Raw genomic sequence first — 57671 nt, forward strand, 5'->3', positions numbered from 1 at the left:
CGATCATTTTGCTTTGTGTTGTACCATTAAAGCCGCTGAAATCAATGGCGAAGAGTGTTGGAGTCCGTTGAAAGTGCGTAATGTCATTCTTGAAAAAATCTGTGCGGAAGAAGGAATGTTGCCGGATGTACAGAACAAACAGAAGATAATGGACCGGATGAATGAGAAGAGGTCACTTTCCGTCCTTGCACCCCGCGAATATCCGATTACGGGGTATGTATATCATTTGCACCGCAGAGGACTGCGCCGGAGAGACCGGAATGTGTTGTTGCCTTTGCGCTCATTTGTCGATCTGTGGAATAAAAAACTGCTTATGGGTAATGTACAGAAACTAAATCTCTATATGAACGCTCATCCGCAGGCGAATATTCTGGAAGTGTTGCGTGAACACAACTTCCGTTATATTCCATTTGAAGTAAAGATACGGTATAACATGGATCGTAAGGTGAAGCTATACGACTAAATAAGAAAAATTGTTCTGAAAAGCTCCTTTTTTGTTCTGATTAAGCCTATAAGTAAATAAAAGAAAACCGATACCTTTGCAGTCGAATTTTAATCAATAGTGTATGACTGCAATAATAAATAAGGAGAACTCAAAGGTGTTTTTGCTGATTTTACTCGGTATGTTGTCAGCGTTCGGACCTTTTGTAACGGATATGTATTTGCCTAGTCTGCCAGCAATGGCAGACTATTTTTCTACCCACTCGTCGATGGTGCAACTGGGACTTACCACCAGCATGATAGGGCTGGCATTGGGACAAATCTTTTTCGGACCATTGAGTGATAAATATGGCAGGCGTCCGTTGTTGCTCGTCTCGATGATACTGTTCATCGTGTCTACGGTATTCTGTCTTTTTGCGCCGGACATTTATTCGTTTATCACATTGAGGTTGATACAGGGAATCGGAGGGGCAGGCGGTATTGTCATATCCCGTTCGGTGGCTACGGACAAGTTTTCGGGGAAGGAACTGGCCAAGATGCTGGCCGTGATCGGCGCGATTAATGGAGTGGCTCCCGTGGCAGCTCCGGTAGTCGGAGGGTTGGTGACCGGGACGATCGGATGGAAAGGGATTTTTGTGATATTGCTGTTTATTGGCGTACTGCTGTGGATAGGCTGCATCCGTTTTAAAGAATCACTTCCCGTAGAGAAACGCTCGAAGACGGGAATCGTTTCTACTTTCCGTAACTTCGGTGCAATCGTTCATAACCCCCGTTACATGCTCTATGTTCTGCAACTGGCGTTTGCACAAGGCATCCTCTTTGCTTACATAGCTTCCTCACCTTTTATTGTGCAACAACATTACGGATTTTCCCCCTTTGCATTTAGTATCTGCTTCGCGGTGAATGCGGTAGCTATCGGGGTGGCAGCAGCTATCTCCGTGAAATTCCGCCAACCTGAAACTGGGACGCTGACCGGATGCATCGGTATGTTGTGCCTGTCCGTCTGTGTGATGATTGCCTTGTATAACGGATGCGGCTTCTGGACCTATGAACTGCTGATGTTTGCATTACTTTTCACAATGGGACTGACCTTTACTTCCTCCACTACCTTGGCGATGGATAGCGAACGCCGTTACGCCGGAGCAGCTTCCGCCCTGTTGGGAGCACTCTGTTTTGCTTCCGGAGGTATTGTTTCTCCGTTGGTCGGCTTGGGAAATATCCTTGTATCTACCGGAGTTACATTTGTGGTCTGCGCCATCTGTTCCCTGCTTTGTGCACTATGGGCGATGAGGAAAGTACCGATGAAAGTAGCAATGTACCGGATTTTCCGTTAAAGTGAGATTGTTTCAAAAATAAAAGTCATGAGGAAGTTAAAGCTTAAACTCCCTCATGACTTTTATAATTTACTACCAGTATAATTATAATTACTACCAGTATAAACAGACCGTAATAAAACTAGAGTTTTATCTCTTCTGTAAATATTTCCCCGAAACGGTTCTTAACTACCACCTTGACAGATTTTGCATCTTTGGAAGGCTGTGCACGGAAAAGATGGCGTGTGTGATAACCCGTTTTCTTTCCCTTTACCATATTGATATAATCCTGATCCTCATCGTCAAAAGCTTGCATTGCACCTTTCAACACTCCATCCTCGTACCAGTTTACCGTATACGTCCAGTCCCAATCCCAGATATTGGCTACCACGTAGTCTTTCTGGCTTTCAAACTCTCCCGGTTGGTAAAGCCGGAACTGATAGTCGGGAGAACACCCCGTTGCTTTGTAACGCCATTTCACATCATCACCTTTCACTTGTACCACCAGATAACCGTTCGGTGCTCCGCAACGATTCACGTGTCCTGCCCACCATGCGCCGCAGGCGGCTCCGATATTATGTTCGTAAATGGTAGGGGCGGGCAACTGATTTTCATAAAAGTGCGTGTGTCCGGAGAAAATATGTACTTGGTAAGGCCTCAACAGTTGGAAAAGCGCATTGGCGTTGCGCGCATTTCCCCCCGCAGATACCGTGTTATTAGCTACCGGAGCGTGAACGTTCAGGAACACGATATTTCCTTTGGGCACATAACTTAAATCCTTTCTCAACCAGTCCAAATCTTCCGGCGTGAAGCGTTCCGTGTATTTCTTGTTGCCGTCGTAGTCAATATCTTTCATTGCTATCACATGAACTTTACCGATATTGAATGAATAGTTGGCCGGGCCGAATGACTGATAATAATTCTGTTCCCCATAACCATCTGCCGGATGATCCGTCTGCGTCATGGATTTGTAGAGCAGGTTGAAGTCGTGGTTTCCCATCAGTTGGAACATCGTCATTCCCAAATTGGATACCGCTTGACGGTAAGGAGTGTACAGGTTCATGGCATCCCACACCAGATCCCCCAGTCCCATGCCGATGATTTCGAAGTTCTTTAGTGAGTCGGCAGTCTGTTTCAGGTCGGGCACTGTTTCCGTGCGGAAGCGGTCCAGTTGTTTTTCGTTTCTCACTTGCGGGTCGGAAATGGCGATGTAGACAAATTCATCCACCGGCTTCTGTCGTTTAGTTAGTACGAAGTCACATTGGTTCTCGCTTTTCCCGGCATCCAGATATTGATAGAAACCATCGGCTACCCCCTCTTTGGAAGGAAGCTCATACGCTGCCGGAGTGGAGATATAAACCATCGGATAACGTGCCGGGTCAGTGTTCAGAACATAATTTCCTTGCGCATCAGTCGTTTTGAAATGTGCTCCGTCCGTCACCACTACACCGCTGACGGGTTTACCTGTATTATCTTTCACACTACCTTTCACCACCGTCTGACCAAAGGCGGCAACAGTGTTCAGCTGGAAAAGCAAGACCGCTGCAAACAGCGTATTTCTAAAATTGATCTTTTTCATTGCTTATAACTTTCTTAAAGTAACCTGATTGAATAATGCGATAATTTCTTCCGGTTCATTTGCCGACTTGAGAGCCTCTTCAAAAGACTTGCTGTTATCATCGAAACACATCACATTGGCGCAATCCAGGATATGACCCATATTGAATGTAGCAACTTCCCGGCTCACCTCTTCTTTCTTCAATGCCTTCTTATAATATTTATTCACCTTATTGACTGCCTTGTAAATAGAAGGCTTCAAAATTTCGACTGAAGAATCTGTAAATCCGATTGTTACATCATACTCGTGCGTATAATTTTGGATGAAAGTATTCCATTTTCCGGTAATGTCACTCCCCAAATAATGTTCCGCTTCAAACACCGGTTTGGTAGCCGGGATTTCTCCATACACGTCGAATATAAACACCGCTTTCGGCTTTTTGCCTACGGGAGTAGCTTCTTTTTCATTGCTTGAAACATTGTCTTTTCCGGAGATATTCTCGTTCATGGCGAGCTCTCCTTTCTGCGCCATTGCTGCCATCGTTATAACTAACACAACAGCCATACTGATTATTCTTTTCATATTCATTGAATTTTAAAGATTGATTGAAATGATGATTATTGCCGCAATCTTGGTGACCGACACATTCATTTATTGCTGCCACATCAGCCGAATATGGAAGTCATCGCCTCCCATGTTCGCTTTAGCCGCCTGATAATTCTTCAGGTTAGTACGCTGCAGAGCAGACGGATATTTAAAGCGTTTCGGCATTTTGTTATTAGCATTTGCGATGCCGGGTCCCACAGGTAACACAGGAAAACCGGTACGGTTATATTCAAACCACTGCTGATAATCGCAAAAGAACAGTGCGACAAACTTCTGGTTCATGATTCGTTCCAGCGTATCATCATAAGCAGCTTCCGGATTTTCAAAATAATGGTCAGGCATTTTCTGTCCCCACTGTTCGATAGCCGCCTGCACTCCCTTCTGATAAGCCTCTTTGGCAGCGTTGCTTCCTCCGTCGATCACTCCTTTTTTCAGTAATTCCGCTTTGATGAATTCCACTTCGGCATAAGGCATCATGGCAAGTTTCATAGGCGCCTTCGCCATTTCCTGATTCAGCCCCGAAGCTGTGGTTGAAGGCAACGTCTGATAACCGCTGGGCAAACCCACATAATCTTTAGTCTGGTCGGGGAGAGTGACCTGTGTTGCATACACCTGCAGACGAGGATCGTTCCAACCTTTCAGCAGATTGACAAAGAACTCGGAAATCTGAACATAAGAAGTGAAATCCTGCGGACGGGTGAGCGGAGCTTCCTCCGGATAAGTTCCGCTGATGGCAAGCAGGGCGGCATCATCGTTCGATTCGAATACCGGATAAGTGGCGGGATCGGTCAGCATGGTACGCAGTTCCTGTTTCGCGTTGAATTCCGGCACGTCGATCACCCGCAGCAGTGCACGCAGACGGAGTGAGTTGCAGAACTTCTTCCATTTCAGAATACCGGTTGCATCTCCTTTGGACGTCTTGTACAACATTTCGCCCGATTGGTTGTAGATCAACCCGTTAGCTTTGTCGAATAATTCGTTGGCAGTCTTCAGATTATCGATAATCTGTTGGTACACCTGCTGCTGGGTGTCGAACTTCGGTGCGAGTATTCCCTTGTCGGCGGAGCAGGCTTCGCTCATCGGAATATCACCGAAGGCATCCGTTAGAATCTGGTATAGCCAACATTGTAAAGTCAGCGATATAGCATCGTAGTTGGGTTGTTTGGAGGCTTCCGGCAATTTTCCGGTGAGGCGCATCATCTCTTTGGCGTTGTTGATCCATTTATAATAAGTAGTCCATGTGCCGTCTCCTTCGCTGTCCGTCATATACCACCATCCCACACCGTTGGTGCTGCTGGTAGATACGGCACATTGCATCAGGTCGTAGGTATAGCTGTTGTAGCGTTTCCAGTTGTAGACCGATGTTTCGTATAAAATCGGGTTGAGCAGAGTGCCGGGATTCACCTCATCCATGCGGGTGGGGTCTGTATTGAGTTCGTCGAAGCTGGTGCAGGAAGTCGTGCAGAGAGCTCCGCACAAAGTCATTCCCCATACTATATTTTTGAAAAGTTTACAGGTTTTCATAAGTCAGTGTTTAAAAAGATACGTTAATATTCAGTCCGAAAGTGCGTGCCGTAGGCAGTGAGCCCGTCTCCACACCGGTCACCATCGAACTTCCGTTGAGGGCGGCAGATTCGGGGTCGAACAGAGGATAGTCGGTGATACAGAATAGGTTGCGTGCGTAGAGTGCCACCGATGCTTTGCTGAACGGTGTTTTCTTCAGTGTACTGTTCGGCAACTTGTACTCCAGTCTCATTTCGCGCAGCTTGAGGAATGAAGTGTCGAACGTGTTAGTTTCCACATTTGCCATCCGGTAGTATTCCTTATAATAACTTTCCACGGTCACCACTTTGGTGTTTGGCGAGTAAGTTCCGTCATCGTTCTTCACCGTTCCCGGGGCAATCATGTACATCCCGTCTTGTGGTGAAAGTCCGGCGGCAGCGATGCGCGGGTCGTCTTTCGACATATAAAATTCCGTTCCCGGCAGACGTCCGTTCAGGGTATGTTGCAGTTTTCCCTGTTCCGTCATTTTGTGGTGCGAGTGCGAGTACATTTTACCTCCCACCTGTCCGTCGAGCAGGACGCTAAGCGTGAAGTTCTTGTAAGAAAATTCGTTGTACAGTCCGGCTTTCCATTTCGGATAGGCCGTGCCGACGTATTCGATCTCTCCCGAACGTTCGGGCAATCCGTTGTCGTTGATGACCACATTTCCTTCCGGGTCGCGTACCAGTTTATATCCCCAGAGGTCGCCCGTGGTTCCACCCACACGTCCGATGATAGATACACTACCGATACTGCTGATTAACTGGTTCTCATCCGCCCCTTCCGCCAGTGAGAGAATCCGGTTCTCGTTCTTAGACCAAGTGAAAGTAGCGTTCCAGCGGAAATCCCTGCTGACTACCGGAGTAACGTCCAACTGGATTTCGTAACCGCGGTTGCGGACGCATCCCGAATTGATGGTAGCTTTGCTGTAACCTGTGGTCGGGTCCATCGGAGCATCCAGAATCTGGTTTTTGGTGCGGTTATAGTAGAACGTGAAATCGAGTCCGATGCGGTTGTGAAACATACGGAAGTCGAATCCCGTTTCGTAATTAGTCGAAATCTCCGGTTTGAAATCCTGATTATAGAGCGTAGAAGATACGATGGCCGATCCGGGAAAATCGCTCGTGCCATAATAGGGCGATGTCTTGTAAGGGTCTGTGTCGTTGCCGACCTGTGCCAGCGAACCTCTCACTTTCAACAGACTGATCTGTTCCGGCAACGTGAACCACTCGTTTATCACTGCACTGACGCTGACCGACGGATAGAAGAAAGAACGGTTGCTTTTCGGCAGGGTAGACGACCAGTCATTGCGCCCGGTGACATCGAGAAACAGTTTATCCTTATACGAGAAATTGGCCGTGAAATAAAGACTGTTCAACGCTTTCTTTTTGATAACCGTCTGCACGTTCGGGTTGGAAACGCCGTTTGCCAGTTTGTATACTCCCGGCGTAATCAATCCTACCACCGAGGCAGCCAACATATCGTAGCTTTGTTGCATCATGTTTCCACCTGCCGAAGCGTTGACACGCAATCCGTTGGCGAATGAATCATGGTAAGTAAATAAAGCATCGCTGTTTAATTCATAATCGAACACATTCTGCTTCTTGAAAAATCCGTTTCCGAAAACCACGTCACTGATAGGACGATGCTGTTCGCGTTGGTCTGCTGACAACTGGATACCGGACCGGATCATGAAATCGAATTTACTGTTGATGCGCAGATTGGCAGAAACGGATGATACATTACTGTGTTTCTCCGAAGGATTTTCAGATTCGTACAGAATGACATACGGGTTTCCGATAAATGAGCTGTACGGTTGGAGCTGTTTCACATTTTCCTGTCCGGTACGCCACATCGGACGCAACCAGTCGAGGTTGACATTCGGATTCTGGAAGATAAGGAAGTAGGAGATAGAATTACTGTTATATCCCAGTGCAGGCGTGTTGTTGAGCTTGCGGTACGTATAACTCGACTTGAAATTAATGCGCAGTGCCCTCGAAATCTGCTGTTGGGCGGAAATCATGGCGGTGATACGCTGGAAACCTGTATTGGGGAGAATCCATTCGTTCTTGGTGTGGGTGATGGACGCCCGCACGCTGCCCCGGTCGGATTTTCCGGTCAAGGCTACCGAGTTGGTCAGGGTATATCCCGTTTGGAACAAATCTTTGCGGTTGTTTTTGTACGCTACCCAGGGAGTGGCTACAGAAGCACGATCCTGTGTCACAGGGTCATATTGGTAGAACAACCTGTTGGCGTCGAAGCGTGCTCCGTAGGCGCTACTGGTTCCGCTGGTGCTTGCGTAACTGCCGTCTTCCGCTTTCCCGTAAGAGTAATAGGGCTGGCCTTCGTAGATAGAACCTGCCGGACCGATATTACTCGGCAATCCCTGTCCGAATTCATACTGGTAATCGGGCCATCTCATCACATCGTCAATACTGAAATTACCGCTGTAAGACACACCGATACCTTTGGGTGCACCCGCTCCCGATTTGGTAGTCACCATAATCACGCCATTGGCTGCACGCGTACCGTACAAGGCTGTCGCACTGGCTCCTTTTAATACTTGGATGCTTTCGATATCATCCGGATTGATGTCGGAGAATCCGTTACCATAGTCCACGGAAAGTTCGCTGTTTGAACCTGCACCGTAGGCAACACCCGGATTGGTCATCGGACTACTCATCGGTACACCGTCCACTACCACCAATGCGTCATTTCCGTTCTGGTTCAGCGAGACGTCCCCCCGCAGCGAGATACGGCTCGAATTGAGCGGGCCACCGGAAGAGATAACACTCAATCCGGCTACCTTACCGTTCAGTGCCGTCGACCAGTTGGTGGGCAGGGCGCTCGTAATCATATCCCCTTTCACGGTTTCCGTGGCATATCCCAATCCTTTTTCTTCACGTTTAATCCCCAAGGCAGTCACCACCACATCATTCAGTTGTTGCGACTCTTCTGCCAGTTTAACATTCATCGTGTTGCCTGCATAGTTCTTCTGTAGCGTTTTATATCCTACATAACTGAATACAAGCAAATCCTTTTGAGTCAATGTTTTTTTAGTCTTCAGGGAGTAGTTTCCATCAATGTCGGTCACCGTGCCGTCTGTCGAATTTTTCACAGCTACGGTAGCCCCGATTAACGGTTCCCCACCTTCACTCGTTATTTTTCCTTTCACTGTTGTCTGTGCGTATGCAGAGCCACAGCACAAGAGCCCAATCGACAGAGAAAGCAGCCATTTGTTTCTTTTCATAATCTTTTACCTTTCTTCTTTAAATTTATTAAATGCAATAAAGTTATTCACACCAGTGTTTTGTTTCACGGTGCAAAGGAATACAAGGCAGATTAAGATAGTATTACAGATCTGTTAACAATCTGTGTTGTGTCGTAAACACTAATTAGTATAATCCGTTTGTTCTTGTGACAGAAGTTGTGACATGGCGGAAAAAGCAAACAGATTTATCGGATAGTACATCCGTAATTCTTTAATTATCATTATATTTGTCACTTTATTATGAAGAAAGGTTTCTTTGCTTTGGGGCAATCGGCTGAATGATGTTTGGGTAGGAATAACCTATAATGTCTTTAATCTAAAATGAAAAATAATTAATGGAAATTCAGAATAGTATATTTAACTACGCTACTTTGCTTAAACAAGTCAAGGCACGGGTGGCACTCGCACAAAAAAAAGCGATTTACTCTGCTAATGAAGAAATGCTTTCTATGTATTGGGACATCGGCAAACTTCTTTGTGAAAGCCAGAAACAGATAGGCTGGGGAAACAATGCGCTTGAACAGCTTGCCAATGACCTGAAGAATGATTATCCGAAAGTGAAGGGCTTCTCAAAAAGAAACTGTCAGGTGATGATTCAATTCTATAATGAATATAATCAGCAACTTACAAATGCGCAACCAGCGGTTGCGCATTTGCAGGCAGCTTCCATAGTATTGCCGATAAAGCAATTAAGCTGGTCACACAACATCATTTTAATACAACGGGTAAAGGACCTGAAAGCTCGCTATTGGTATATGATTCAATGTTTAAAGAGTGGCTGGAGTCGTAATTTCTTAATCGAAGCGATCAATCAGGACTACTACCATACCTACGGAGCATTGGCAAACAACTTCGATACCACTCTTCCTGAAATACAAGCCAAGCAGGTAAAAGAAACCTTAAAAGACCCCTATATCTTTGATATGCTGACTTTCACTGACGAATACAACGAAAGAGATGTAGAGTTAGGGTTGGTTAAACATATTGAAAAGTTCCTTCTCGAAATGGGAGCAGGCTTCGCCTTCATGGGTAGACAATATCACATCGAAGTGTCCGGCAATGATTTCTATATTGACATCCTTATGTACAATGTGTTTATGCACAGATATTTAGTCGTGGAGTTAAAAAAAGGTGACTTTCAGCCCGAATATATCGGCAAACTGAATTTCTATTGTTCCGCTGTAGATGATATTCTTTGTCGGGAAGGGGATAATCAGACGATTGGTTTACTTCTTTGCCAGAACAAAGATCGTATTATGGCTGAATATGCTTTACGTGACGTGCACAAACCAATAGGTATTTCTGATTATGAGTTGGGTAAATCAATCCCTCAAGATATAAAATCTGGATTGCCTTCCATCGAAGAACTGGAAAGTAGGCTTTATCAGGGATTACAGGACAATGAAAGTACAGAGTAATTCAGGCGCGGTGGTGTATAGGCAGAAAAAATACACCACGCTCGCCTATCTGTGCTATTTTTGTTTTTTTATTACATAGAATACTTACTCTGATATTCCTTCGGCGACATCCCCTCGTGCCGCTTGAAGTACCTCCCCAAATACGACTGGTCGGGAAAACCAAGTTGGTCGGCTATCTCCTGAATGGTCAGTTCGGTGGATTGGAGCAATACTTTGATTTCGAGGATGGCAAAGTCGTCAATAATCTTTTTGGCGGAGTCGCGCGTCACGCTTTTGCAGATACCTGTCAGGTATTTGGTGGAGATGCACAGTTTGTTGGCATAGAAAGTCACTTCTCGTTGAGAAATGCAGTTTTCGTGTACCAGTGCGATGAAATTCTTGAAGATTTCATCCTGCCGGCTTCCTCCTTCAATTTCCTGACGGTCGAAGTGGCGGTAGCACTTATCATAGATATTCAGCATAAACGATTGGAGGTGATTTTTGGCAATCTGGTTACGGAAGCGGTTTTCACGGTCGTTGTATATGACCATTGCGGCATGTATCAAGCTGTTGATGGCTCCGGTATTTTCTTCCGGTAGTTTATAGCATGGTTTTTCTTTCATGAACCGGAAGAAAATCGGTTCGAACCGCAGGCAGGCTTCGCGAAACATTTCTTTGGGAAATCCGAAGAAAGAAGCAGTGAAATCGCTGCTGCTGCCGTTGATACGGATAATCGTTCCCGGCAAAAGCACGATTTGAGTATTTTCTATTATTTCATAGTCCTTCAAGTCGATCGTGACATGGGCCCACCCGCTTCTGCAAAAATAGATGGCACCCCCTTCCAGTTTCCACAGGCGATGCATAATTGGCGACAGGTTTTCGTCCATTCCGGCAACGAACGGTTCACGGAGGATGGCTAGGTTAGAGTTTTTTTGTTCCATTGTTCTTCTTATTTTGGGTACAAAAATAGGACTTTTTCACTAAATATCGGTTTTAATGTTCCAAAAATGAACAAAACTGAATACACTATGTCCAGTTTTCAATGAAGAAAACAGTCTACCTTTGCCGCGTTCAAAAATATTTAATAGGTAACAGAAAATGAGTAAAAAGGTATGTAAAGTGAAGCAAGGGCTATTGTTGCTCTGCTGTGTGGTAGTTGCTACGGGCTGTAAACAAGCTCCTCCGGCACAAATGGAAACAGAATACGAAGTGATGACCGTTTCTCCGGTCGACCGGATGATTTCGAGCACCTACTCGGCGACCATCCGCGGACGTCAGGATATTGATATTTATCCCCAGGTAAGTGGTACGCTGACTAAAGTCTGCGTGACGGAAGGCCAGCGCGTAAAGAACGGACAGACATTGTTCATCATCGACCAAGTGCCGTATGAAGCTGCTTTGCAGACGGCAGTGGCAAACGTTGAATCAGCCAAAGCCTCTCTGGCTACGGCGCAACTGACGTATGACAGTAAAGAGGAACTGTATAAAGAGAATGTAGTTTCCTCTTTCGATTTGAGTACGGCAAAAAACTCCCTGTTGGCTGCCAAAGCACAGTTGGCACAGGCCAAGGCGCAGGAAGTGAGCGCCCGCAATAATCTTTCTTATACGGTTGTGAAAAGTCCGGCCGACGGAGTGGTAGGCACGTTGCCTTACCGTGTAGGAGCTTTGGTAAGTTCCGCTCTTGCCCAGCCGTTGACTACCGTTTCCGACAATTCGGATATGTACGTCTACTTCTCCATGACAGAAAACCAATTACTGGGACTGATCCGTCAATATGGTTCTAAAGAGGAAGCACTGAAAAATATGCCTGCTATCGACCTGCAACTGAATGATAAATCAGCCTATTCCGAACGGGGACAGATTGAATCTATCAGTGGAGTGATCGACCGTTCGACGGGTACGGTCAGCCTACGTGCAGTTTTCCCGAACAAGGAAGGGTTATTGCATAGCGGTGGTGCGGGGAACGTGATTGTTCCTGTTCAAAAAACAGGTGCACTGACCATTCCACAGGCTGCCACTTTCGAAATACAAGATAAGAGATATGTGTATAAAGTAGTGGACGGCAAGGCGCAATCGAGTCAGGTACAAGTGACCCGCATCAATGGCGGCCGTGAATTTATTGTAGATGAAGGGTTGGCGCCGGGAGATGTGATTGTAGCAGAAGGAGTAGGTTTACTTCGTGAAGGCACTCCTATCAAGGCAAAGACGGCATCATCAGCTTCGGCAGCACAGGCAGATGCAGCACAAGCAGACCAGGCTTCATCATCTCCGGTAACTACTACTGAAAATTAAACCAAGGAGGAATCATTCATGAATTTAAGAACCTTTATAGAACGCCCCGTATTATCGGCAGTCATCTCTATCACGATTGTCGTAGTGGGTATCATCGGGCTGTTCACTCTGCCCGTTGAGCAGTATCCTGATATTGCTCCGCCTACCATTATGGTGAGTACCACCTATTATGGCGCCAGTGCGGAAACATTGCAGAAGAGTGTTATTGCGCCTTTGGAAGAGGCGATCAACGGAGTGGAAGACATGACCTACATGACTTCTTCCGCCACCAATGCCGGTTCGGTGAGCATCACCGTCTATTTTAAGCAGGGCACAGACCCCGATATGGCGGCTGTCAATGTGCAGAACCGTGTATCGCGCGCTACGGGGCAGCTTCCGGCGGAGGTAACCCAAGTCGGTGTGACCACTTCCAAGCGTCAGACGAGTATTTTGCAGATGTTCTCCCTGTCCAGTCCGGACGAGAGTTACGACGAGAACTTCCTGTCCAACTATATCAGCATCAACCTGAAACCTCAAATCCTTCGTATCTCCGGTGTGGGCGATATGATGATTATGGGCGGTGAATATAGTATGCGTGTTTGGATGAAGCCGGATGTGATGGCGCAGTATAAACTGATTCCGTCTGATATTACCGGTGTGCTTGCCGAGCAGAATATCGAATCGGCTACCGGTTCGTTCGGTGAGAACTCCAATGAAACGTATCAGTATACGATGAAATACAAGGGACGTTTGATTACTCCTGAAGAATTCGGGGATATCGTTATCCGTTCTACCGATAATGGTGAGGTTTTGAAACTGAAGGATATTGCCGATATACAACTGGGACAGGACAGCTATGCTTACCATGGTGGTATGGATGGTCATCCGGGTATATCCTGCATGGTGTTCCAGACTGCGGGTTCCAATGCGACCGAAGTAAACCGGAACATTGACAAATTTCTCGACGAGGCGCGCAAGGAGCTTCCGAAAGGAGTGGAACTGACGCAGATGATGAGCTCCAACGACTTCCTGTTCGCTTCCATTCATGAGGTAGTGAAGACATTGATTGAGGCTATCATATTGGTTATCCTTGTGGTGTACGTCTTTTTGCAGGACTTCCGTTCTACGTTGATTCCGCTGGTTGGAATTGTAGTTTCGCTGGTGGGCACGTTTGCTTTCATGGCGATAGCCGGATTCAGTATCAACCTATTGACTTTGTTTGCGTTGGTGCTCGTTATCGGTACGGTGGTGGATGATGCCATTATTGTCGTCGAGGCGGTGCAGGCGCGGTTCGATGTGGGCTATAGGTCATCGTATATGGCAAGTATCGACGCTATGAAAGGAATCAGTAATGCCGTTGTCACCTCTTCGCTGGTGTTTATGGCGGTGTTTATTCCGGTGTCCTTCATGGGCGGCACTTCCGGTACGTTTTATACGCAGTTCGGTCTGACGATGGCGGTTGCGGTGGGTATTTCCGCAGTCAATGCGTTGACTTTGAGTCCGGCTTTGTGTGCACTGCTGCTGAAACCTTATATTAATGAAGACGGAACGCAGAAGAACAACTTTGCGGCACGTTTCCGTAAGGCTTTCAATTCGGCTTTCGATGTGATGGTGGATAAATATAAGACGATTGTATTGTTCTTTATCAAGCGCAGATGGCTGACATGGTCTTTGCTGGCTTGTTCCGTAGTGTTGCTTGTGTTCCTGATGAATACCACAAAGACCAGTCTGGTACCCGACGAGGATCAAGGGGTTGTTTTTGTTAATGTGAGTACGGCGGCAGGCAGTTCGCTGGCAACAACGAATGAAGTGATGGGGCGTATTGAAAAACGCTTGATGGAAATACCTCAACTGAAACACGTGCAGAAAGTGGCGGGTTACGGATTGCTGGCAGGACAGGGTAGTTCGTTCGGTATGTTGATTCTCAAATTGAAACCGTGGGACGAACGTCCGGGGGATGAGGACAATGTGCAGTCGGTGATCGGTCAGGTATATGCGCGTACGGCTGATATAAAGGATGCCAGTGTGTTCGCCATCTCTCCGGGTATGATTCCGGGATACGGTATGGGTAATGCACTCGAACTTCATATGCAGGATAAGATGGGCGGTGATGTGAAAGAGTTCTTCACCACTACCCAACAATATTTGGGAGCCTTGAATCAGCGGCCTGAAATCTCGATGGCTTATTCGACATTCGATGTGCGCTATCCGCAGTGGACGGTAGAGGTGGATGCAGCTAAATGTAAGCGTGCAGGTATCACGCCCGACGCTGTGTTGAGTACGCTGTCCGGTTATTACGGTGGGCAGTATGTGTCCAATTTCAACCGCTTCTCTAAAGTGTACCGTGTCATGATTCAGGCCGATCCGGTGTTCCGCTTGGACGAAACTTCGCTCGATAATGCTTTTGTGCGTATGTCGAATGGAGAGATGGCGCCGTTGAGCCAGTTCGTTACGCTGACCCGTAGCTACGGTGCGGAATCATTGAGCCGTTTCAATATGTACAACTCCATTGCGGTAAATGCGATGCCGGCCGACGGATATAGTACGGGAGACGCCATCAAGGCTGTGCAGGAAACTGCCGAACAGTCTCTTCCGAAAGGTTACGGCTATGATTACGGAGGTATCACCCGTGAGGAAAACCAGCAAAGCGGTACGACAGTGATTATCTTCGGTATCTGCTTCCTGATGATTTACCTTATTTTGAGTGCGCTCTACGAGAGCTTCATTATTCCGTTCGCTGTTCTTTTGAGTGTGCCTTGCGGATTGATGGGTAGCTTCCTTTTCGCCCGGATGTTCGGACTGGAGAATAATATTTATCTGCAGACAGGTTTGATTATGTTGATCGGTCTGCTGGCGAAGACGGCTATTTTGCTGACGGAATATGCTGCTGAACGTCGTAAAGCAGGCATGGGGCTGATTGCTTCTGCGGTCAGTGCGGCTAAAGCCCGTCTGCGTCCGATTTTGATGACGGCGTTGACGATGATTTTCGGTCTGTTCCCGCTGATGATGTCAAGTGGAGTAGGAGCCAACGGTAACCGTTCATTGGGTACGGGTGTAGTAGGCGGTATGACCATCGGTACACTGGCGTTGCTCTTCATCGTGCCTACTTTGTTTATCGCTTTCCAGTGGTTGCAGGAACGTTTGCGTCCCGTGCAGAGCAGGCCGACGCATGACTGGCAGATTGAAGAAGAAATCAAAGTGAGCGAGGAAGAAAAATCTAAAGCTGGAAAAGGATAATTGATGATTAAAGTTTTTTAGGCACGGATTACACGGATTACACAGTTTTGGCTGCGCAATCTTTTAAAACCGTGTAATCCGCGTAATCCGTGCCTAATTAAAATAAGAACGCATTATCCGTGCCTAATTAAAATAAGAACGCATTATCCGTGCCTAATTAAAATAAAACCGAAATAATCCGTTCCTGAATTAAAATAAGAACCAATGAGAAAAATAATCATTCTGTCCGCAGCAACGCTTATATTGAGCAGTTGCGGTATCTACAATAAATACAAACCGGTATCGGAAGTTCCCGAAGGACTTTACGGCAGCGGGTCCGTTGCTGCCGCCGATACGGCAAACTTCGGCAACCTCTCGTGGCGGGAGGTCTTTACCGACCCTTATCTGCAGAATTTGGTGGACTCGGCACTCTTGCGCAACACCGATATGCAGACTGCCCATTTGCGTGTGAAAGAAGCGGAAGCCACGCTGCTGACGTCCAAACTGTCTTATCTGCCTTCTTTGTTTCTTTCGCCGGAAGGAGCTGCCAGCAGCTTCGACCGTGGAAAGGCTACACAAACTTATTCGCTGCCCGTGACTGCTTCGTGGGAACTGGATATTTTTGGAAAGGTGACAACAGCGAAGCGTCGCGCGAAAGCTGCCTACGAACAGAGCAAGGAATATGAACAGGCTGTCAAGACGCAGTTGGTAGCATCTGTTGCCAACACGTATTACACGTTGTTGATGCTCGATTCGCAGTATGAGATAGCTGTGGCTACCGAAGCTGCCTGGAAAGAAAGTGTGAATGCCACCCGTGCCATGAAAAAGGCCGGGATGGTGAATGAAGCGGGACTGGCGCAGACGGAGGCTACCTACTTCAATATATGTACCACCGTGCTCGACCTGAAAGAGCAAATCAATCAGGCGGAAAACTCACTGGCACTTTTACTGGCAGAAACTCCCCACAAAATACAGCGCGGCAAACTGGGAAATCAGCAGTTGCCGGAAAACTTCTCCGTGGGTGTTCCCTTGCAGATGCTTGCCAACCGTCCTGATGTGCGTAGCGCAGAATTTTCGTTGGCACAGGCTTTCTATACAACGAATGCCGCCCGTGCCGCTTTCTATCCTTCCATCACGTTGAGCGGCAGTGCAGGATGGACCAACAGTGGCGGGAGCATGATTGTCAACCCGGGTAAGTTTCTGGCCTCTGCCGTGGCTTCCCTGACGCAGCCTTTGTTTAATAAAGGAGTGAATATCGCCCAACTGAAAATAGCGAAAGCCCAACAGGAGGAAGCCCGCCTTAGTTTCGAACAGGCCTTGCTGAATGCCGGCGTGGAAGTGAACGAGGCACTGGTGCAGTACCAGACTGCCCGCGAGAAAGCCGACTACTACAACAAACAGGTGGCTTCCCTGCAAACGGCAGCCAAGAGCACAAGCCTCTTGATGAAACATGGCAACACCACTTATCTGGAAGTACTGACCGCCCAACAGACATTGCTCAATGCACAACTGTCGCAAGTGGCGAACCGCTTTACCGAAATCCAGGGCGTGATCACTTTGTATCAGGCATTGGGTGGCGGCCGTATGTAGGGAGGTATGTATGAATCCAGAAACACTGCGTTGCCGGATACTCGACTACACCAAACGGGAAATGTACCTGCATGGTGCCGACGGGTTGACGATGGATGATATAGCCAGGGGAATGAAGATGTCGAAGCGGACGCTTTACAAGCTCTTTCCCAGCAAAACGAGCCTGTTCCGTATCTGTCTTTCTGATTTTGCCAAAGGAATCAGAAGCCGGATCGAGCAACAACAGATACGGATGGACAGCTCGTGTATGGAGGCGCTTTTCATCACAGTGGACGGCTATCTCACCCTACTTCATTCGTTGGGGAAAAAGTTGTTGCTCGATATTGCCGCCGACAGGGAATACCGTGCTGCTTTCGAGCGGGAGGAGGCTTTCTGGTTGCAGCAGTTGATTGATGTCTTGACGCATTGCAGGATTTGCGGTTATCTGCTTCCCGGAGTCGATCCCGACCGCTTTGCACCGGATTTGCAGGAGGTCATCTACCAGAGCAGTTTGCAAGGTACTCCGTACCTGGTGCAGCGTATGTTGAACTATACGCTTCTGCGGGGGCTTTTTAAGATGGACGGCATCCGTTATATTGACGAACACCTGAAACCTGATAATTTGAATGTTTGTGTATGAAGAGAAAGAGGTGGGCTACCCTGTAAAGGGAGCTCACCTCTTTTATTTTCTTCGTTCGTAAACGGTTGGTTGGTAAATAGTGCCTTTATGAATCCGATTACTTTATAATCCTTCGATTATGCTTAAAGGTAAATCGGTACATTCGGCGATAGACTCATTGTCTATCCCTTTGGCTTTCATGTTCCGGGCTATTTTCAGCTGGGCTCTTTGTGTACCTTCTTTCATTCCTTTCTCTATACCTTTTTCCAACCCTTCTTTTATTCCTTTTTGTTCAGCTGCATCCATTGTCACCAAATAATCTCGGTACACTTTGACGCTATTGTCGTATCGCTCCCTGTCTTCCGGAGACATAGAAGCCACATCAGCGATATCTTCCAATTTCTCGAAGACAGCTTTTCGTGCCTTGAACGGCATGCGTTTTAAAGTTTCCATATTATTTAATATATAAATCCAACGTTCAAAATTCGTTTCGCATTCCTCTTCGTTTTTGTTGAAGAGAGGGAGGGCGATAAAGATTTCCCGGAATTTATCCGAGAAGAGTTCTCCTGTTTCCCTGTCACTTAGAATAACATCCGTGCGGAGTTTTATGTTCTTGTCGATAATGAAATTCATCAAGAAAACTCCGTATACGGCTTTTATTTCAAACTTCCATTCATTGCCTACCCTTCCTTGATTGACGATGGCACGCGATAAATAATAAATCGAGCGTTCTTTGAAGTTGCTTTGCATACGGTTCTGCATTTCAACGATGATTCTTTCGCCTGTGTCCGTGGTGCAATATACATCATAGATAATACCTCGTCCTTCCGGATAGAGCGGCAATTGCTCATTATTCAAAAACTGTAAGTCCGTTATCACTCGTTCACCTTCGAGCAGGTCGTTCAGAAATTCGATTAATAAATCCTTAGACACTTCTCTGCCGAATATTAGTTTGAATCCGTAGTCGGTGAACGGATTGATAAATTTACTCATTGTTTTGGGTCGCTTCTTTTTATGTTTTGCAAAGAGACGTTTCTCTTTATACATAAAAAAGAGGCTTTTTCTTCGTACTACAAAGGTACGATAATTCTTGGTTTTCCATCCCTTTTGCAGTAAAAATAAAAATTATAGGCAGACTTTTCCGCTTTATCTTCCCCTGATTAGCTTTTTCAGTGTCCCGTTGTAGGTGTTCTCAAATTCCGTCGGATGATTGAGTGCCCAAAGAATGTAATCACCCGGTTCATTCTTTTTGAGTAGGGTAGGGCGGTATTGGGAACTGAGAATTTTCCATAAAATACCGCCGGGACCTCCCAACTCTTTACGTCGGGCAAGGGCGACAATCGCTTTTACGGTCTGTTCGTTCCGGATGCCGATAGTTTGCATATTAAGTAGAAGTATAGCTTCCGAGCCTCCTCCCGCTTGCATCCCTTCCGAAACCGTTTCTTTTCCAATCGATTTATCCAAAGACAAACCCTCTACAACGACAGGCGAAGCCTGAAAAACGCTGTTTGACGGAACGGGCGGCATGCTCCTCTCATTCTCCTTTCCGTCTTTTCCTTCCCTCTCTGTCTCTATGTCTTTTTTTATTTCAGATTTGATTTCATTTTCCATATCCCTTTCCTGTTTACCTTTGCTATCTGTATCCGTTTCTTCTTTTGTTTGTGGCATTGTTGTAGCAAATTCATGGGGTTTTGTAACATCTTTGCCGGAGTCATCCGTATTTTCCGGTTCTATTTCACTACTCTCCTCCTTGATAATCCAGAAATGTTCCAGAGGTAATTTATATTTTCTCCGACTGTCGGTGATGATTTTATGATATTGTTCCTGAATCGCTTGTGAAGTCAGTACGCCATACTCCTTATATATAAGATCATCGAACAACCCCACTGCCAGGCAATCATCAATGATGGCCTGCATTTCCTCCTCCCCGCAACACGCTTCCTGGGCGATGTCGAAAAGAGTGTCTTTGTTCCACAAAATATAATAACCTTTTTCTTTATAGATGAGGCAGAGCAGCGAAGTGAGTGCGGCAATCCCTGCCGCGTGGTGGCGACAGGAGATGCGGCGTACTTTTCTGTCCTGCAGAAAATTGACATCGAGGGGGAAATAATCTAATCCGGGTTTGGAAATACGGGCCATGATGATAAAATGCTGGTTGTAAATGGTTGATTATTACTGAATAAATTCTGCTTTTACATCGAAGCAGGGGCAGGATTTTATATACTCGTCAGGTGAGATAATGCCGTCTCCGTTGAGGTCAGGACTGGTGTCCCGATGCCCTATCACCTGCTTCAGAGAAGGGAAGACAAGGCGCAAATCTTCTACCAGCCGGACGAGCGCTTCACGTTGCGCTTCCGTTCGTGTGTCGGCAGGCCGGCCGTTCCTGTCCAATCCGCCAATGTAGCAGATACCGATAGACCGATGGTTCCAACCCGTGCAATGCGCTCCATCGAGAGCAACATCTCTTCCCGGTTCAATCGTACCGTCGAGACGGATGACGAAATGATAACCGATAGAACGGAAACCACGTTGACGATGCCAGCGGTCGATGTCGATAGCGGTAAAATCCTGTCCCGCACGAGTGGCGGAACAGTGGATGATGATCGTGTCTTTCATGGCAGAATCCTCCTTTCCTGTTTGCAGACGGCAGGTGAGATAACTCCGAACGCAATAGCCTCCTCTTTGGACAGTTGGCGGTAATATTGCTTTGTTACTGAATGGAGCACCGGAGAGAAGGGAGCATCCATCGGCGGCGTTGTCGTTTGATTTGGTATGGTGGGCCGATTAAGCACTGTAATCAGATTAGGCTTCGTCTGAACCATGATAAAAGCATCTCCCCGATGATGTTGCACACGCAAGGCATGTTGTTTCACGCGGTCCGGATGCTTTAGTTGGAGGATAAGCCAGTTTCGGTGCGCAGGCTTCAGACGTTCCTCTCTGACCATTTCTTTCATAGACGGGTAGGCACGCAATACTTTCCCCGTTGCATCCGTAACGGCGAAAGGTGTTTGATGAGATCCCACTCCCGTACGTCGTAATCCCGTCCGGATGGCGTGCATCATATTGGTGTATGCATCGCACCATTCGAGGTTTGACACGTGGTTGTTCATCGTATTGCCGTCGAGGTGGTTAATCTGTGGCAGCTGCTCCGGGTTGAGGATGAATGCTTTGGCAACCAAACGATGAATTTTGTATTCGATACAAACACCTTTATTCGGCAGTATGACAGTTTCGTAACCGGTCCCCATGATTTTGGCACAAAGGATCAACTTTGATCTGCCCTTGAAACTCAATACCCGTCCGTGATCTGAAATCATATAGTCGGGGTTTTCTTCAATAAATCTCCAATTTTCCATACTTGATATTGATAATGTTAATAAAATTATACTCTGTTAAAAAATAATCGTTTTTCTGAATCATGCGGGGAGAAACGGCGTTTCCTCCATCTGTTAAACGGCGTTTTCTGGTACGGAGAAACGCTGTGGTCTGTATGTGTTAAACGGCGTTTCTTCCTCCTCCTCCGTATGAGGTTCGAGCCGTTCGGCACAATGAATCAGAAACTCCAGTTCTTCCCGGCAGCCTTGAATAGCCTCATATAGCGAATCTACGTTATACTGCCTGCAAAGCGCCTCCCATTCTTTTCGTTCCTGTCCGTTCATTCCATTCTTTTGCAGATTCATTTTTACTTGTTGCTGTCTTGCCTGTTCGTTTCGATATCCAGAAAATTTTCAGCGTGAAAGGTGCGCCAGCCTTTGGCTTCGATGTCATAGTAGACAACGAACGTATTTTCCGGTTTGGGTAGATACGGACGGTGGAAACTATGTTCATATCCGGTGAGGGTACCGGTGGCGTGTCGGATGGTTCCATCCTGTTTGGTGTAGCGGAAACAGACATTTCCGTGATGCATCTGCCGGATGAGAGCTCCTATCCGGTGAGCCGTGACGAGTGCATCGTGCCGGTTCATACCGTTGTTTTGCCGGATGACGGCAGCTTGCTTCATTAGCTGTACCCGTTGGAAGGAATGATTTTTTTCAGTTTCAGTCATTTTGATTCGTTTTAATGATTTGATTATGGGGCAAAGATAGAGAGCAGGTAATGTAATAGCTGTCCAAGCGTGAACCATAAAAAGACGTTGAAACGATTGAGTCATGATTGAGTGCTATGTGAGAAAAAGTAAATGGCGGAAGATTAAACTTATCTGTGGCAAAACTTGTTTATTATTTATTTTAGAATTACTTTTGCCACAGAATAAAGGAGGTGACTAATGAAAACCATGAATCAGATTGTCGGAGAGAACTTGAAGAAAACCAGAGAATTATCCGGTTTTACGCAGGAGCAGGTAGCGAAATCTATCGGTGTGGAGCGGTCGGCTTATAGTAACTATGAAAGCGGTGTTCGTGAAGTGCCTTTTCATTTGTTAGAGAAGATTGCTGATTTGTTTGGCTGTGAAGCGTTTCTTCTGTTTGAAGATAATGTAGAAGCCGACAATGAGATTCTGGCTACTGCTTTTCGTATCTCCGATGTTGAAGAAGGGGATTTGAAAGAAATAGCCCATTTTAAAGATCTCGTGAAGTCTTACCTTAAAATGGAACGGATTGGAAATGGCTCCAAATAAATTCATCATAGAAAGACAAGTGGCGGAATTTCGCGCGGATAACGGATTGAGTGCTTCGGAAGCCATTAATCTGAAAAGTCTGTTGCTGAAATTGAATGTATTGACCATTTTCCGCCCTCTTTCCGATAACTTTTCGGGAATGTGCCTCAAAGACGGTTCCGGACATCGGTTCATGCTCGTGAATTCTTCCCATTCAAGAGGCAGGCAACATTTCACGATTGCCCACGAACTCTATCACTTGTATATTGAAAGTAAACCAACTCCGCACAAATGCAACCCTTGTAGTGGAAGTAAAGACCCCGTAGAACAGAGCGCCGATATGTTTGCTTCTTCTTTGCTGATGCCGGAGACAGGACTTTGTCAACTTATCCCGGAAAATGAATTGAAAACAAAAAAGATCTCATTGGCAACAGTGTTGAAATTGGAACATTACTTTTCTGTTTCCCGCTCTGCACTGCTTTACAGATTGCTGAATGTTGGTTTACTGACCAATGCTGCACGTCTTGCGCTGGCAGATGAACCGGTGAAACACTCGGCTTTGTGTTTCGGTTATGACACTGCATTATATGATCCGGCAAACGAAGGACTGGTAATCGGAGACTTTGGCGAAAAAGCCCGTTCACTTTTTGAACAGGAAAAAATATCAGAGGGGCATTATTGGGAGTTACTCCGCAAAATAAACACACATGCAACAGAAGAAGACGAAAATAATACTGGATGCTGACGTTATCATCCATTTTGTGAAAGCGGAAGCATTTTCTTTGTTGCCGGACATCTTTCCCGAATACGAATATGTTATTTTGGATGTGGTTTATAATGAAGTATCCAAAGATCACCGGACTAAAGCCCTGATTGATAATTATACTTCTTATTTTTCAAAGATAACGCAAGAACGTTTCTCCCCTACGGGAGCATCGTTGAAAGATTATTTCCAATTACTTAAAACGTTTGGACACGGTGAGAGTGCCTGCATGATTTATTGCAGAGACCACCGTGATGTGCTGGGTAGCAGTAATTTGAAGGATATAAAGGACTATTGTTTGCAGAACGGTATAACTTTTCTGACTACTCTTGATTTTCTATATTATGCTTTTTGCCGGAAGAAGCTTTCGGCAGAGGAATGTAACGAGTTTATTGCTAAGGTAATTGCTTCAGGGAGCAAGTTGCCGGAAGTTGATATTACCCGCTATAAATGTACAGTCGCTATTTGACATCGCTTTTCTATTCTCTTGATTTATTTTTAGTAATAGTTCAGGTATCTTTTCTTAGCGCAAATCACAGCTCTTGGAACGAGTGATTTCTTTCCTCTTTGGCAGATTTTATTTCATCTATTTTCTTGATAATAGTGGTAAGGTAGAAAATGGGTACCCCAAAACCTCTTTTTTTGTGAAAATATGGATGAAAAATATAGAATGTGTCATGCTTGAACATAGATGTTAAAATAAGCATCTTACTTTTGTCGTGAAGTTTAAAGATGAATATTAAATAAAATGTAAAAAATGACTAAGGTAGAAAGAAAAGTGATTTTTAACAGTGAAAATGGTCAGAAAGAAATGGCCGGTGTACGTCACAGCGACGATGATGTTAAAAAGAAAGTGATTGATTGTGTTTTTAAGTTGGGGCAACTGAATAATATTTCAGAAAAATATGTTGAAAAGAATTCGGATTGTTCGCGTTCGTCCGTGGGGCGTGTGTACAGGTGTAATTTCGACGGTCGGAGCCCTATACCCAATTGGACAACTATCTTTAATTTTTTCTCCTGTGTGATTGGAAGGGCAACGATTATTCCCAATATTCCGGAGGTGTTGTGCTGGATTCTGAAGCTTTTTCTAGGAGATTCTGCGGATGTAGGCTATACAGTTGATGATAATCATCATATTCGTATTGATATTCAGTTTAATGACGATAAAACATTGCTTCCGGAGACTGGTGAAAAGGAAGGAAAGGTGAAGAAAAAAGATGGAGAATAGAGGAAAACGGGGGGGCAGTCGATTTGATGAAGCCGTCGGGAGGAAGTACTCCGGAATGATATAATCCTTTTCTCATCTAATGGGCGGACATTTCACTACAGATTATCTTGGATTCTTTATAACAGCAATCAGCAAGTTATAATTTGATTCGCGTGATCTGTGATGAAATGTCCGCTTTGTTTGGTCTTGCCTTATTTATCTTTGCCTTGTTTTTGCCTTGTTTTGTCTTTGTCCGAATGATATTTCCTTATAAAAGAGTCGTTTCAAGGTTCTCCTAAAAACTTGAAGAATAGTCCTACTTGTGCCGGAGTGAGCAGGATGGCTTTTTCGCTATATCCGGTTTGGGCGAGTGCGGCTTGCAGTGCGGTATTCTTGGCAATCCAACTACGGAGGGTGCGTCGTGCCGAGGCGGACTGTATGTGAGGCAGGTAAAGTCCGGCCAGCTGGCTTTTGCTATAGGATTGTATGCGGGTACGGCTTTCTGTTTCTGCTTTTGGAGTTGTTTCTGTTTTCATATTGACTGTTTTTTAGAGGTTTATTTTGTATGAACTCATACAAAGGTACGCCTTTTTATGCCGGTTGGTTCTGTTTTGTACAGAAGCCTTTGCAGGCATGAATCGTGTCAATTTGTGCTTGTCTGTTCTCTCTTGCGACGGGTTGTAACATCGTGTTTCCCTGCGTTCTTCTCTTCGTGTACTTTTGTCTTCGTAATCGGTTACAGACAGTAGTTATTTATTTATCAATCAAAAAAGAAAGGAAAATAGTATGCCATTAATTTACAAACCTTATCAGGCAACACTTGCCAACAAGGAAGGACAGAAACTTTATTATCCCCGTCTGGTGAAATTCGGGAAAATGGTCAATACGCAGAAAATGGCGGAATTGATTGCAGAAAAAGCCTCGCTGACGGCGGGTGATGTTCATAACGTGATTCGTAACCTGATGTCGGTGATGCGTGAACAGTTGCTCAACAGTCGCACGGTGCGCCTCGAAGGCTTGGGGACATTTACTATGATTGCCAAAGCAGGAGGAAAAGGAGTGGAGTTGGAGAGTAAGGTCAGCAGTTCGCAGATCACTTCATTGCGTTGTCAGTTTACCCCTGAATACACCCGTGCCGCTAACGGAAGTGCTACCCGCGCATTGACCACTGGAGTGGAATTTGTGCACATCAAGGATGTAGCGGGTTCGTTTGTTGCCGACGACGTCATTGACAAAGACACGGATGACGGCAACGAACCTGGTGGCGGAGGAGGCGAAGCTCCGGACCCGGCCGCTTAACCGAATTTGTTTATACAATAATTTAGGCACGGATTACACGGATTTCACGGTCTTTAGTGTTGTCATTGCTGCAAAGTAGCCGTGTTAATCTGTGTAATCCGTGCCTGGAAAAAGATAGTAATTAATTAGTGACAGGTATTTAAAACGGATTATTAACCTTTAAAAGAAAACGGATGAGATTATTATTGGAAAAGTTGCTGGATATTCTTGAAGCAGTTTTGCGTTTCCGCCACCGGAGAAACGGTAAGGTAGAAAAGGACTAGCCAGATAGAAAAGAGTTGGCGTATCTGAAAAAGGTATGAAACCGAATAGCGTAAATATGTAAGACGTGTCGCCCGCACGTAGCTCGCGTAACAGGTAAAAACGTGTAGCCATTCATAGAGTAAACGTAAGGTTAAGGAATAAGTGAAAAGCTGTCTCGAATGAACGAGGCAGCTTTTCTTTTTTTCGTATTCCGAAAATCCTTTTTCGGAAACATAGTGAAAAAGAAAAAATCAGTAGTAATTTTTAAAAGGCAGAAATATTTCTTTGATTTTGTATAGAACAAAAGAAAATAATTTCCCACTTTTGTAGCTGCAATAGGGGATAGGTGTCCTGTGAGATGTCTGTTTTCCGGAAAAAAGAGGAATGAAAACAGAATACTTCTTGCGTTAAAATCAGAAAAAAGTTTTCCGTTTTGGAAAACTTTCTATATCAGCGAGAAAGAAAAGTTTCCCAAAATTTAATGTTAAAAGCTAACCAAGCTATTAGATAATCTTCTATCTTTGTATCCGGTTTCGGAGCTAAAAGAGGTTTAGTCAATGAGGGAACGCTGTGTAAATCGGCGACAGTACCCGCTGCTGTAATTCTCTAAGAATCCGCACAATATGCCACTGCATCGACATCGGTGTGGGAAGGTGTTGCGAGGGAGAGATAAGTCAGAAGACCTGCCGGAATTTTTTAATTTTCAATTTTCAATTTTTAATTTAATAAGCTTTCGGGAGTTAAAGTTATGAACTACGCGGAAATTTGTATCATCAAACGTGATGGTAAAAGAGAAGATTTCTCTATCAGTAAGATCAAGAATGCAATTAGTAAGGCATTCAGTGCAACCGGTTTTCAGGATGAGCAGCAGTTGGTGGCTGACATCACTATGAACGTAATCAGTCAGTTTACAACTCCTACTATTACCGTAGAAGAGATTCAGGATTTAGTAGAAAAGTCGTTGATGAAAGTACGCCCGGAAGTAGCGAAGAAATATATTATTTATCGCGAATGGCGGAATACGGAGCGCGATAAGAAAACCCAGATGAAGCAAGTGATGGACGGCATCGTTGCTATCGACAAGAACGATGTCAACTTGAGCAATGCCAACATGAGCAGTCACACGCCTGCCGGCCAGATGATGACGTTCGCTTCCGAAGTAACCAAAGATTATACGTATAAATACTTGTTGCCGAAACGTTTTGCCGAAGCACACCAGTTGGGAGATATTCACATCCACGACTTGGACTATTATCCGACAAAGACGACAACCTGTATCCAATATGATATGGACGACCTCTTTGAACGCGGTTTCCGCACAAAGAACGGCAGTATCCGTACCCCGCAAAGCATCCAGAGTTATGCTACGCTGGCTACCATTATCTTCCAGACGAACCAGAATGAGCAACACGGCGGACAGGCAATTCCTGCTTTCGATTTCTTCATGGCAAAAGGTGTGGCCAAATCTTTCCGCAAGCATCTGGCATCGTTCATCAATTTCTATGTCGCCATGGAAAACGGACATCAGGCCGATGAGAAATCCATTCGCACATTGATTAAAGAATATCTTCCGTCTATCAAGTCCACCGAAGCCGAACGCGAAACATTGCGCATCGCTTTAGTGGCTTTACAAATCATTATAGACAAGGAACACCTTGCCCGTATCGTTGAGAAAGCTTATCAGCAGACCCGCAAAGATACCCATCAGGCAATGGAAGGATTTATCCACAACCTCAACACGATGCATTCACGTGGCGGTAATCAGGTGGTATTCAGCTCCATCAACTACGGTACCGACACTTCTGCCGAAGGTCGCATGGTGATCGAAGAATTGCTGAAAGCTACCATTGAAGGATTGGGCACAAGAGGCGAAGTGCCTGTATTCCCAATCCAGATTTTCAAGGTGAAAGACGGAGTTTCTTACTCGGAGAAAGACTTTGAGAAAGCAATGAAAGCGGAAAACATCGAAGAGGCAATGACCGACCGTTACGAAGCTCCCAACTTCGACTTGCTGTTGAAGGCTTGCCAGACTACGGCGAAAGCGCTGTTCCCTAACTTCATGTTCCTCGACGCACCTTTCAACCAAAACGAGAAATGGAAAGCGGACGATCCGAAACGTTACATCTACGAATTGGCGACGATGGGTTGCCGTACCCGTGTTTTTGAAAACGTGGCAGGAGAAAAATCTTCTTTAGGCCGTGGCAATCTTTCATTCACTACGCTGAATATGCCGAGACTGGCTATCGAAGCCCGCATCAAGGCGGAAAACCTGATAGAGGATGAACGCAACAAGGATGCCATTGAACAGAAGGCAAAAGAAATTTTCATCGAATCCGTACATACTATGTCGGTTCTTGTAGCCGATCAGCTTTACGAGCGTTATCAGTATCAGCGTACGGCCTTGGCACGTCAGTTCCCGTTCATGATGGGAAATAATGTGTGGAAAGGCGGCGGGGATTTGAACCCGAACGAACAGGTGGGTGACGCATTGCGCAGCGGTACGCTGGGAATCGGATTTATCGGCGGACACAATGCGATGGTGGCTCTCTACGGCCAAGGGCACGGACACAACCAGAAAGCATGGGACACGTTGTATGAAGCTGTGATGGAAATGAATAAAGTGGTAAACGAATATAAAGAGAAATATAACCTGAACTACTCCGTTCTGGCTACTCCTGCCGAAGGACTTTCGGGACGCTTCACTAAAATGGATCGTCGGAAATATGGAAAAATCCCCGGAGTGACAGACCGCGACTATTATGTCAACTCTTTCCACGTAGACGTGAAAGAACCGATCAGCATCGTTGAGAAAATCAAGTGTGAAGCTCCGTTCCACGCCATTACGCGCGGCGGACATATCACGTATGTAGAGCTGGACGGTGAAGCACAGAAGAATGTACGTGCCATCGCCAAGATTGTGAAAGTGATGCACGACGAGGGGATCGGCTACGGCTCTATCAACCACCCGGTAGATACTTGCCATAACTGTGGTTACAAGGGGGTTATCTTCGATAAATGTCCGGTGTGCCAGAGTGAAAGCATCCTTCGTATGCGCCGTATAACCGGTTACCTGACAGGCGATTTAAGTTCTTGGAACTCTGCCAAGCGGGCAGAAGAACAAGACCGCGTAAAACACCTGTAAGGAGTTGAAAATGGCCTCACTAATAGGCTTCTATCTTTAATTTTTTAATTTTCAACTTTCAATTTTCAATTTAAGAAGTGAATTTATTAGGAACTTATCCTGAAACGATTGTTGATGGTGAAGGCATCCGGTACTCTATTTATCTTGCCGGATGTTCCCATCACTGTCCCGGTTGCCACAACCCGGAGAGCTGGAATCCGGGGGCGGGGGAAGAACTGACGGAAGAAAAAATACAGTCCATCATCCGTGAAATCAAGGCAAATCCTTTGCTGGACGGTGTTACTTTTTCCGGTGGTGATCCGTTCTTCCGTCCGGAGGAGTTTCTGCCTTTACTGAAACGGGTGAAAGAGGAGACGGGGATGAATGTGTGGTGCTATACAGGATATAGCTACGAAGAAATCAAGGCACACCCCCGCTTGAGCGCTGCCCTTGATTATATAGACGTATTGGTGGACGGACGCTTCGAGCAGGCTCTTTTCTCTCCGTATCTGGAATTCAGGGGAAGCAGCAATCAACGGATCTTGAAACTGAAATAAACTGCACTAAAAAAACTTATTTTTCAAAGGAAACAAAAACACCTCTGTCATTGTTTTGTTTACCTTTACAAATCCCTCCGGGAGGAACGACTACACTTACAAGAATAAGTTTTTATGGTACAATCAATAAATCCAACTCAAAAAATAGAGGAAACTGACGGATTGCCGATGCCTAAACGGATTTGGGCAGTGGTGTCCGTCGGATTCGCTCTTTGTATGTCGGTATTGGATATTAACATCGTCAATATCGTACTACCCACGCTTTCGCATGATTTTGGGACTTCTCCCGCAGTAACAACCTGGATTATCAACGGCTATCAGTTGGCCATCGTCATATCGCTATTGTCTTTTTCCGCTTTAGGTGAAATCATCGGTTACCGGAAAGTCTTTCTTTCGGGTATCGGGCTGTTTTGCATCACTTCATTGATCTGTGCCTTGTCCGATTCGTTTTGGACGCTAACCGTCGCCCGTATTTTTCAGGGGTTCAGTGCTTCTGCCATCACCAGCGTGAATACGGCACAGCTACGTTATATCTATCCGAAGAGCCAGATTGGGCGGGGAATGGGGATTAATGCGATGGTTGTTGCCATATCGGCTGCCGCCGGACCTTCTGTGGCGAGCGGTATTCTTTCTATTGCCAGCTGGCACTGGTTATTTGCTATTAATGTTCCGTTGGGACTTACCGCATTGTTTCTCGGCATCAAACATCTGCCAAGGCAGGAGGAACGTTCGAAACGCAAGTTTGATTATATCAGCGCCATAGCGAATGCGGTAACCTTCGGTCTGCTTATATATACGCTGGACGGATTCGCCCATCACGAGGAAATGGATTTTCTTTTCATCCAACTGGTTGTATTGGCAGTAGTCGGCACGTACTATGTGCGCCGACAACTGGCGCAGACTACCCCGTTACTACCACTCGACCTGTTACGGATTCCGATTTTCCGGTTGTCCATCCTGACTTCCATTTGTTCCTTTATCGCTCAAATGTCGGCAATGGTTTCCCTGCCCTTTTTCCTGCAGAACACTTTAGGACACAGTGAGGTGATGACCGGACTTTTGCTTACTCCGTGGCCGTTGGCTACGTTGGTCACGGCTCCATTGGCAGGGTATCTCGTGGAGCGTATTCATTCCGGTATCTTGGGAAGTATCGGGATGGCTCTGTTTGCCATCGGACTTTTCTCGCTTTCCAGCCTGACTGCCGAATCATCTGATATAAGTATTATCCTGCGTTTGATGTTATGCGGTGCGGGCTTCGGATTGTTTCAGACGCCGAACAATAGCACGATTATTTCTTCCGCTCCTACGCAGCGTTCGGGAGGGGCCAGTGGGATGCTGGGAATGGCCCGCCTGTTGGGGCAGACCACCGGAACAACATTGGTTGCATTGCTTTTCAGCTTTGTCACTCATAGCCGGAGCACAGCTGTTTGCCTGATGGTGGGGAGTGGATTTGCCGTTGTGGCAGCCATCGTCAGTAGCTTGAGGCTATCGCAGCCTTCCACCCTGAAAAGAAAATAATGAAGTCCTGAAAGAGGATTAAGTCTTTCAGAACTTCGCAGGAACATCATACAACATATTAGTAAGTAATCATTCAAGATGAACTTGAAAGATTTGACTTTCTAGTATTTCGTTTCCCGTATGACTTCTACCAGACGGCGGAAGTCTTCCGGATGCACATCACCGATGTTGCCGATACGGAAGGTATCTGCTTTTGAAATCTTTCCCGGGTAAATCACGAATCCTTTATTTTTCAGTGCATAATAGAATGTTTTGAAGTCGAATCCTTCATGCGGATAAAGGAAAGAAGTGATGATAGGCGACTGGATGTCATCTTCGAGTAATGTTGTGAATCCGAGTGCACGCATACCTTCCACCAAAATACGGTGATTTTCGCAGTAACGTTGGTAACGTGCTTCTACGTCTCCTTCTTCAATCAATTCCGTCAGGGCTTGTTTGAAAGCACGAACAACATGTGTCGGTGAAGTGAAGCGCCATTTTCCGTGTCCCTTTTCCATTGTTTCCCATTGGTCGTAGATGTCCAGAGAAAGAGAGCGTGCCACTCCTTTGCAATGGTTTAATTCCGAACGGCGGGCGATGATGAATCCGAATCCCGGTACACCCTGAATACACTTGTTGGAACTGCTGATCAGGAAGTCGATACCGAGTTCGTTTACATCTAAGGGGATACCTCCGAAGCTGCTCATACAGTCTACAATCAGCTTTTTACCGTGCATCTTGACGATGTGGGATAGTTTTTTGATCGGATTCAGGATACCGGTCGTTGTTTCGCAATGAACGAAAGCGACATGTGTGATATCGGAATTATTGCTAAGATAATCGTCTACATATTCAACTGATACCTGCTCTGTTTCTTCAAAAGCCAGCATGTCGTAGTCGAGGTGGTAATATTCTGCAATGTTGCCCATACGGTCGCCATAGGCTCCGTTGCTACAAATCAGGAGTTTGTCTTTCGGGGTGATGGTGGCGCCCAAAACGGCTTCCACGCAATAGGTTCCGCTTCCCTGTAAAAGGATGGAGGTGTATTCTTCCGGTTTTTTAGTGGCGATGTTAACCAGGTCTTTGCGGAGTTCCTGAACGATGCCGAGGTTGTAGTCTTCGTCCCACGTACACCAGTCGGTCATCATGGCTTCTTTTACTGTTTCAGAGGTGGTTAGAGGTCCGGGAGTTAATAACAAATATGGTTTCATAATGATGTTTTCTTTAGAAATGAATAAATAAATGATTTTGATCTTTCTGATTGTTGGATGCGGGCGTGAATGTTAGTTGCCGGCGTTGATCGTTTCAATCAGTGCGGGAAGTTCTTCGATAGTGCGTATCACGTAAGAAGCTCCTGCGGCAAGCATGCGCTCTTTGACGTCTGCGATGCGGGCTTCGAGTTCGGAGGCAGGCATTGATTTTGTCTCTGCTTCGGTAAGTGCCATCTCATTGCTGCCGAGAATCACGCCTACACTATACACTTTCGCGTTCACTCCTTCGCGGATATCGGCAATCGTGTCGCCTACTTTTATAACGGTGTCGAGGCTGGGAACTGCTAATTTCGTCAGGTTCTCAAAAATCATGTAAGGAGCGGGACGTCCGGCGGGAAGCAGGTTGGGAGTGGCGCAATAATCCACGTGGTATCCTTTTGCCTGTGCGGCGGGGAGGACTACATCCATCATTTCGCGGGTATAGCCGGTGGTCGATCCTATTTTAATACCTGCGGCACGTAACTTCTCCAAAGTCGGGATTACTCCCGGAATAGGGTCTGTGTGGTTTTCGAGAGAGGCGAAGAGATATTTCTCAAAAAGGCGGTTCAGTTCTACCACGTCTTCTTCCGTCCAGGCGCGTTGGTAACGGGCGGTAAACTGTTCGTTCACGTCAGACATGGAAAGTAGTTCGCGGATGTGTTGAATCTTGGGTAGTCCCATTGGTTTGCGGGTCTGTACAACATCGATCACCAGTCCTTTTTCGGCGAATGCTTCGATAAAAGCAGCCACGGGGGCAAAACATCCATAGTCAACGGCTGTACCAGCCCAGTCCATAATAATACATTCAATCTTTTTCATTCTTGTTTCTATATAATATTGGTTTATTCGTCGGAAATTAATAAGAAGCGAGGGAGGGGACGGGGCAGGATTCGTCCCCGCGTATTTCACCCTGTTTCCCTTTTCTGTATTTTTGTGTCAGATAAATCATTGCTAAGGTAAATGCGAAGGTGCAGACGATTCCTACTGTCCCTGCCATTGTATTGTAGAACTCCAGCCAGTTCAAATCCGGGTTGAAACATTCTTTCACTACCAATACCACCACTGTGCCTGTGTAGCCGATAGAGTCGACCATCGCTATGAAGAAACCTACATTTCCCTTGATGCGGAAACAGGCGATGAAGCGGTCGAAGAAAATGGTTTGAAAGCTCAAGTAGGAAAAATAGAGGCAGAGGCTCTGGATAAATAACCAAACGAGCGGAGAAAGTTGCAGGGTGTGATAGTTGAATGCTACAGTACTAAGTGTGATTGCTCCGGCAATGACAAGGGTTAATAGGACGGAAAGTACTTTGATATGGCTTTTTATTACTGCCAGAGTGGCGAAAATGGCCAGGATAATCAGTGTGACCACGCCGTCCACTTTGGCGAATACCCACGGGGAAAGTCCGGCGGCATTGACGTCTATGATTTTCACCAGAAAGTCTTCCTTGACATCTTGTAAAACGGTGAGAAAGAGGTTGGCGAAGAAAAGCAGTGTCAATACGGGAGCAAAGCTGCGGAACAGGTTCCAACGTTGTTGCTTGTCGAGGGTGACACGTTCCACACGCAGCGCTTTGTCTTCGGCAGTCGGTTTGGGCAGGTGATCGAGGATATAGCCCAGTCCTGCCAGCAGGGGCAATGCTACCGCACCGATCAGTGCAGGCATCCAGAACTCACTGACGTGCAGGGTGTCGACAACGAAAAGTCCGATGGATTTGGCTGTGCCGCTACTGACTGCGATACTGAGTCCGAAGAGGGAAGCGAGCAGATCCGTCACCCGGCGTCCTTCGAGGAAACTGAAGATGACTCCCCACATACAGCCAAGTGACAGTCCGTTGAAGAACAACGCCAACACATTGAACGGGCGGGGCAGGCATCCGAAAAGAACCAAAGAGAGTTCGGCCACTAAAATAGAAACAAGAATGAATTTCAGGCGGCCTTCTCTCTTCAGTTCGGAAATAAGTTTGATCCCGATAAACTTGGATACCATATATCCGAATATCTGGATGATGCTGGTGGCTATCTTATAGTCCATTCCAAATAGTTCCATGCCGTCGAATGTGGCGGCGGTGAACGGTTTGCGTAGTGCGTAGACTAATGAATAGGACAGCAGTGCCGCTCCTCCCGCATAAAGGATAAAGAGTAAATCGGAAAGTTTCTTTTGGGCCGAAGGCGACAGTTTTTCTTTGAAATTCATAATGCTATTTTTTTTGTTTCCGGTGCAAAAGTAGGGTGCCGGAACGAGTGAAAAAATGAATTTCAATGAATCATATTGTATATATGTGCCTTTCTGTGTACTGAAATATTAATGTAATATTCATGCAATACAAACATAATACTTTAGTCATTCCTTTGCAACGGAATCAATTAACAGACCGAAAAATCATGGACGAACTTACGGATATTTATAAAAGAATAGAGTACCTGCGCAACAACGGGGTGAAGATGAAAGAAATTGCCGACCGGGTGGATATGGCTCCGAGTGTGTTGTCTGCTTTGTATTCGAGTGTGCTTCCCGCTTATATCGACTTATTGAAAACACGCACACCGGACGAGGCGCTGGATGAGGCTTTGGCGCTGGTGAATAATGTTTCCAAGAAACGCTTATTAAATAATGTGGGATCGGTGAGGCTGTTGCTTCAGGAGATGGAACCGGACGTGCAGAGCGAGGCGGAGAGTGGCAACTCTTTTATCAAGTTGCTGGGGAAGGAGGCGAAGGAGTCTGTGCAGGAGGTGTATAATTATAGCGGTATGTATCTTAGTTACAGTTTGTCGTCTTCTACGGATAGCCTGAAGATCGAGCCGTACATGATTGGTGCTTCCGAGAATAATGAGTATGTGAAAGTGGGGATGATTAATGCGTATAAGTCGGTGCATTGGGGGAGCGGGATTATCAGTAATCATCAGAACTCTTACCTGATGTTCAACGAAAGGGATTTGCCACAGTTTGCGCTGGTGACTATTTACCTGCAACTTCCGCATTATGAGTTTCCGAATATGCTGAAAGGGCTTTATCTCTGTCTGGACTACAATCATAATCCGATTGCGCGTCGTATTGTGTTGGTGAAACAGTCGGATAGTACGGATGTTAATCAGTTTCTGGAGATGGAAGGGTGTCTGGTTCCGCGGGCGGAATTGACTCCGGAATTGGAGGTGTACTATAATTATACGTGTCAGGAGGGGGATTATATCAAAACGTGCACGGTACCTTCACCTAAGTTGGATGAGACGGATTTGGAGAGAGAGAAGAAGATGTTGAAGATTTAAAGACAAACAACAATAAAAAAAGAGCTGTCAAAACATCTGCATTGATATAATTTAGGCACGGATTACACAGATTACACGGTTTTAGTTTAAAAAAGACCGCGAAATCTGTGTAATCCGTGCCTAAATTATATTCCTCTTATTCTTTGTGTATACTTTCTATTGTTGCGCTCACTAGAAGAAGAAGCGCAAAATATCATTGAAGTTAGCCCATATCAACAGACCGAAGAGTAGAATCATACCGGTCATCTGGGCGTATTCCATAAACTTGTCGCTCGGTTTGCGGCGTGCTATCATTTCGTAGAAGAGGAAGAGCACGTGTCCACCGTCTAATGCGGGGATAGGGAGGATGTTCATGAAAGCCAGAATGATGGAAAGGAAGGCTGTCATATACCAGAACTGATGCCAGTCCCAGGTAGCGGGGAAGATGCTGCCGATCGTTCCGAAGCCGCCCAGCTGTTTGGCTCCTTCTTTCGAGAAGAGGTATTTCATGTTTCCTACATAGCCTTTCAGGGTTTTCACACCGAGGGAGACACCTGCGGGGAAGGATTCAAAGAAAGCATATTCTTTTTTTACCATAGGGAGCAGACGGTCTGTGACGAGACAGGCGGTTACACCCATCAGGTAGGCGGAGTCTACACGCATACTTAGTGTGTCTGTTGCGCCGTTACGCACATAAGTCAGCGTGATTAGGCGCGGATCTATGCTGTCTTTGAGCAGGGTTGCTTCGTTTTTCTTACGTTCTGCCATCGCTTCTTTAAAGTCGGAGAAAGAGATGGGGGTTCCGTTCAGGGCGATGATGCTGTCACCTGCCTGGATTCCTGCTTGTGCGGCAGGAGAGTTCACCATTACGCTGTCTATAACGTACGGGAAACGGTAAGAGGCGAAACGGACGCTGTCTGCCAGAAGGCGTTGCATCAGGTCTTCCGGGATATAGACGGAGGCTTTTGCTCCGTTACGGATGACGCTTACTTCGCGTGCATCGGCAATCTGGCTCAACATGTCGCCGTCATAACGTTCGAAAGGAACACCGTCGGCAGAAAGGAGGATATCACCGTCCTGGAAACCTACCGCTTTGGCGGTCTCGTTGAATTCCATACCCAGAGGAGCTTCCTGTACCTTTATATACTGGTCGCCCCATGCAAAAAGAATCATGGAGTAGATGAACAGTGCCAACAGGAAGTTGAACAGTACGCCACCCACCATGATTAGCAGACGTTGCCACGCCGGCTTGGAGCGGAACTCCCACGGTTGTTCGGGTTGTTTCATCTGCTCGGTATCCATCGACTCATCAATCATACCGGCTATCTTGACATAACCGCCCAATGGCAACCAACCTACTGCATACTCTGTGTCACTTTTCTTGGGTTTGAACTTAAAAAGGGTGAACCAAGGGTCAAAAAATAGGCAGAATTTTTCTACACGCACCTTAAACAAACGGGCAAAAAGAAAATGCCCGCCTTCATGAATGATAACGAGCAAGGATAAGCTCATAATCAATTGCAGGGCACGAATCAAAAATGTTTCCATATAGTCTATTTACAGTTTAAAGCCTTCAACGAATTCTCTACCGAAGAGAGGATATAAAGGCTATTTTCAATTTATATTAATACTAATCAATTTCTTTATTTTCTTTGTTCATCAATGGGATGAAGCGGATTATATCAGACTGGCTGCTATTTTCCTTGCTTCCGCATCCGTAGCTACATAATCATCGTATGTCGGATTGGCGATGAAGGTAGCCCGTTCCATTGTTTTCTCTATCACGTCGCTCATGCCGAGGAAGCTGATGCCGTCTTTCAGGAAAGAGGCTACCACTACTTCATTGGCAGCATTGACGATACAGGGCATATTCCCTCCGCGATACATCGCTTCGTAGGCGAGTGCCAGGTTGCGGAACCGTTTCGTATCGGGTTGCTCAAACGTCAGGTTCGTGCATTGGGAGAAATCGAGCCTGTCGAAAGAAGAGCTGATACGGTCGGGGTAAGAGAATGCGTACTGGATGGGCAGGCGCATATCTGGCATCCCAAGTTGTGCCTTGACAGCTCCGTCTTCAAACTGCACCATCGAGTGGATGACTGATTGCGGATGTACCACCACTTCGATCTGGCTGGGCTGCACACCGAACAACCATTTAGCTTCGATCACTTCAAAACCTTTATTCATCATGGAAGCGGAGTCGATTGTTATTTTTGCTCCCATTTCCCAGTTGGGGTGTTTCAAGGCTTGCGTCTTTGTGACGGATTTCAGCTGTTCCAAGGTGCAAGTGCGGAACGGACCTCCGGAGGCTGTCAATATCACTTTCTCGATCGGGTTGCCCACTTCTCCTGCTAAACACTGAAAAACAGCAGAGTGTTCAGAGTCTACCGGCAGAATCGGAGTGCGATATTGTTGTGCCAACTGATTAATCAGTTCACCCGCTACTACCAATGTTTCTTTATTAGCCAACGCAATCGCTTTCTTGGCGCGGATGGCGTTGATGGTTGGTTTTAGTCCGGCATAACCGACCATGGCTGTCAGCACCATGTCGATGGGGCCTGCTTCTACAATCTGACAGATAGCGTCTGTGCCTGCGTACACTTTGATGGGCAGGTCGCTCAATGCTTCTTTCAGTTCGGAATACTTTTCTTCGTTGGCTATCACTACCACTTCCGGCTGGAACTTCCGTGCCTGGGCAATCAGTAGTTCCACGCGGTTGTTGGCTGTCAGCGCATAGGCTTCGTACAGGTCGGGATGTTCCTCGATGACTTGCAGAGCCTGCGTCCCGATGGAGCCTGTTGAGCCTAGGATAGCTATTTGTTTTTTCTTTTTGTTAGTCTCTATATTCATTTTTCTATTATCACTTAAAATACGATGTATTTTTCGGGATTTACCGGATGACCTTTATACCAAAGTTCGAAATGGAGGTGCGGCCCTGTACTAAGTGTGCCGCTGTTTCCTACCAGAGCGATGGCTTCGCCTCCTTTCACGCGTTCACCTTCCTTTTTCAGGAGGGAGCCGCAGTGTTTATAGATTGAAATTAAATCCTGGTTATGTTGTACGCCAATCAGGTAACCCGTCTCGGCGGTGTATGTGCTTAGGATGACGGTTCCGTCCATGGTTGCCAGTACGCTTTCGTTGGGATTGGCGGCGATGTCGGTACCGTAATGTTTCTTCTCGGCATTGAAGTGGTCGGACACCATACCTCGTGTCGGACGGTATAAAATGAGTCCGGTCACGTCCGGTTGGGAAGTGATGGAGGTCAGGTTATATTTTTCATTCTCTTCATACTGACGGCGGAATTCTTCTTCACGTTTGGTACGTTCCATCAGTGTGTCTTCGCGGGCAGCGGTCAGCGAATCGAGTGTCTGCACGCTGTCGATGGGTACTTTTCCACTGAAGATATCCTGAATGTTCATGATGTAAAGATTCTGCTTGTTGAGCACTTGTTGCAAAGAGTCTACACGCAGGGCATTGTCCACGATTTGTGTACGGACTTCACTGTTCATGTATCCGGGGAGGTAGTTGCGCAGCGGGGTGAAGGTGATGATGCAGGAAGCAATCAGGAAAAGCACTGCCAGCACGCAAAGTAATACGGAAAGTCCATTGAGCTTGGATACACGAAGTCCGACAATTTCTTCAAGTGTATTTTCATTAACGATCGTTAGTTTATACTTGAACTTGAAATTTTTCCAGAAAGCTTTACTTCGTCTTCTCTTTGGCATCTCGGGTATTTACTGTTTTTACGATTTACTATTTACTATTTTCAGTGGATGAGCGGCTCGTCGTTTGATTCGTTCTCACCGGTCATCTTCCAATTCCTCCAGATTGAGCAACCCTTCGGGAAGTTCCACCGTGATGAGTTTCTGTTTCTGGTCTATTCCTACGATAAATTCCTCTTGGGCGGGAACGAGCAGTTCCTCTTCTTCCGCTCCTTCAACCACGAAAAGGGTGTTTACCGTAGTGGTATCTACGTCTATTACTTCTCCCAGAAGTCCGTGATGGATGTCTTCCATCCGGAAACCGATGAAGAAGTTCCAGGACAGTTCGCCGTCTTCCGCTTCTTCTGCGTGTTTCACAGGGAAGTAGACTTCAATGTTGGTGAACATTCGGGCACGTTCGGCACTGTCGACTCCTTCCAGTTTTACCAAGGCGGTGGAGTCTGAACGGAAGCGGTATTCTTCGATGAAGAAAGGCACGAAGATGCCATCGAGCAGGCATATCAGGTAATCACAGTCGACACGGTCGAAAATGTCGTCCGTGAAGGTAAACTGCAATTCGCCGTGAATGCCGTGCGGTTTATTGAACAATCCTATCTTGTATACTTCTTCTTTCTTTATCATATCCGGGTGATTCTGGCTCCGATAGCGTTCAGACGTCCTTCGATGTTCTGATAACCACGGTCTATCTGTTCGATGTTACTAATGGTACTGGTTCCTTCGGCGCTCATGGCAGCAATCAGAAGGGCGATACCGGCACGTATATCCGGTGAGGTCAGGCGGGTACCGCGCAGCTTGAAGCCGTGGTTGTGTCCGATGACTACGGCGCGGTGAGGGTCGCAGAGAATGATCTGTGCACCCATGTCGATCAGCTTGTCTACAAAGAACAGGCGGCTTTCGAACATTTTCTGATGGATCAGTACGCTGCCTTTGGCTTGTGTGGCTACAACGAGCATCACACTTAGCAAGTCGGGAGTCAGTCCCGGCCAGGTGGCGTCGGCTATCGTCATGATGGAGCCGTCGATGAATGATTCTATCTGGTATGTTTCCTGTGCGGGAACGTAAATATCGTCTCCTCTCTGTTCGAGCTTGATGCCCAGGCGGCGGAAGCTCTCGGGGATGATTCCAAGATTCTCGTAAGAAACATTCTTGATGGTAATTTCGCTTTTCGTCATTGCCGCCATGCCGATGAAACTGCCGACTTCAATCATGTCAGGCAGTACGGTGTGTTGCGTGCCGTGCAGCTCTTCCACACCTTCGATGGTGAGCAGGTTGGATGCGATACCGCTGATTTTGGCTCCCATCCGGTTGAGTAACCGGCAGAGTTGTTGCACGTAAGGTTCGCAAGCGGCATTATAAATAGTGGTAGTACCTTTAGCAAGCACGGCAGCCATGACGATGTTGGCTGTTCCGGTGACAGATGCTTCGTCCAGTAACATATAGCTTCCCTGAAGTCTGTCGGCCGTTATTTCGTAGATACCCCGCCCTTCGTCGTAGCGGAAGTCCGCCCCTAAATTCTGAATACCTACAAAGTGAGTGTCCAAACGGCGGCGACCGATTTTATCTCCTCCCGGCTTGGAAATCAATGCCTTGCCGAAACGTGCCACCATGGGACCTATAAGCATCACAGAGCCTCGCAGACTGGAACATTTCTTCAGGAATTCATCGCTTTCCAGATAAGCCAGGTCTACATTTTCTGCTTTAAAACTATAAGAATCAATGCCTTTCTTTGCAACCGTTACTTCCATCTCCCGCAAGAGCTGAATCAGGTTGTTGACATCAAGAATGTCAGGTATATTGTTCACCGTTACTTCCTCTGCAGTCAGCAACGTGGCACAGATTATCTGCAAAACTTCGTTTTTAGCTCCTTGCGGATGAATTTCTCCGCAAAGCCGATGTCCTCCCTCAATCACAAATGAAGCCATTAATTTTAAGTATTAAGTATCAAGTATTAAACACCAATTATCAATTTTAAGTATCAAGTATTAAGTATCAAGTCTCAAACGCCAATAAGCAACCTCGATTAATACTTAATACCTAATACTTATTTTAATATCTTCTCTTATTGTTCTGACGATTGTTGGTATAGTTCGTCTTCGGACGGTAGTTCTGGTTCAGGCGTTCTGCCATCAGCCGGACGATATCGTCGGTCATTTGGAGTTCCCCGTTGGACAGTTCGTACAGGTCTTCGGCAATTTTTTTGTCGTCCACTGTATCTTTGTTCCATGCCAGGTAATCCTTCTTCATGTGGTTGCAGATAAGGGCGATCAGGTTTCTCTTTTCGTTTCCTTCGGGGAATTCGATCGCTTTTTTTATCAGTATTTCCAGCGTATGTCCGTAGTGACGGTAACGCATACGGGCAGTGGAGTAGGGGATATGGTCCGGGCGGGTCACCAGATTGTCCTTGCGGATGATTTCATACGGGTAGTCAATATCCAGCTCAAAACCGGACATGATAGCCAGGTGGTCCCAAAGCTTGTGCTTGAAATCGGGTACATCACGCAAATGGGGGAACATATTTCCCATAATGTTGATGATGGTGTTGGCACAACGCTGACGTTCTGCACGATCCTGAATGGTCAACGCATAATCTACCATGTTCTGGATGCTACGTCCGTATTCGGGAAGCGGCATTCTTTTCTGTTGAGTATTGTATTGCATTTATTAAATAAAAATTGAGAATTAAAAATTAAAAAATTAAAGAAGTTTTTTCGGCATGGAGGCAACGAATTCTTTCAGGTAGAAAGGTTCGAAGTAAGCCACGTCTTTATAGTCTTCATCGGCCACTGCTTTTTCTGCCAGTGGGAACATCATTTTAGCCAACGGATGGATATTGTCGATAAAATGTGCGTTCGGATGCGTAATCTGTCCGCGGCATTTGTCGGCTCCGTTTCCAAAGAAATAAACCGGTTGTTCGTTCAAGTACTCCAGATAAGAGTTCTCATCTACGATGTCGGCGGCAACTGCACGTTTCACTTGTAGACGACGGTCATAAACGGCTGCATATACTTCCATGCGGCGGGCGTCGATCATCGGACAAAGCAAAGCATTTTCGGGCAAGTCGTGATACAACAGCACCGGAACACTCAATACTTCCAGCGTCGGGATACCGATTAAGGGGATATTGCGCCCGTAACAAACTCCTTTCGCCATAGAAACCCCGATTCGGAGTCCGGTGTACGAACCCGGTCCGCAGCTCACTGCAACGGCATCCAAAGGGATGGCATGACTGTCTATGAACGACAATGCTTCATCTACAAAAACTCCTAAAGACACGGCGTGTGAAGGGCCTTTCAAGTCTTCTTTCACAAAAATCGTCTGTCCGTCTTGACTGGCCGCTACCGAGCAAACAGAGGTAGAGGTTTCAATATTCAGTATACACGACATAAAAATCAGCTTATTAAATTGTCGCAAATTTACATGATTATTTCCAATTCTTAAAATATTCGTGTACTTTTGCACAAAACTTTAAGGTTATGATACAGTCTATGACAGGATACGGTAAAGCTACGGCCGAACTTCCTGATAAAAAAATAAATGTAGAAATCAAGTCGCTCAACAGCAAGGCAATGGATTTGTCCACTCGCATCGCTCCGGCGTATCGTGAAAAAGAGATTGAAATCCGTAATGAGATTTCTAAAGTTCTGGAACGTGGAAAAGCTGACTTCAGCCTGTGGATAGAGAAGAAGGAGGGCGCGGATGCTGCTCCCATCAATAAGGAGCTGCTGAAAAGTTATTATAGCCAGTTGGATTCGATAAGTCGCGAACTGGGGATTCCTTGTCCCGCACCGGAAGACTGGCTCCAACTATTACTCCGCATGCCGGACGTGATGACGAAAACGGAAATTCAGGAACTGACGGAAGAGGAATGGAGCGTGGTGCACGCTACCATACTTGAAGCCATCAGTCATTTGGTTGATTTCCGCAAACAGGAGGGGGCTGCATTGGAGAAGAAGTTCCGTGAGAAGATTGCCAACATCAACAGCTTGCTCGAACAGATTGCTCCTTATGAGAAAGAACGTGTAGAGAAAGTGAAGGAACGCATCACTGATGCTCTCGAAAAGACGTTAAGCGTAGACTATGACAAGAATCGTCTGGAACAGGAGTTGATTTACTACATCGAAAAGCTGGATGTCAACGAAGAAAAACAACGCCTTAGCAACCATCTGAAATATTTCATCAGTACGATGGAAGGGGGTAGCGGACAAGGTAAAAAGCTTGGTTTTATCGCCCAGGAAATGGGTCGGGAGATCAATACGTTAGGCAGCAAGTCCAATCATGCTGAAATGCAGAAGATCGTAGTTCAGATGAAGGATGAACTGGAACAGATTAAGGAACAGGTGCTGAACGTGATGTAAAACAGTATCTATCATTTTTAATTCTTAATTCTTCATTAAACTTATGACCGGTAAGCTAATTATTTTCTCTGCTCCGTCGGGTTCGGGCAAATCTACTATTATCAATTATCTGCTGACGCGGAACTTGAATTTAGCGTTTTCAATTTCTGCTACCAGCCGTCCTCCGCGTGGAACGGAGCAGCATGGGGTTGAATATTTCTTCCTTACACCGGAAGAATTTCGCCAACGCATTGAGAACAACGAATTTCTGGAGTATGAGGAGGTGTATAAGGACCGTTATTACGGAACGCTGAAAGCGCAGGTAGAAAGGCAATTGGAAGCGGGTCAGAATGTGGTGTTTGACGTAGATGTGGTTGGCGGATGCAATATCAAGAAGTTTTATGGTGATCGTGCGTTGTCGGTGTTTATCCAGCCGCCTTCGGTGGAAGAATTACGCTGTCGGTTGGAAGGACGCGGAACGGATGCGCCGGAAGTGATTGAAAGTCGCATCGCTAAAGCGGAATATGAATTGGGTTTTGCTCCGCAATTCGATTGTGTGATTGTCAATGACGATTTGGAGGCTGCTAAAGCGGAAGCTTTGAAAGTAATCAAAGAGTTTCTGAATTTGTAGGAGAACTACTAGGGCGGGATGATACAAATGAAAAAACAGAAAACCGGAATCTTCAGCGGATCATTCAATCCGATTCACATCGGGCATCTTGCTTTAGCCAATTATCTTTGCGAGTGTGAAGGGTTGGATGAGATCTGGTTTATGGTGAGTCCGCAGAACCCTTTGAAAGCACAGGAGAAGTTATGGAATGATGAATTACGTCTCGAACTGGTAAAGTTGAGTATCAGTGGCTATCCTCGTTTTCAGGCTTCAGATTTTGAGTTTCATTTGCCTCGTCCCTCATATAGCGTATATACGTTGGAGAAACTGCGCGAGGCATTTCCCGACCGCGAGTTTTATTTCATTATCGGTTCCGATAATTGGGAACGTTTTGGATATTGGTATCAGTCCGAACGTATCATAAAAGAGAATCAGATTCTTATTTACCCCCGTCCCGGTTTTCCCGTCAAAGAAGAGGAATTGCCGGAAACGGTGCGTCTCGTTCATTCCCCTGTATTTGAAATCAGTTCTACTTTTATTCGAGAAGCACTGGATGCAGGGAAAGATGTTCGATACTTTGTGCATCCAAAGGTCTGGGAGACTATCAGTTTACTCTGTCAATCGATGAAGAGTAATAACGATGATTTCTGCCGGAGCGCCGACGCGAATCGGTAATTTGGAGGTTCCTATTCCGTTTGTTATAATCAAAGGTATTTTTGCAGAATTATATGCCAGTCCCGTGATGAAACGATTGCCATAGTGTGAGTTAAGTGCCGGGGCAACTCCGAATACACGGACTTGTCCGCCGTGGGTGTGTCCTGCCAGGGCAAGGTCGGTGTTAGCTACTGAAACGTCTTCGATATAATCCGGGGTGTGAACCAGTAAGATGACAAAATCTTTGGGAGAGAGTGCCAGAGTAGGCGATACTCCGTTGCGCCCCAGATCAAAAGGATTGCGCACTCCGGCGATAATGATTTGCTGCCCGTCTTTACGAAGCGTATCTACTTCATGTTCTAACGGACGCATTCCGTAGTGTTTCATTGTATTCACAATATCATCGTGGCAACGTTCGTAGTCGTTATTGCCCATTACTCCATAAGTTCCCATCGGTGTTTTTACGCGTGCCAGCGCAGAAAACAAAGGTTCCACATATTCACAACCTTCCTGATAGTCACCACCCATCAGAAGCACATCAGCCTTTTGAGCAATCAACAGGTGGACAAGGTCGTTCAGCCCTTTCTCTTTCAGCAGACTTTTGTAGTGTAAGTCGGAAATGAAAGCGATACGGAAACCTTCAAAGGCTTCGGGAACATCGCGGTGGGTAAAGTCATATTTTACTACACGATCCACTCCTGTATAGACAGAAGATACATTTACGTTGGAAGAAGTAATTTTTGTTCCCCGCAGTACCAGGTCTGACGATTCGTGTGTATCGGTAGAAGTCTTTTTCTTTGTATTCTGCTTTTTGTTTTTAGAAATATTCAGTTCTTTGAGTTGTGAGTGGTCGGGGGAGAATACCCCGGCTATGGCATTAGCCGTATCCGGATAAATAGAATCTGAATTTAAAACAGGGCGTGGCAAGGTAGCCACCATATTCTTTTTCGACTTACAGGAAACCAACAAAAGTAATGTCAACAGGATAACAGGGTAGATTGTTTTTATTTTCTTCATCTTCTCTTAGTTTGAAGTTTTTCGGGGTGCAAAGATACGAAAAATCATGTATCTTTGTCCGTCAAAACTATTTATAATATATTAAAGTATGGAAGAAGTAAAGCGTAACTCGCTACAAGCATGGATATTAGCTGCACGTCCCAAAACGCTGACAGGGGCCATAACCCCGGTTATGATCGGTACTGCTCTTGCTGCAATGGACGGACGTTTTCACTGGTTGCCTGCACTGATCTGCTGTCTGTTTGCAAGTCTGATGCAAATTGCCGCTAATTTCATCAATGACCTTTTCGACTTCCTCAAAGGAACAGACCGGGAAGACCGGTTAGGTCCCGAACGTGCTTGTGCGCAAGGATGGATTTCTCCGCAAGCGATGAAAACCGGGATTATTATTACGGTTGCTCTTGCCTGCCTTATCGGCTGTACGTTACTCTTTTTTGCCGGGTGGGAATTGATGATCGTAGGAGTGCTTTGTGTGTTATTTGCCTTTCTTTATACCACCGGTCCTTATCCTCTTTCTTACAACGGTTGGGGCGATGTATTGGTGATTGTCTTCTTCGGCTTTGTACCCGTAGGCGGAACATATTACGTACAGGCGCTAACTTGGACACCGGATGTCACTATTGCCTCTTTAATCTGCGGACTGCTTATCGATACCTTGTTGGTAGTCAATAATTATCGTGACCGCGAAGCGGATGCACGCAGTGGAAAAAGGACGGTGATCGTTCGTTTCGGCGAGAAATTCGGTCGCTATTTTTATTTGATGTTGGGGATTACTGCTTCTCTTCTCTGTCTGTGTTTCCTCCGTGAAGGTCATTTCTACGCCGCTTTTCTTCCGCAACTTTATCTGATCCCTCATTTCCTTACCTGGAAACGGATGGTGAAAATATACAGCGGTAAAAAATTAAACAGCATATTAGGCGAGACTTCGCGTAATATGCTGCTTATGGGTATTCTTATTGCAATAGGAATGTTGATAAATTGAGAATTGAGAATTAAAAATTGAGAAATGGCTGCGCTTATAATGCTGTGCAATAGTATTATTTTTCAATTCTCAATTTTTAATTCTTAATTCTTAATTTTTCCCGTACATCTTTTCGTAGTAACCTTGATAATCTCCACTGGTAACTTCTTCCACCCAAGCTTGGTTGGCTAAATACCATTCGATTGTCTTTACGATGCCGACTTCGAATTTAGTTTCGGGATACCATCCTAAGGCATTTGTTATCTTGGTAGGGTCGATAGCATAACGTTGGTCGTGTCCCAGACGATCTTTGACGAAAGTAATCAGATCTTCGTTGATCCAGTCGATTGAAATATCGCCGTTTTCGTCTTTCACTTTCTTTTTGAGAACCTGACGATATTCGGGATTTTCTGCCATCAGACGGTGGATAGTCGAAATTGTCAGTTTCACGATTTCGAGGTTGGTCTTCTCGTTGTGTCCACCAACGTTGTACACTTCTCCGTCTTGACCTTCACGCACAACGAGGTCGATTGCTTTGCAGTGGTCTTCCACATAAAGCCAGTCGCGCACATTGCTACCGTCACCGTAAACGGGAAGATGCTTTCCTTCGAGGATATTCTTGATAATCAACGGAATCAATTTTTCCGGGAAGTGGTACGGACCATAGTTGTTGGAGCAACGGGTAATCGTCACCGGCATTTTATAAGTGTCGTGGTAAGCCATTACCACCATGTCTGCACTTGTCTTAGAAGCACTGTACGGGCTGTGAGGGCAAAGCGGAGTTGTTTCTGTGAAATATCCTTCGGCTCCCAATGAACCATACACCTCATCGGTAGATACTTGATGATAGCGTACACCTTTTCTCCAAGTCGGATATCCTTGTTCGTCTTTCCCCATTACCCATGCACGGCGTGCACAATCCAGTAAGTTCTGTGTTCCGAGAATGTTGGTAATCAGAAACAGCTGCGGATTTTCAATGCTGCGGTCCACGTGGCTCTCGGCAGCGAAATTCACTACATAATCAAAACGATACTCAGCAAAAAGACCGTCTACCACATCGCGGTTGCAAATGTCTCCTTTGATAAAGACACAGCGTTCGTTGTCGATGTCTTTGGCAATCGTTCCTAAGTTACCTGCATACGTCAAAGCGTCCAATATCACGACTTTGATGTCGTTATGTTTGGCTAAGATGTACTTGATGTAATTTGCCCCGATAAATCCTGCGGCACCGGTCACTAGATAAGTTTTCATATTTTATTCTTTATGTTGATTTTAGGATTGTTTAGCCAATTCGATAAGGTACTTCCCATACTCGGTTTTTTCGAGTTTTTGACCCAGTAGAAGCAACTGTTCCGTCGGAATCCATCCCTGACGCCAGGCTATTTCTTCAATGCAGCTGACGTAGAAACCTTGCCGGTTCTGAATAGTGGCCACGAAGTTGGAAGCTTCCAGCAGACTGTCACAGTTACCCGTGTCGAGCCATGCAAATCCGCGTCCGAAAAGTTCCACTTTCAATGTACCTTCTTCCAGATACAGACGGTTCAGGTCTGTTATCTCATATTCTCCACGTGCTGAAGGACGAAGAGCCGCTGCTTTTTCTGTCACACTGGCATCGTAGAAATAAAGTCCCGGAACGGCATAATTGCTTTTCGGCACTTCCGGCTTTTCTTCCAGTGAAATCACTTTTCCCTGTTCGTCAAATTCCACTACACCATAAGCGCGTGGGTCTTTCACGTAGTAACCGAAGATACAGGCGCCCTTTTCTGTATTGGCAGCCCGGCGGAGCATGGCGGAGAAGCCCTGTCCGTAAAACATATTATCCCCAAGAATCAGACAGCCCGGTTCGCCGTTCAGGAAATCGGCTCCCAATACGAAAGCCTGTGCCAGTCCGTTAGGTTGTTCCTGAATTTTATAGGAGAAAGACATACCCAGTTCCTCACCCGTTCCCAACAAGTCGCGGAACATCGGCAAATCGCGTGGAGTCGAAATAATCAACACTTCGCGTATTCCTGCCAACATAAGTGTTGACAACGGATAATAAATCATCGGCTTGTCATACACAGGCATGATTTGTTTGGAAATCGCTTTGGAGAGCGGATAAAGTCGGGTGGCACTACCACCGGCTAGAATAATTCCTTTCATGTTCGTCTGAGTTATTCATTAACAGTGTGCAAAGGTCGGAAAGAAATCTGAAAGGACAAAAATAATTTGCTAATATTTCAATATGGTAATGTGTCAATTAAGTGATAACTCAGCCAATTGGCACATTATCACATTATCATATTGGCACAGTATTACAACTTGTCCGCCAACTCGATGACTTCCAAGTCCTGAAAGGCCCCCTGATTGATAACAAAACGTACCAAAGTTCGCACCTTGTGGAAACCGGACATGCCGGCAGCTCCGGGATTAATATGTAGCATATCCAGCGTTTTATCATATTTCACCTTTAATATATGAGAATGTCCGCTGATAAAAAGTTTGGGCGGACGTGTCATCAGGCTGCCGATGATGGAAGGGTCGTATTTTCCCGGATAACCGCCGATATGTTTAATCAGTACGTCTGCACCATCCACCGTGAAACGGTTTATTTGCGGATACAGCTTTCTGATTTCCTGCCCGTCAATGTTTCCATATACCGCCCGGAATGGACGGAAGGCGGCTAGCCTTTCCGCTACCTCCGGCGAACCGATGTCTCCGGCATGCCAAATTTCGTCACATGGTTCAAAATATTCCAGATATTTCTCGTCCCAGTAAGCGTGAGTATCAGATAATAATCCAATTCTTGTCATAAATTTCTTTGTTTAATCCCACAAAGATACTATATTTGGAAAAATCTTAAAGCACATGGAAAGCAAATATAATTATTTCAAGCGAGATATCAGTTGGCTCTCATTCAATTATCGCGTATTGTTGGAGGCTCTGGACGAGCGTCTGCCGCTCTACGAACGTATCAACTTCATCTCTATCTACTCTTCCAACCTCGAAGAATTCTACAAAATCCGGGTAGCCGATCATAAAGCAGTTGCCTCCGGTGCTACGGAAAGCGATGAAGAAACCGTACAATCCGCCCGTGAACTGGTAGAAGAAATCAATAAAGAAGTCACTCGCCAGTTGGATGACCGTGTACGCATTTATGAAGAGAAACTATTACCTGCCCTGCGCAAAAACCACATTATTTTTTATCAGGACAGCCATGTCGAACCGTTCCACCAGCAGTTTATTAAAGACTTTTTCCGGGAAGAAATCTTTCCCTACCTGCAACCTGTGCCTGTATCCAAAGATAAAATAGTCTCCTTCCTACGAGATAACCGACTTTATCTGGCGATACGAGTCTATCCGAAGAAAGAAGCAAAAGACGAAAGGAAAGAAGATAAAGAAAAAACAGAAGAATCTATTAACAAAGAAAAATATACAGAAGAACGCATAACTCGAAGAAAAAGTGATGGAGCAGATACAAATGTAACAGAATATCGGCAACCCCTTTACTTCGTGATGAAGCAACCCTACGCCAAAGTGCCCCGCTTCATCGAACTTCCATCCCGCGAGAAAAACCATTACCTGATGTTTACCGAAGATATAATCAAGGCAAACCTCAACCTGATTTTCCCCGGCTACGATGTCGATTCCAGCTACTGCATCAAAATCTCCCGTGACGCTGACATCTTGATTGACGACACCGCCAGCAGTGCCGACCTCGTTGCCCAACTCAAGAAGAAAGTGAAGAAACGCAAGATCGGTGACGTCTGCCGTTTCGTCTACGACCGTGGTATGCCTCATGACTTTCTGGACTTTCTGGTAGACGCCTTCCATATTCAGCGCGATGAACTTGTCCCTGGCGACAAGCACCTGAATCTTGAAGACCTGCGTCATCTTCCCAACCCGAACAAATCTCTTCACAGCCTCGAAAAACCGAAGCCAATGAAGCTGACTATCCTTGACGAAAAAGAATCTATCTTCAACCACGTCGCCAAGAAGGACCTGTTATTATATTACCCTTATCACTCTTTCGAGCACTTCATCCATTTCTTATATGAAGCCGTGCACAACCCGGAAACCCGTGAAATCATGGTAACCCAATACCGCGTAGCCGAAAACTCCGCCGTCATCAACACCCTGATAGCCGCCGCCCAAAACGGCAAGAAAGTCACTGTATTTGTGGAACTGAAAGCCCGTTTCGACGAAGAAAACAACCTTGCCACGGCCGAAATGATGCAAGCCGCCGGCATTAAAATAATATACAGCATACCCGGTCTGAAAGTACACGCCAAAGTAGCTCTTATCCGCCGCCGCGGACCGAATGGTGAAAAAATACCCAGCTACGCCTATATCAGCACCGGTAACTTTAATGAAAAGACCGCCACTCTCTACGCCGACTGTGGCCTTTTCACCTGCCGTCCGAAGATAGTGGCCGACCTCTATAACCTCTTCCGCACCCTGCAAGGCAAAGAAGACCCGAAGTTCACCACCCTTCTCGTCGCCCGCTTCAACCTCATCCCGGAGCTGAACCGCCTCATCGACCGTGAAATAGCCCTCGCCGATCAAGGCAAGCAAGGACGCATCATCCTCAAAATGAACGCCCTTCAAGACCCCACCATGATCGACCGCCTCTACGAAGCATCCGAACACGGCGTGCAAATCGACCTCATCGTTCGTGGAATCTGTTGCCTCATCCCCGGACAGTCATACAGTCGTAACATCCGTGTCACCCGTATTGTAGACAGTTTCCTCGAACACGCCCGTATCTGGTACTTCGGTAACGACGGCAAACCCAAAGTATTCATGGGCTCCCCCGACTGGATGCGTCGTAACCTCTACCGTCGCATCGAAGCCGTCACCCCCATTCTTTCCCCCGACCTGCGTGACGGCCTCATCGAAATGCTCAACATCCAGCTCTCCGACAACCAAAAAGCCTGCTGGGTAGACAACAACCTGCGAAACATCTTCAAAAAAAGAACGCCCGGCACTCCCGCTGTACGAGCCCAATACACCTTCTATGACTGGCTAAACAAAACAAATAACTAACACCCCAACCAACTAACTGACTAACTAACATAAGAATCCCATACCCGTGCCCCAAGCCCGGCAACCTGCAGCCCCCCGCACGCCTCTCCGGCCTACTTTTTTCTTTGCTTCTTTCTTTTGTTTCAAGACAAAAGAAAGACGATTGTAATATAAATGTAACATATATGACACCTCCCTGCAACGTCAAATCCCGTCCTTTGCAGCCGGAAACAACATACACATATATTTATTATGGAGACTATTTATTTATGCATTATCATCTTCCTCTTTGTACTAGCTGTTTTCGATCTGATAGTCGGAGTCAGTAACGATGCAGTCAACTTTTTGAACTCGGCGGTAGGCGCCAAGGCCGCTTCGTTCAAAACCATCCTGTTCATAGCCGGCATCGGCATTTTCATCGGCGCCTCCCTGTCCAACGGAATGATGGACATCGCTCGTCACGGCATCTACCAACCAGAGCACTTCTACTTTGCCGAAATCATGTGCATTCTGCTAGCCGTCATGCTGACCGACGTAGTACTGTTGGACGTCTTTAACTCTATGGGGATGCCCACCTCCACCACCGTATCATTAGTCTTTGAGCTACTTGGAGGAACGTTCGCCCTTTCCCTCATCAAAGTACACAATAGCGACACCCTTGCTTTGGGAGACCTCATCAACACCGACAAAGCCCTCTCCGTCATTATGGCGATCTTCGTCTCCGTCGCTATCGCCTTCTTCTTCGGAATGCTTGTACAGTGGCTTGCCCGTGTGATCTTCACCTTCAACTATACGAAAAAGATGAAATACAGCATCGCCCTCTTTGGAGGAGTAGCCACTACTGCCATCATCTACTTCATGCTCATCAAAGGACTGAAAGACAGCTCCTTCATGACTCCCGAAAACAAACACTGGATACAAGACAACACCCTGATGCTAATCACCGTTTTCTTTGTATTCTCCACCGTACTGATGCAAATCCTTCACTGGATGAAAATCAATGTTTTCAAAGTCGTCGTACTGATGGGAACCTTCGCCCTTGCCCTTGCTTTTGCCGGTAACGACCTTGTCAACTTTATCGGTGTTCCCCTCGCAGGTTTCTCCTCTTTTATGGACTATACCGCCAATGGAGCAGGAAATCCGAACGGCTTCCTGATGACCTCTTTGCTGGGCCCCGCTAAAACCCCGTGGTATTTTCTTATCGGAGCCGGAGCCGTCATGGTCTACGCCCTTTGCACCTCTAAAAAAGCACACGCCGTAATAAAAACATCTGTCGACCTTTCCCGTCAAGATGAAGGAGAAGAAGCATTCGGAAGCACCCCGATCGCCCGCACAGTAGTCCGCATCAGTATGACACTTGCCAACGGAATCTCCCGAATAATGCCGGACGGCAGCAAAAAATGGTTTGACTCCCGCTTCCGCAAAGACGAAGCAATCATAGCCGACGGAGCCGCTTTCGACCTTGTCCGCGCTTCTGTCAACCTGGTATTGGCCGGCCTGCTCATCGCCTTGGGAACCTCCCTGAAACTTCCCCTTTCCACCACTTACGTAACCTTTATGGTAGCTATGGGTACTTCCCTGGCCGACCGCGCCTGGGGGCGTGATTCAGCCGTTTACCGTATCACCGGCGTATTAAGCGTCATCGGAGGCTGGTTCATCACTGCCGGAGCCGCCTTCACCATCTGTTTCTTCGTAGCTCTCGTACTCCATTATGGAGGCAACATCTCAATCATCGCCCTCATCGGTATAGCTGTATTCATCTTGATCCGTAGTCAGGTGATGTACAAGAAACGCAAAGCGAAAGAACAAGGTAACGAAACGCTGAAACAACTGATGCAAGCCACAGACAGTACAGAAGCCCTGCAACTGATGCGTAAGCACACCCGCGAAGAACTTTCCAAAGTATTGGAATACGCAGAAACAAATTTCGAACTGACTGTCACTTCATTCCTTCATGAAAATCTGCGAGGATTACGTCGCGCCATGGGGTCCACTAAATTTGAGAAACAGCTCATCAAACAGATGAAACGTTCGGGCACCGTCGCTATGTGCCGTCTCGATAATAACACCGTACTCGAAAAAGGACTTTATTACTATCAAGGCAACGACTTCGCCAGCGAATTGGTCTACAGTATTTCCCGCCTCTGTGAACCTTGCCTCGAACATACCGACAACAATTTCAACCCATTGGATGCCATTCAGAAAGGCGAATTCAGCGATGTGACCGAAGATATCACCTATCTGATTCAGCAGTGTCGTAAGAAAATGGAAAACAACGAGTACAATGACCTCGAAGAAGAAATCCGTCGTGCCAACGACCTCAACGGACAACTTTCAGTATTGAAACGTAAGGAACTGCAACGTATTCAAAGCCAATCAGGAAGCATCCGGGTGAGCATGGTGTATCTCACGATGGTTCAGGAAGCACAGAACGTAGTCACTTACACCATCAATTTGATGAAAGTAAGCCGTAAATTCCAGATGGAAACAGAAATGCCGTAAGGACAAAAAAACAAGGATTGTCCACTGAAAAATGGACGAATCATAATCTGTAAGGAAAGGACTGTTTGATAAACCCTGTTTACATAAGTAAGGGGTGTCAAACAGTCCTTTCTTTTTCAGAAATAGGTTTAAAAAAAGCTCTACTCTTTAGTATTTGATCTGGTAAAATTGTATATTTATAGTCGATAAGATAATTGAGACGATTTTAGATGCAATGATATAAAAACGAAATGAATGAAATATCAGTTAGAAATAACCACTTTACTGGTTCCTGTCAATGTGCATCAACTGTTTGAGAAATGTGAATGGCCTGAACTAAACTGTTTTGACAGAGAAATGGTTGAAGGCTATTTCTCTGATTTGGTGAATGGCATTCAAACCGATGAGGCTTTGGACGATTGGACGCTGACCGTTGTCCTTTATATCGGCACTTATTTGGGAGCCAGCCATATCAGTATCTGGAAACATGGAATCACCGATACGGCAACTAAAGAAAAAGTGTTAACGATAGGTATACCTCTTCCTTGTAGTAAAACCGTCCGTTGGGGGGTGAAGAAGAAAGAACGTTTTACCGGTAAAACACCAGATGAAAGTTATAGGAGGAATAACAGGCTGCTTCCCGTCTACTTTGCAAAATATGATAATATGGAAACCTATATAGAAGATAATATTCGGATAGCCCTTTTGAACCTGTTTGAAGTCGGTTTTACCCTGAAAGGATATAAAGTAAAGAAGCGGTAATAGTAGCCAAATCGTAAAATAGAATCAATTTTAGTGGCATAGACAAGGGACTAACATAGCTATGTGCTACCGTAAAGAGTCGTCGATTATTGAATTTAGACTCTTTGCGGCAGCTCTGTTTTTCTACTTTTCTATGAAAGTGTTCAAAGAATGAGGTTGCAAGGTTACATTCAAATAGCGAGTACCTAATTTCACAGTAAGCTCTTTGGCTTCTTCGTTGAAATTACCGGCTATCACCACCTGTTTCTTTTGTGGAGTCATGACGATCATTACCGGCATCTTATCTCCTCTATCTTTATATGCCAGCACTTTCGAGCCGGGTGTTACATAATGGCTGTAATGTTTTACCGCATAATATTCGGGAGTGTAGGTCGCAGTCCCTGTCTTTGAATCCACATGAATCAAAGCATTCTGTTTCCATCCCCATCCGCTGAAACCTCCGTCGTACAAAATAGCATTCCAGAAAGTATATTCTTCACAACCATTACCCAGATAATGATTCACTAGTCCGAAAGTGTGTTCGGCTGCTTTCCAGTCGAAAGAGCCCCAACCACATTCGCTTTCCGTTTGCACGTACTTGTATTGCGGATATTTGGCGCGGAGTTTGGGTAAAATCTGTCCGCCTTCCCATTGGAAGCCGACCCCTTCTATTGTTTCCGGCATTCGTGGGTCGGAAAGCACCTGATCGATCACCTCATAACGGTTGGTGTTGATTGTTCCTAAATATAACTTTACTTCCGGATGCTGCTTTTTCAGAGTAGGAGCGAGGTACTCTGCATTGAAACGGATAATACCTTCTGCCGTCCAGGCACAACCCGGATAGTTGGTGTAGCTCCATGACTCATTTTGGAACATGATCATGGAGATGGGGATGCCATGTTCCTTGTAAGCATCGATGAATTTACAGAAATAGTTTGCATAGGTTTGCAGATAACGTGGATCCTGAATAAAGTAATCATTTACAGCCAACTGCTGTGGAAATACCTGTGTGTTCTTTTCTTTACTATCCTCATAAAGTGCTACATCAGACAGAGGCGACATCTGATTTTGATTACGGTCACTGCGAACTGAATAGTAGTGATTGATTTTCATCCAGGAAGGAGGCGACCATGGCGACATCCAGAAAGTCATATCCGGATTATACTGTTGTGCAGCTTTGATAAAAGGTATCAACGTTGTTTTATCCCGATTGATATTGAAATGCTTCAATTGGAAGTCACCGGATACTTCATCGCAACTGTACCAGTCGCGGGCGTAGTCGTTGGCATTCATGGAGAAGCGTCCCATGGTAAACTTCAGATCTCCTCCGGGAGCAAACAACTGTTGAAGAACAATCTCCTGTTGCTTCCGTGGAAGCATGTTGAGTGCATCCCATCCGAGTTCATTAAAGCATGTTCCCCAAGCTTTGAAGACAGTTCCATTCTCCGAACCGTTGACCTCGAGTAGGGGAGTGCGCCCGGTATTTGTCTGCAACTTGACTTTAGACTGTTGCCATGTGTTATTTTCCGTACTGCTAATCCATTCATAGGATTGCGCACTCATAGTCCCCATTGACAGCACAATGGATAAACTACTTAATAAGGTGGTTTTCTTAATCATGTTTCTCCTGTTCTTATATTTTTATATTACTGTTTAAACAATCTCATGCAGTACATTCAACTGTGTATCCTTAATCAAGATTGATTTATTAATAAGTCTCTATGACAATAGCCGCTTCCGGCAATCCTTCTGCTGAAACAGTAAGAGTGATCGTCCCTTTTTCTGCATTTGGCTGAACGATAGCAATTGCTTTTCCCCGAAACGTTTTCGGCTTTAAGGAACGAAAGCTTTTCATATCATCCGCACTTCCATTACCTGCGGCAATGACGGACCCTTTTCCGGTAGATTTAATTTCCAAAGGAATGGAACAGTCAGGTATTAACTTTCCATCTTTATCCAATATTTCAACCTTTATATATGAAAGGTCATTTTTATCTGCCTTTATTTTCATACGATCGGCTGTCAAATGTATCATTGCCGGAATTCCGGTTGTGTAAAGTTCAGTCGATGTCGTTTCTTTCTTTCCCTTCAAGTTGACAGCCTTCAGTTGTCCCGGTTCATAGGGAACCTCGAAAGAAGCCGTATAGGTATCGGGATTGACTTCTTTTTCTCCCAATAACCTGTCATTCAAATAAAGTCTTACTTTAGGGGAACGACTATACACATGTACTGCCATCGTTTTGCCTTCGTATCCTTTCCAGTTCCAACTAAGGAATTCGTTTTTCCATCCCCAGTAGTTGATATCTTCTCTTTTCCCTTTGGCTACGGGAGGTTGTACTGCTAATGAAATATCACGTCTTTTCCAAAGAATGTCGCGATAATAAGATTGCGGTTTCTTGTCTCCGCAGAAGTCAATGTCACCACACCATGCATTATACCACGGCCATCCCATAAACTGCGGACTGTGTTCTCCCGGAGCAAGTTCGAGAGTATGTGCCAGACCGGCTTCACCCAGATAGTCGAGGGCAGTCCAGACAAAATCTCCAATCAGATAGGAATTCTTGTCAATCAGG

The 57671-nt window shown here is 45.8% G+C and carries 52 protein-coding genes and 1 riboswitch (2 of these 53 only partly in view); of the genes, 23 read left to right on the plus strand and 29 right to left on the minus strand.

Annotated elements, in window-relative coordinates; all coding sequences use genetic code 11:
- Positions 1-463, plus strand: partial view of a hypothetical protein gene (locus AAHJ11_RS16550; RefSeq protein ID WP_195650033.1) — the 3' portion only. It extends 317 nt beyond the left edge of the window; only the last 463 of its 780 coding nucleotides appear in the window; the start codon falls outside the window, past its left edge; it ends in the stop codon at positions 461-463.
- A gap of 103 nt (positions 464-566) precedes the next feature.
- On the plus strand, positions 567-1775 hold the full coding sequence (locus AAHJ11_RS16555) for a multidrug effflux MFS transporter (protein WP_195650034.1): 1209 nt from the start codon (positions 567-569) through the stop codon (positions 1773-1775).
- Between the two features lie 121 nt (positions 1776-1896).
- Here the strand turns inward: AAHJ11_RS16555 and AAHJ11_RS16560 are convergent, their stop codons facing one another.
- The 4 genes from AAHJ11_RS16560 to AAHJ11_RS16575 all read right to left on the minus strand — a co-directional run bounded on the left by AAHJ11_RS16560 (position 1897) and on the right by AAHJ11_RS16575 (position 8710).
- The gene (locus tag AAHJ11_RS16560) at positions 1897-3333 is read right to left on the minus strand and encodes a calcineurin-like phosphoesterase C-terminal domain-containing protein (RefSeq protein WP_195650035.1); all 1437 of its coding nucleotides are present in this window, start codon (positions 3331-3333) and stop codon (positions 1897-1899) included.
- A 3-nt stretch (positions 3334-3336) separates the two neighbouring features.
- On the minus strand, positions 3337-3894 hold the full coding sequence (locus tag AAHJ11_RS16565) for a hypothetical protein (protein WP_298045975.1): 558 nt from the start codon (positions 3892-3894) through the stop codon (positions 3337-3339).
- 69 nt (positions 3895-3963) lie between these two features.
- Positions 3964-5442, minus strand: coding sequence for a SusD/RagB family nutrient-binding outer membrane lipoprotein (locus tag AAHJ11_RS16570; protein ID WP_217721658.1), 1479 nt, complete (start codon positions 5440-5442; stop codon positions 3964-3966).
- A 10-nt stretch (positions 5443-5452) separates the two neighbouring features.
- Complete coding sequence (locus AAHJ11_RS16575; RefSeq protein ID WP_250701106.1) at positions 5453-8710, minus strand: SusC/RagA family TonB-linked outer membrane protein; 3258 nt, start codon at positions 8708-8710, stop codon at positions 5453-5455.
- 356 nt (positions 8711-9066) lie between these two features.
- On the opposite strand from AAHJ11_RS16575, the gene AAHJ11_RS16580 reads away from it, so the two are divergent.
- Entirely contained in the window at positions 9067-10149 is a 1083-nt protein-coding gene (locus AAHJ11_RS16580) for a PDDEXK nuclease domain-containing protein (protein WP_148365079.1), read from the plus strand.
- A 71-nt stretch (positions 10150-10220) separates the two neighbouring features.
- Here AAHJ11_RS16580 and AAHJ11_RS16585 read toward each other — a convergent pair whose 3' ends face one another.
- Positions 10221-11069 carry a helix-turn-helix transcriptional regulator gene (locus AAHJ11_RS16585; protein ID WP_320975180.1) on the minus strand — a complete coding sequence of 283 codons (849 nt, stop codon included), beginning with the start codon at positions 11067-11069 and terminating at the stop codon, positions 10221-10223.
- Positions 11070-11226: 157 nt separating this feature from the next.
- On the opposite strand from AAHJ11_RS16585, the gene AAHJ11_RS16590 reads away from it, so the two are divergent.
- The 4 genes from AAHJ11_RS16590 to AAHJ11_RS16605 all read left to right on the plus strand — a co-directional run bounded on the left by AAHJ11_RS16590 (position 11227) and on the right by AAHJ11_RS16605 (position 17824).
- A complete protein-coding gene (locus AAHJ11_RS16590) occupies positions 11227-12420 on the plus strand; it encodes an efflux RND transporter periplasmic adaptor subunit (protein WP_148365077.1) in 1194 nt (397 codons plus the stop codon).
- Positions 12421-12438: 18 nt separating this feature from the next.
- On the plus strand, positions 12439-15636 hold the full coding sequence (locus AAHJ11_RS16595; protein ID WP_148365076.1) for an efflux RND transporter permease subunit: 3198 nt from the start codon (positions 12439-12441) through the stop codon (positions 15634-15636).
- A gap of 204 nt (positions 15637-15840) precedes the next feature.
- On the plus strand, positions 15841-17205 hold the full coding sequence (locus AAHJ11_RS16600) for a TolC family protein (protein WP_148365075.1): 1365 nt from the start codon (positions 15841-15843) through the stop codon (positions 17203-17205).
- A 10-nt stretch (positions 17206-17215) separates the two neighbouring features.
- On the plus strand, positions 17216-17824 hold the full coding sequence (locus tag AAHJ11_RS16605) for a TetR/AcrR family transcriptional regulator (RefSeq protein WP_148365074.1): 609 nt from the start codon (positions 17216-17218) through the stop codon (positions 17822-17824).
- Between the two features lie 102 nt (positions 17825-17926).
- Here AAHJ11_RS16605 and AAHJ11_RS16610 read toward each other — a convergent pair whose 3' ends face one another.
- From AAHJ11_RS16610 to AAHJ11_RS16635, 6 genes are all read right to left on the minus strand, one after another.
- The gene (locus tag AAHJ11_RS16610) at positions 17927-18796 is read right to left on the minus strand and encodes an Rpn family recombination-promoting nuclease/putative transposase (protein ID WP_148365073.1); all 870 of its coding nucleotides are present in this window, start codon (positions 18794-18796) and stop codon (positions 17927-17929) included.
- A 153-nt stretch (positions 18797-18949) separates the two neighbouring features.
- A complete protein-coding gene (locus AAHJ11_RS16615; protein WP_148365072.1) occupies positions 18950-19942 on the minus strand; it encodes a DUF4373 domain-containing protein in 993 nt (330 codons plus the stop codon).
- 33 nt (positions 19943-19975) lie between these two features.
- Positions 19976-20419, minus strand: coding sequence for an N-acetylmuramoyl-L-alanine amidase (locus AAHJ11_RS16620; protein WP_117935304.1), 444 nt, complete (start codon positions 20417-20419; stop codon positions 19976-19978).
- The gene (locus AAHJ11_RS16625; protein ID WP_320978343.1) at positions 20416-21159 is read right to left on the minus strand and encodes an endonuclease; all 744 of its coding nucleotides are present in this window, start codon (positions 21157-21159) and stop codon (positions 20416-20418) included. The genes AAHJ11_RS16620 and AAHJ11_RS16625 overlap by 4 nt, the downstream gene beginning before the upstream one ends.
- Before the next feature lie 93 nt (positions 21160-21252).
- Entirely contained in the window at positions 21253-21483 is a 231-nt protein-coding gene (locus AAHJ11_RS16630) for a hypothetical protein (protein WP_148365070.1), read from the minus strand.
- Positions 21484-21485: 2 nt separating this feature from the next.
- Positions 21486-21848, minus strand: coding sequence for an SH3 beta-barrel fold-containing protein (locus tag AAHJ11_RS16635; RefSeq protein WP_148365069.1), 363 nt, complete (start codon positions 21846-21848; stop codon positions 21486-21488).
- A 219-nt stretch (positions 21849-22067) separates the two neighbouring features.
- On the opposite strand from AAHJ11_RS16635, the gene AAHJ11_RS16640 reads away from it, so the two are divergent.
- From AAHJ11_RS16640 to AAHJ11_RS16655, 4 genes are all read left to right on the plus strand, one after another.
- Positions 22068-22418, plus strand: coding sequence for a helix-turn-helix domain-containing protein (locus AAHJ11_RS16640; RefSeq protein ID WP_004321740.1), 351 nt, complete (start codon positions 22068-22070; stop codon positions 22416-22418).
- Positions 22405-23142 carry an ImmA/IrrE family metallo-endopeptidase gene (locus tag AAHJ11_RS16645; RefSeq protein ID WP_004321738.1) on the plus strand — a complete coding sequence of 246 codons (738 nt, stop codon included), beginning with the start codon at positions 22405-22407 and terminating at the stop codon, positions 23140-23142. The genes AAHJ11_RS16640 and AAHJ11_RS16645 overlap by 14 nt, the downstream gene beginning before the upstream one ends.
- Entirely contained in the window at positions 23105-23629 is a 525-nt protein-coding gene (locus AAHJ11_RS16650; protein WP_234133010.1) for a hypothetical protein, read from the plus strand. Before AAHJ11_RS16645 ends, AAHJ11_RS16650 begins: the two co-directional genes overlap by 38 nt.
- A gap of 288 nt (positions 23630-23917) precedes the next feature.
- On the plus strand, positions 23918-24388 hold the full coding sequence (locus AAHJ11_RS16655) for a hypothetical protein (RefSeq protein ID WP_217721650.1): 471 nt from the start codon (positions 23918-23920) through the stop codon (positions 24386-24388).
- A gap of 263 nt (positions 24389-24651) precedes the next feature.
- Here the strand turns inward: AAHJ11_RS16655 and AAHJ11_RS16660 are convergent, their stop codons facing one another.
- Positions 24652-24903: a DUF4248 domain-containing protein gene (locus AAHJ11_RS16660; protein ID WP_148365065.1), complete on the minus strand. Its 252-nt coding sequence runs from the start codon at positions 24901-24903 to the stop codon at positions 24652-24654.
- Positions 24904-25153: 250 nt separating this feature from the next.
- On the opposite strand from AAHJ11_RS16660, the gene AAHJ11_RS16665 reads away from it, so the two are divergent.
- The 4 genes from AAHJ11_RS16665 (at position 25154) to AAHJ11_RS16680 (ending at position 31105) form a co-directional block, all read left to right on the plus strand.
- Positions 25154-25666, plus strand: coding sequence for an HU family DNA-binding protein (locus tag AAHJ11_RS16665; RefSeq protein ID WP_320978345.1), 513 nt, complete (start codon positions 25154-25156; stop codon positions 25664-25666).
- Between the two features lie 754 nt (positions 25667-26420).
- Positions 26421-26615, plus strand: a riboswitch (cobalamin riboswitch).
- A gap of 42 nt (positions 26616-26657) precedes the next feature.
- Positions 26658-29051: an anaerobic ribonucleoside triphosphate reductase gene (locus AAHJ11_RS16670; protein WP_148365064.1), complete on the plus strand. Its 2394-nt coding sequence runs from the start codon at positions 26658-26660 to the stop codon at positions 29049-29051.
- 77 nt (positions 29052-29128) lie between these two features.
- Complete coding sequence (gene nrdG, locus AAHJ11_RS16675; RefSeq protein WP_148365063.1) at positions 29129-29587, plus strand: anaerobic ribonucleoside-triphosphate reductase activating protein; 459 nt, start codon at positions 29129-29131, stop codon at positions 29585-29587.
- 114 nt (positions 29588-29701) lie between these two features.
- Positions 29702-31105, plus strand: a complete 1404-nt coding sequence (locus AAHJ11_RS16680; RefSeq protein WP_320978346.1) for an MFS transporter — start codon at positions 29702-29704, stop codon at positions 31103-31105.
- 101 nt (positions 31106-31206) lie between these two features.
- Here AAHJ11_RS16680 and AAHJ11_RS16685 read toward each other — a convergent pair whose 3' ends face one another.
- The 3 genes from AAHJ11_RS16685 to AAHJ11_RS16695 all read right to left on the minus strand — a co-directional run bounded on the left by AAHJ11_RS16685 (position 31207) and on the right by AAHJ11_RS16695 (position 34528).
- Positions 31207-32295, minus strand: a complete 1089-nt coding sequence (locus AAHJ11_RS16685; protein WP_320978348.1) for a 2-aminoethylphosphonate--pyruvate transaminase — start codon at positions 32293-32295, stop codon at positions 31207-31209.
- 72 nt (positions 32296-32367) lie between these two features.
- Positions 32368-33153 carry a phosphonoacetaldehyde hydrolase gene (gene phnX / locus AAHJ11_RS16690; protein ID WP_298048086.1) on the minus strand — a complete coding sequence of 262 codons (786 nt, stop codon included), beginning with the start codon at positions 33151-33153 and terminating at the stop codon, positions 32368-32370.
- 37 nt (positions 33154-33190) lie between these two features.
- The gene (locus AAHJ11_RS16695; protein ID WP_148365059.1) at positions 33191-34528 is read right to left on the minus strand and encodes a DUF5690 family protein; all 1338 of its coding nucleotides are present in this window, start codon (positions 34526-34528) and stop codon (positions 33191-33193) included.
- A 188-nt stretch (positions 34529-34716) separates the two neighbouring features.
- Here AAHJ11_RS16695 and AAHJ11_RS16700 point away from each other — a divergent pair, with 188 nt between their 5' ends.
- On the plus strand, positions 34717-35598 hold the full coding sequence (locus AAHJ11_RS16700) for a hypothetical protein (RefSeq protein ID WP_148365058.1): 882 nt from the start codon (positions 34717-34719) through the stop codon (positions 35596-35598).
- A 171-nt stretch (positions 35599-35769) separates the two neighbouring features.
- Here AAHJ11_RS16700 and rseP read toward each other — a convergent pair whose 3' ends face one another.
- From rseP to tsaB, 7 genes are all read right to left on the minus strand, one after another.
- Positions 35770-37125: an RIP metalloprotease RseP gene (rseP, locus tag AAHJ11_RS16705; RefSeq protein WP_148365057.1), complete on the minus strand. Its 1356-nt coding sequence runs from the start codon at positions 37123-37125 to the stop codon at positions 35770-35772.
- A 129-nt stretch (positions 37126-37254) separates the two neighbouring features.
- Positions 37255-38424: a 1-deoxy-D-xylulose-5-phosphate reductoisomerase gene (locus AAHJ11_RS16710; protein WP_148365056.1), complete on the minus strand. Its 1170-nt coding sequence runs from the start codon at positions 38422-38424 to the stop codon at positions 37255-37257.
- Positions 38425-38438: 14 nt separating this feature from the next.
- Positions 38439-39299 (minus strand): M23 family metallopeptidase, encoded by an 861-nt coding sequence (locus AAHJ11_RS16715; RefSeq protein ID WP_004317001.1) that lies wholly within the window; start codon positions 39297-39299, stop codon positions 38439-38441.
- 75 nt (positions 39300-39374) lie between these two features.
- Positions 39375-39917 (minus strand): ribosome maturation factor RimM, encoded by a 543-nt coding sequence (rimM, locus tag AAHJ11_RS16720; RefSeq protein WP_122136998.1) that lies wholly within the window; start codon positions 39915-39917, stop codon positions 39375-39377.
- Complete coding sequence (gene murA / locus AAHJ11_RS16725) at positions 39914-41218, minus strand: UDP-N-acetylglucosamine 1-carboxyvinyltransferase (protein ID WP_413579865.1); 1305 nt, start codon at positions 41216-41218, stop codon at positions 39914-39916. The genes rimM and murA overlap by 4 nt, the downstream gene beginning before the upstream one ends.
- A gap of 124 nt (positions 41219-41342) precedes the next feature.
- Positions 41343-41954 carry a DUF4290 domain-containing protein gene (locus AAHJ11_RS16730; protein WP_148365055.1) on the minus strand — a complete coding sequence of 204 codons (612 nt, stop codon included), beginning with the start codon at positions 41952-41954 and terminating at the stop codon, positions 41343-41345.
- Positions 41955-41990: 36 nt separating this feature from the next.
- The gene (tsaB, locus tag AAHJ11_RS16735) at positions 41991-42680 is read right to left on the minus strand and encodes a tRNA (adenosine(37)-N6)-threonylcarbamoyltransferase complex dimerization subunit type 1 TsaB (protein WP_148365054.1); all 690 of its coding nucleotides are present in this window, start codon (positions 42678-42680) and stop codon (positions 41991-41993) included.
- Positions 42681-42769: 89 nt separating this feature from the next.
- Here tsaB and AAHJ11_RS16740 point away from each other — a divergent pair, with 89 nt between their 5' ends.
- Genes AAHJ11_RS16740 through nadD form a run of 3 tightly spaced genes read left to right on the plus strand, consistent with a single transcriptional unit; the run spans position 42770 to position 44915 of the window.
- The gene (locus AAHJ11_RS16740; protein WP_320975186.1) at positions 42770-43651 is read left to right on the plus strand and encodes a YicC/YloC family endoribonuclease; all 882 of its coding nucleotides are present in this window, start codon (positions 42770-42772) and stop codon (positions 43649-43651) included.
- A gap of 43 nt (positions 43652-43694) precedes the next feature.
- The gene (gene gmk, locus AAHJ11_RS16745) at positions 43695-44261 is read left to right on the plus strand and encodes a guanylate kinase (protein ID WP_234133018.1); all 567 of its coding nucleotides are present in this window, start codon (positions 43695-43697) and stop codon (positions 44259-44261) included.
- A gap of 18 nt (positions 44262-44279) precedes the next feature.
- The gene (gene nadD, locus AAHJ11_RS16750) at positions 44280-44915 is read left to right on the plus strand and encodes a nicotinate (nicotinamide) nucleotide adenylyltransferase (protein WP_258981587.1); all 636 of its coding nucleotides are present in this window, start codon (positions 44280-44282) and stop codon (positions 44913-44915) included.
- On the opposite strand, the gene AAHJ11_RS16755 is transcribed toward nadD, so the two are convergent.
- A complete protein-coding gene (locus AAHJ11_RS16755; RefSeq protein ID WP_320978354.1) occupies positions 44850-45911 on the minus strand; it encodes a metallophosphoesterase in 1062 nt (353 codons plus the stop codon). The genes nadD and AAHJ11_RS16755 overlap by 66 nt on opposite strands.
- Positions 45912-45999: 88 nt before the next feature.
- On the opposite strand from AAHJ11_RS16755, the gene AAHJ11_RS16760 reads away from it, so the two are divergent.
- Complete coding sequence (locus tag AAHJ11_RS16760) at positions 46000-46893, plus strand: 1,4-dihydroxy-2-naphthoate polyprenyltransferase (RefSeq protein ID WP_099146380.1); 894 nt, start codon at positions 46000-46002, stop codon at positions 46891-46893.
- Between the two features lie 90 nt (positions 46894-46983).
- Here AAHJ11_RS16760 and rfbB read toward each other — a convergent pair whose 3' ends face one another.
- The 3 genes from rfbB to AAHJ11_RS16775 form a co-directional block, all read right to left on the minus strand.
- The gene (gene rfbB, locus AAHJ11_RS16765) at positions 46984-48123 is read right to left on the minus strand and encodes a dTDP-glucose 4,6-dehydratase (protein WP_148365049.1); all 1140 of its coding nucleotides are present in this window, start codon (positions 48121-48123) and stop codon (positions 46984-46986) included.
- Between the two features lie 21 nt (positions 48124-48144).
- The gene (gene rfbA / locus AAHJ11_RS16770; RefSeq protein ID WP_297284556.1) at positions 48145-49014 is read right to left on the minus strand and encodes a glucose-1-phosphate thymidylyltransferase RfbA; all 870 of its coding nucleotides are present in this window, start codon (positions 49012-49014) and stop codon (positions 48145-48147) included.
- Positions 49015-49166: 152 nt separating this feature from the next.
- Positions 49167-49664: a metallophosphoesterase family protein gene (locus AAHJ11_RS16775; RefSeq protein WP_297284557.1), complete on the minus strand. Its 498-nt coding sequence runs from the start codon at positions 49662-49664 to the stop codon at positions 49167-49169.
- 55 nt (positions 49665-49719) lie between these two features.
- Between AAHJ11_RS16775 and ppk1 the strand changes: the two genes are divergently transcribed.
- Positions 49720-51897 (plus strand): polyphosphate kinase 1, encoded by a 2178-nt coding sequence (gene ppk1 / locus AAHJ11_RS16780; RefSeq protein WP_195650048.1) that lies wholly within the window; start codon positions 49720-49722, stop codon positions 51895-51897.
- Between the two features lie 24 nt (positions 51898-51921).
- Here ppk1 and AAHJ11_RS16785 read toward each other — a convergent pair whose 3' ends face one another.
- The gene (locus AAHJ11_RS16785) at positions 51922-52059 is read right to left on the minus strand and encodes a hypothetical protein (protein WP_320975188.1); all 138 of its coding nucleotides are present in this window, start codon (positions 52057-52059) and stop codon (positions 51922-51924) included.
- A gap of 69 nt (positions 52060-52128) precedes the next feature.
- Between AAHJ11_RS16785 and AAHJ11_RS16790 the strand changes: the two genes are divergently transcribed.
- Positions 52129-54378 (plus strand): inorganic phosphate transporter, encoded by a 2250-nt coding sequence (locus AAHJ11_RS16790; protein WP_148365046.1) that lies wholly within the window; start codon positions 52129-52131, stop codon positions 54376-54378.
- A 234-nt stretch (positions 54379-54612) separates the two neighbouring features.
- Entirely contained in the window at positions 54613-55119 is a 507-nt protein-coding gene (gene imm9 / locus AAHJ11_RS16795; RefSeq protein WP_148365045.1) for an Imm9 family immunity protein, read from the plus strand.
- Positions 55120-55242: 123 nt separating this feature from the next.
- On the opposite strand, the gene AAHJ11_RS16800 is transcribed toward imm9, so the two are convergent.
- Positions 55243-56718 carry a glycoside hydrolase family 30 protein gene (locus AAHJ11_RS16800; protein ID WP_148365044.1) on the minus strand — a complete coding sequence of 492 codons (1476 nt, stop codon included), beginning with the start codon at positions 56716-56718 and terminating at the stop codon, positions 55243-55245.
- A gap of 88 nt (positions 56719-56806) precedes the next feature.
- Positions 56807-57671 carry the final stretch of a glycoside hydrolase family 2 TIM barrel-domain containing protein gene (locus AAHJ11_RS16805; RefSeq protein ID WP_413579869.1) on the minus strand. 1589 nt of this gene lie beyond the right edge of the window, so only the last 865 of its 2454 coding nucleotides appear in the window; its start codon lies off the right edge, out of view; it ends in the stop codon at positions 56807-56809.

This window comes from Bacteroides sp. 90-K9/2, assembly GCF_047310725.1.
Classification (GTDB): Bacteria; Bacteroidota; Bacteroidia; order Bacteroidales; family Bacteroidaceae; genus Bacteroides; species Bacteroides vicugnae.

Bases quoted from the DNA above. Each gene is read 5' to 3' on its own strand.
- AAHJ11_RS16715 (WP_004317001.1), bottom strand. From the start codon at position 39,299: ATGCCAAAGAGAAGACGAAGTAAAGCTTTCTGGAAAAATTTCAAGTTC.
- nadD (WP_258981587.1), top strand. From the start codon at position 44,280: ATGATACAAATGAAAAAACAGAAAACCGGAATCTTCAGCGGATCATTC.
- AAHJ11_RS16665 (WP_320978345.1), top strand. From the start codon at position 25,154: ATGCCATTAATTTACAAACCTTATCAGGCAACACTTGCCAACAAGGAA.
- AAHJ11_RS16645 (WP_004321738.1), top strand. From the start codon at position 22,405: ATGGCTCCAAATAAATTCATCATAGAAAGACAAGTGGCGGAATTTCGC.
- rseP (WP_148365057.1), bottom strand. From the start codon at position 37,125: ATGGAAACATTTTTGATTCGTGCCCTGCAATTGATTATGAGCTTATCC.
- rimM (WP_122136998.1), bottom strand. From the start codon at position 39,917: ATGATAAAGAAAGAAGAAGTATACAAGATAGGATTGTTCAATAAACCG.
- AAHJ11_RS16730 (WP_148365055.1), bottom strand. From the start codon at position 41,954: ATGCAATACAATACTCAACAGAAAAGAATGCCGCTTCCCGAATACGGA.
- AAHJ11_RS16640 (WP_004321740.1), top strand. From the start codon at position 22,068: ATGAAAACCATGAATCAGATTGTCGGAGAGAACTTGAAGAAAACCAGA.
- rfbA (WP_297284556.1), bottom strand. From the start codon at position 49,014: ATGAAAGGAATTATTCTAGCCGGTGGTAGTGCCACCCGACTTTATCCG.
- AAHJ11_RS16635 (WP_148365069.1), bottom strand. From the start codon at position 21,848: ATGACTGAAACTGAAAAAAATCATTCCTTCCAACGGGTACAGCTAATG.
- AAHJ11_RS16615 (WP_148365072.1), bottom strand. From the start codon at position 19,942: ATGGCCCGTATTTCCAAACCCGGATTAGATTATTTCCCCCTCGATGTC.
- AAHJ11_RS16555 (WP_195650034.1), top strand. From the start codon at position 567: ATGACTGCAATAATAAATAAGGAGAACTCAAAGGTGTTTTTGCTGATT.
- AAHJ11_RS16560 (WP_195650035.1), bottom strand. From the start codon at position 3,333: ATGAAAAAGATCAATTTTAGAAATACGCTGTTTGCAGCGGTCTTGCTT.
- AAHJ11_RS16565 (WP_298045975.1), bottom strand. From the start codon at position 3,894: ATGAAAAGAATAATCAGTATGGCTGTTGTGTTAGTTATAACGATGGCA.
- AAHJ11_RS16655 (WP_217721650.1), top strand. From the start codon at position 23,918: ATGACTAAGGTAGAAAGAAAAGTGATTTTTAACAGTGAAAATGGTCAG.
- AAHJ11_RS16625 (WP_320978343.1), bottom strand. From the start codon at position 21,159: ATGGAAAATTGGAGATTTATTGAAGAAAACCCCGACTATATGATTTCA.
- AAHJ11_RS16775 (WP_297284557.1), bottom strand. From the start codon at position 49,664: ATGACAAGAATTGGATTATTATCTGATACTCACGCTTACTGGGACGAG.
- imm9 (WP_148365045.1), top strand. From the start codon at position 54,613: ATGAAATATCAGTTAGAAATAACCACTTTACTGGTTCCTGTCAATGTG.
- AAHJ11_RS16700 (WP_148365058.1), top strand. From the start codon at position 34,717: ATGGACGAACTTACGGATATTTATAAAAGAATAGAGTACCTGCGCAAC.
- AAHJ11_RS16685 (WP_320978348.1), bottom strand. From the start codon at position 32,295: ATGAAACCATATTTGTTATTAACTCCCGGACCTCTAACCACCTCTGAA.
- AAHJ11_RS16630 (WP_148365070.1), bottom strand. From the start codon at position 21,483: ATGAATCTGCAAAAGAATGGAATGAACGGACAGGAACGAAAAGAATGG.
- AAHJ11_RS16695 (WP_148365059.1), bottom strand. From the start codon at position 34,528: ATGAATTTCAAAGAAAAACTGTCGCCTTCGGCCCAAAAGAAACTTTCC.
- AAHJ11_RS16785 (WP_320975188.1), bottom strand. From the start codon at position 52,059: ATGTTACATTTATATTACAATCGTCTTTCTTTTGTCTTGAAACAAAAG.
- tsaB (WP_148365054.1), bottom strand. From the start codon at position 42,680: ATGTCGTGTATACTGAATATTGAAACCTCTACCTCTGTTTGCTCGGTA.
- AAHJ11_RS16740 (WP_320975186.1), top strand. From the start codon at position 42,770: ATGATACAGTCTATGACAGGATACGGTAAAGCTACGGCCGAACTTCCT.
- AAHJ11_RS16760 (WP_099146380.1), top strand. From the start codon at position 46,000: ATGGAAGAAGTAAAGCGTAACTCGCTACAAGCATGGATATTAGCTGCA.
- AAHJ11_RS16585 (WP_320975180.1), bottom strand. From the start codon at position 11,069: ATGGAACAAAAAAACTCTAACCTAGCCATCCTCCGTGAACCGTTCGTT.
- AAHJ11_RS16710 (WP_148365056.1), bottom strand. From the start codon at position 38,424: ATGAATATAGAGACTAACAAAAAGAAAAAACAAATAGCTATCCTAGGC.
- AAHJ11_RS16580 (WP_148365079.1), top strand. From the start codon at position 9,067: ATGGAAATTCAGAATAGTATATTTAACTACGCTACTTTGCTTAAACAA.
- AAHJ11_RS16680 (WP_320978346.1), top strand. From the start codon at position 29,702: ATGGTACAATCAATAAATCCAACTCAAAAAATAGAGGAAACTGACGGA.
- AAHJ11_RS16660 (WP_148365065.1), bottom strand. From the start codon at position 24,903: ATGAAAACAGAAACAACTCCAAAAGCAGAAACAGAAAGCCGTACCCGC.
- AAHJ11_RS16605 (WP_148365074.1), top strand. From the start codon at position 17,216: ATGAATCCAGAAACACTGCGTTGCCGGATACTCGACTACACCAAACGG.
- phnX (WP_298048086.1), bottom strand. From the start codon at position 33,153: ATGAAAAAGATTGAATGTATTATTATGGACTGGGCTGGTACAGCCGTT.
- AAHJ11_RS16600 (WP_148365075.1), top strand. From the start codon at position 15,841: ATGAGAAAAATAATCATTCTGTCCGCAGCAACGCTTATATTGAGCAGT.
- AAHJ11_RS16590 (WP_148365077.1), top strand. From the start codon at position 11,227: ATGAGTAAAAAGGTATGTAAAGTGAAGCAAGGGCTATTGTTGCTCTGC.
- AAHJ11_RS16575 (WP_250701106.1), bottom strand. From the start codon at position 8,710: ATGAAAAGAAACAAATGGCTGCTTTCTCTGTCGATTGGGCTCTTGTGC.
- AAHJ11_RS16670 (WP_148365064.1), top strand. From the start codon at position 26,658: ATGAACTACGCGGAAATTTGTATCATCAAACGTGATGGTAAAAGAGAA.
- AAHJ11_RS16610 (WP_148365073.1), bottom strand. From the start codon at position 18,796: ATGAGTAAATTTATCAATCCGTTCACCGACTACGGATTCAAACTAATA.
- AAHJ11_RS16755 (WP_320978354.1), bottom strand. From the start codon at position 45,911: ATGAAGAAAATAAAAACAATCTACCCTGTTATCCTGTTGACATTACTT.
- AAHJ11_RS16650 (WP_234133010.1), top strand. From the start codon at position 23,105: ATGCAACAGAAGAAGACGAAAATAATACTGGATGCTGACGTTATCATC.
- ppk1 (WP_195650048.1), top strand. From the start codon at position 49,720: ATGGAAAGCAAATATAATTATTTCAAGCGAGATATCAGTTGGCTCTCA.
- AAHJ11_RS16570 (WP_217721658.1), bottom strand. From the start codon at position 5,442: ATGAAAACCTGTAAACTTTTCAAAAATATAGTATGGGGAATGACTTTG.
- gmk (WP_234133018.1), top strand. From the start codon at position 43,695: ATGACCGGTAAGCTAATTATTTTCTCTGCTCCGTCGGGTTCGGGCAAA.
- AAHJ11_RS16595 (WP_148365076.1), top strand. From the start codon at position 12,439: ATGAATTTAAGAACCTTTATAGAACGCCCCGTATTATCGGCAGTCATC.
- AAHJ11_RS16800 (WP_148365044.1), bottom strand. From the start codon at position 56,718: ATGATTAAGAAAACCACCTTATTAAGTAGTTTATCCATTGTGCTGTCA.
- murA (WP_413579865.1), bottom strand. From the start codon at position 41,218: ATGGCTTCATTTGTGATTGAGGGAGGACATCGGCTTTGCGGAGAAATT.
- rfbB (WP_148365049.1), bottom strand. From the start codon at position 48,123: ATGAAAACTTATCTAGTGACCGGTGCCGCAGGATTTATCGGGGCAAAT.
- AAHJ11_RS16620 (WP_117935304.1), bottom strand. From the start codon at position 20,419: ATGAAAGACACGATCATCATCCACTGTTCCGCCACTCGTGCGGGACAG.
- AAHJ11_RS16790 (WP_148365046.1), top strand. From the start codon at position 52,129: ATGGAGACTATTTATTTATGCATTATCATCTTCCTCTTTGTACTAGCT.